We start from the raw sequence: 55,499 nt of genomic DNA, 5'->3' as shown, positions 1-55,499 counted from the left end.
TTCATGCCAAGGCCCGCGCAGGACATGTGGCTCGCGTGCCTGTGGTCCAGATGGACCGCGCCTGGCCAGCCCGACCTGCTCTCGTTCGCCCTCATCATGGACGAGCCGCCGGACGAAATTCGCGCAGCCGGGCATGACCGCTGCCCCATTCCGCTCAAGCCCGAAAACATCGACGCGTGGTTGAGGCCGGACATGGGAAATCCGGACGTGCAGTACGCTCTCCTCGATGACCGCGCGCGACCGTACTACGAGCACCGGCTCGCAGCTTGACCGCACCTCTTTGCGATGGGCAGTTTCGGTGGCCCTTTCTCACCCCTGCCAGCAGCACCCGCCGCACCAGCGACCACAGCAGAGCCCGCGCCCGCCGCGCCCACCTACAACTTGGGCGGCAGCGTCACCGGTCTGATCGGCGCCGGACTGGTGCTGCAAAAACAACGCCGGTGACGACTTGGCCATCGCGGCCAACGGCAGCTTCAGCTCCGCGCTCCCCAGCGTCGCGAACTACGCGGTCACGGTCAAGAACCAGGCCGAGATCCCAACCTGGGCCTGCACCGCCAGCAACGGCGCTGGCACGGTTGCCAACGGGGCCGTCGCCAACGAGGCCGTGGCCAACGTGCGGCGACCTGTGCCGCCCGCACCCCACTTTGCCTATTCGCAAGATTACGTCGGAAACCCCCTGCTGGCCTACACCATCGATCCAGCACCGGCGCCTTGAGCCCGAGGGCCACGCCGCCTGGCGTCGCGGGACAACCCAACAGTCCGTGGTCATGTCCAAGTAGTCGTCAGCCGTGAGAAGTCGAACGCCTGCGCTTTCGGAAAAACTGTGCTCAGTCGCTGAACGGTTGCTGTTGGCCGGTCCGGCCAGACGCCATAGTCGCACGTGCGTGGCGAAGTCGAACGGTCGATGCAACACACTAAGAGACTGCGTAGGCAATAGTGTTGCGACTAAATACGTTCGCCGGTGTGTCGCCTCATCCGTGAGGACGACGAGGGACTGCCCTTGCTCACTGTATAGCTGCGCCGGGTGGACGCCTGACAGCGTCGTTGCCGGCGGGTTTCGGGATGCCAAGCAAGCGGCGCAGGAGGAACACTGCGCGCGGCAGCGCGATGAGTCGTGCTGTGGATGACTCTTGGCCGCTTCGATCTTGGGCCAATCGAAATGATTAACTGTCCGACGTCCACGCTTACCCAAACGACATGGATTGCGCGCCGCCCAAGTCCACAGAAGTGGCATTCATGACCTCGGCTACGAGCTACAAAGCGAGGAATTCGACGAGTCGGCCTCCTCGATTGAGGGCAAACAGGCATGCACGAACGCGCCTAGAACCGATCCTGTTGATGGCACGCTGAAGTTGCATTTCTACGCTGGTTCGCAGTTCTTTACTCCTGTCGAGCGAACGACAGATATTTTGCAACGGGCGAGTTTTCCGGCAGCACATAGACAACGCCTGGTCGGTTGCCGAACACCGGCTTCACGTACGCATCGTAGAAGTCGGCGGGCACGTTGATGCAACCGTAGGAGATACGGTTGTCCAATGCCGACGGACTGGCCAATCGCTCGAGCCGCCGCTCGGACTTCTTTGTGGCCCGAACCCTGTGCATCGAAACAGCGGCGTCGTAATCGATCCAGACGATGTCTTCCCCTCCGGTATTGATACCGGGCTCTGTCACGAATCGACCCGCCGGTGTGGTCCGTTCCGTGGGTCGAATTTGAGCCATCGGACGCGTCCCGATCCCTTTCACCGAATCATCTCCCTGCGCCAACCCGAGGAGCACCGGCGAAGACGCTTGCAACCGCCCCATCGCATCGAACAGGTACAGACGAGCCCTGGTCTTGTCGACGATGGCAAAGCCTGCGCCCTTGTTGTCCCGCGCCTCGACTGCGTCGCGCGCAATGCGCCGCGCGAGGTGATCCGACTCAGAGGCGGAAGGATGCTGCGCCCAACTGCACACGGGCGCAAGCATCAATACCGCGATCCAATATCCGGCGTACCGAACCACGATCAGTTGCGATCCGCTCGCGCCGGCCGCATGGGACGGGTTGTGTTCGATGCCGCCATCGACGTGTCGTTGCTGCTACCGGTGTTCATGCTTGGCGCGGCAGGCGCAGTACCGCCGGCCGTGTTGTTCTGCGGCGTGGTTCCAGTGGTGCCCATCGGGCCGCCAGCGGGGCTTTGTTGCCCGGCAGCGGTTGCGGGATTGGCCGGGGCAGTGGTCGGCGGATTGCCTTGGGCGAAGGCCGCGCTGGCGATTGCAAGTGTGCCGGCGGCAAGAAGCAGTGAATGGTGTTTCATGAGCGAGTCTCCAGTTGGTTGGGAACATGCGCCGATCCGGGGACCGACGAGTGCAGACTAGGCAGCGCCATGTCACCGCAAGTCAGTGCTCAACCGACCCCCATGTAGGAGGCCGCGATGCGGGCGGGACACCTCTTGAAGACGTACCCGATGGGGCGGCAAACAGAGCTTGGCTCGGTGGGCAAAATCGCACCCCGGTGGATCGCGAACTAAATGCGAAGCTCCGACAGGTCGTATCCGGTGCACTTCGCGTGCGTCGCCGCCACGCGCGTCTTGGAGCAAAAAGCGGCGCTTGCCTACACGAGGTCGCATTCGGCGAGTGATGCTCGAATCACCGGAGAAGCCGTGGTCACGAAGAAGCGTTGACCACGCCGCGCCGACACAGGCGGATCCATCTGGCAAGCGATACACCCGAACGACACCTCCAGCCGACACCTCCAGTCGTGACCACCATGCAGCCTCAAGACGCAACGCCATCGCCGCTCGACACCGGGGAACCGGCCGCGGCCGATGCCACCTTTACCGCCAACGCGCGCGAGGGTGTCTCCCTCAATGTGGTTCTGACCGGCGCATCCAGCGGCATTGGCCGTGCCACGGCGTTGGCATTCGCCGCGCAGGGCGCTTCGCTCGTCCTTGCATCGCGTCATCGCGAAAACCTGCAGGCAGTGGCGCAGGCCTGCGAAGAAGCTGGAGGGCGGGCCATGGTCGTTCCCACCGACGTGACCGACGCCGGTGCCGTCCAAGCCCTTGCCGATGCCGCCGTCTCGCATCTCGGGCATGTGGACCTGTGGATCAATAACGTCGGTGTCGGTGCAGTCGGCCTGTTCGACGAAACGCCGATGGAAGCCCATCGCCGCGTGATCGAGGCGAACCTGCTCGGCCACATGCACGGCGCCTACGCGATCCTGCCGCACTTCAAGTCGCGCGGGCATGGCACGCTGGTCAACATGATTTCGCTGGGCGGCTGGGTGCCAGCGCCTTACGCCACCGCCTATACGGCCAGCAAATTCGGCCTGCGCGGCTTCTCGGAATCGCTGCGCGCCGAACTCGCTGACCAGCCGCAAATTCACGTGTGCGAGGTATACCCGACCTTTGTCGACACCCCCGGCATGTCGCACGGCGCGAACTACAGCGGCGGGCAACTACGACCGCCTCCCCCCGTGGTCGATCCGCGCACCGTGGCCAGTGCGCTCGTGTCGCTTGCCACCCGTCCACGCCCCAGCACCTACATCGGCGCGCCCGCGCGGCCGGGCATCCTGGCCCACGCACTGGCACCAAACCTCGTGGTGCGCACCATGAAATGGCTCACTGACAAGTCGCTGCAGCGCGCCCGGCCGGCGGCACGCTCTGACGGCAACCTGTTCGAGCCCTCTCGCGGCGCCGCCATCGACGGCGGGTTCCGATCCACCTCGGCGATCAATCCCGCCGCCGTGGCAATCGGTGCGGCAGCGGCCGGCCTCGGCGCACTCGCGCTGGCCGGTGCCTGGGCAAGGCGGCGCCAGCGTCGTGGCGCGTGAAACCCTGCTGTTCACCTCACCTCACCTCACAAAGGAGCTTCGATATGTCTTCGCGCGAATCGAACAAAGGTTCTTTTGCCATCGTGACAGGAGCTTCTTCGGGCATCGGTCTCGAGTTGGCGCGTTGCTGCGCGACGTCGGGCTTCGATCTTCTGATTGCGGCGGACGAGCCGGAGATCGAGGCCGCAGCCCAGGTGTTGCGCCGCGAGAATGTGCAAGTCAAAGCGCTCCAGGTCGACCTGTCGACGATGGAAGGTGTGGACCGTCTCTACGCCGCTGCGGACGGGCGGCCCGTCGACGCATTGCTGGCCAATGCCGGACGCGGACTGGGCCACGCCTTTCTCGACGAAGACTTCTCGCAGGCCAGACTGGTGCTCGATACCAACGTCACCGGCACCCTGTATCTGCTGCACAAGGTCGCCGGCCAGATGCGAGCGCGCGACCGCGGCCGTATCCTCATCACCGGCTCGATTGCCGGTTTCATCCCGGGCTCGTTCCAGGCGGTCTACAACGGCACGAAGGCGTTCATCGACTCGTTCTCCTTTGCCTTGCGCAACGAGCTGAAGGAAAGCAACGTCACCGTGACCTGCCTGATGCCCGGCGCTACCGACACCGAGTTCTTCGAGCGGGCCGACATGCTCGACACCAAGGTGGGCCAGGGCAAGAAGGCCGACCCCGCCGAGGTCGCGAAGATCGGCTTCGAGGCCATGCTCGACGGACAAGGCGACGTGGTCGCCGGGTGGAAGAACAAGTTGCAGGCCGGACTGGCGAACATCACGCCATCGTCGATCCTGGCAGAGCAGCACCGCAAGATGGCGGAACCGGGGACTGCGGATTCCTGAGTGCAGCCAAGCCAGCTGGAAGTCGCATGCACCGGGCCGAGGAATTCACCGAATGGTTGTTCGGGCAGGGACCGCAGCTCGAACCTTGGCAGATGGCTGCACGGGCCATCGCTGTGTTCTTCATTGCCCTGGCGCTGATACGCGCTTCAGGGCGTCGTTCCTTCGGACAGCACAGTCCTTTCGATGCATGCATCACGGTGCTCCTGGGCGCCGTGCTCAGTCGTGCGGTGGTCGGCGCCTCGCCATTCTGGAGCACGATGGCCGCCGGCGCCGCGCTGGTCCTGGTGCACCGCGCCTTGGCACTAGGAAGCAGCCGCTGGCCACGCCTGGAAGACTTCGTCAACGGCCGCGAGATCGTCCTCGTGCGGGACGGCCATGTCAACGAGGGCGCCATGCGGCGTGCCCTTGTCTCGCGAAGCAATCTTGAGGAGGCGATGCGCCAACAGCTTGGCTATGCCGACCTCGAGAAGGTGGCTTGCGCCGTCCTCGAGCGCGACGGCAAACTCACCGTGGTGAAGCGGGATTGAGCAGCGCTCTGCCTGCTGTCTGCCGTCAAGATCGCGTTGTCCGCGCTGCCGCAAACGAAACACCGATCAGATTCTCCTGGCGGACTCGGCGCGACAGGGGCGAGAAATGCGGGAACATCCTGCGGGCTCCAGCTGCCATCGCCCTCGAATTTGCAGCACACGGGTGTGAAACGGCACCACAGCCGCGCGGTGCGCGATGCTGATGAGAGTCACGCCTTCGCTCTTCAGTCGCCCATACAGCGCGGCCCCGTTGGCATCATCGAGTGCGCTAGTGGCTTCATCGAGGATGACAAAGCGAGGAAGGTGCACCAGCAAACGCGCAAAGGACAGGCGCTGTTGCGGACCCATGCTTAGAACCTTCTTCCAATGTTGGGTGGCATCGAGAAGTTTGCCGCTCAATACGGCCTGCGCCAGGATGACGACCGGCAATACCAAGGTAAGTTGGATGTAGGCACGCTGGTACAGATTCAGGTTGCGCTGCTTCTTGATGAGCTTGTCGTAGTGGAATAACCGTCTTCGAATCGTCGGTAGATCTGCGCGCGTTCCTGCGGTTCTCCCCTGTAGAGGGCGATGCTCTCGGCGTTCTCGCGCAGCCCCATGAGGTCGAAGCGGAAATCTGATAGCTGCCGCATCGGCCGTGGCGGTTCGGAGTTGCGAGGGGAGGCCGCAACGGGATTGGAAAAGACGTCGGAAGCGCGTTCAAGAACGCGGAATGAGCAGAGCGAAAATGCTTGGATCGACTTCATGGTCACCAAGCTGGTTGCTTGCCAAGCAATCTAAGGCTGTGCCGCGCATGTCCACTCGTGCTTCACGCGAGCCGACGTAGGACTTCGCCCGCCCCACTCGCGCCTGGGCACGATGGCGCGCCGGATCGCCCTGCCAGTAGACGGTTGCAGGAACCCTTTCGCGCCATCGGCGTCGGCTGATGCCTACATGACGACAGCGCCATCGCGCCATGTCGCCACCGCACGCCGTTCCTAGGATTTCCACGGCGCGTCATGCGTCCGGAGACCCCACATGAAATTCGAACATTCCATTGCCGACGTGGAAGACGGCGGCGGCGGCGCCCGCCTGACCCGCCGCGCCGCCTTCCAGTCCGGTGCTGCGCTCCTCGGGGCAGGCAGCTGCATGGCAACGGCCAATGCGCAAAGTGGGTCCGCACCCGCTGTCTCATCTTCCGTGCCTGCAGCCGAACCGCCGCCTCAGCGCATGCAGGTGCAGTTGCAGGTGAACGGGCGATCCCACCGGCTCGAGGTCGACACCCGCACCACCCTGCTCGATGCGCTGCGCGAGAACCTGCGCATGACCGGGTCCAAGAAGGGCTGCGACCACGGCCAGTGCGGCGCCTGCACGGTGCTCGTGGAAGGCCGGCGCACCAACGCCTGCCTCACGCTGGCGGTGATGCACGACGGCCAGTCGGTCACCACCATCGAGGGCCTGGCGCAGGGCGACACGCTGCACCCGTTGCAGCAGGCCTTCCTCGACCGTGACGGCTTCCAGTGCGGCTACTGCACTCCGGGCCAAATCTGCTCGGCCGCGGGCATGCTGGCCGAAGCCAGGGCAGGCATGCCCAGCCATGTCACGCGCGACCTGGGCGCCAACGTGACGCTCGGCGAGGCAGAGATCCGCGAGCGCATGAGCGGCAACATCTGCCGCTGCAGTGCGTATCCCAACATCGTGGCGGCCATCAAGGACGTGGCCGATGTATCGGGAACATCCGGGACACCGGGAACATCGGGAGCGCGCTCATGAGAGCCTTCAGCTACGAACGTGCCATCTCGCCCGAAGCGGCGGCCTCCGCCTGCGCGCGTCCCGGTGCACGCGTCATTGCAGGCGGCACCAACCTGCTCGACCTGATGAAGCTGCAGATCGAGACGCCCGTGCACCTGGTCGACATCAACCGCCTGGGCCTGGACACCATCGACGCCACCGCCGACGGCGGCCTGCGCATCGGCGCCATGGTGCGCAATGCCGACCTGGCCGCCGACGCCCGCGTGCGCAAGAACTACGCGGTGCTCAGCCGCGCGCTGCTCGCTGGCGCCTCGGGCCAGTTGCGCAACAAGGCCACCACCGGCGGCAACCTGCTGCAGCGCACGCGCTGCGTCTACTTCTACGACACCGCGCGCGCGTGCAACAAGCGCCAGCCCGGCTCGGGCTGCGCCGCGCTGCAGGGCTACAACCGCATGCATGCGGTGCTCGGCGCCAGCGACCAATGCATTGCCACGCACCCCTCCGACATGGCGGTGGCCATGCGCGTGCTGGATGCGTCGGTGGAAACGGTGATGCCCAGCGGCACGCGGCGCGTGATTCCCATTGCCGACTTTCATCGCCTGCCCGGCAATACGCCGCAGCTGGAGACCAACCTGCAGCCCGGCGAGCTGATCACCGGCGTCACGCTGCCGCCGCCCGTACCCGGGCAGCACGTGTACCGCAAGGTGCGTGACCGCGCTTCCTACGCCTTCGCGCTGGTCTCGGTAGCAGCCATCGTGGACGCCGGGGGCGGTCGCATCCGCTCGGCGCGCATGGCCTTCGGCGGGCTGGCGCACAAGCCCTGGCGCGTGGAGGCGGCCGAGGCGCGGTTGGCGAACACCGTGCTCGACGAGGCCGCCGTCGATGCCGCGGCCGACGGCGTGCTCGCCGGCGCCCGCGGTTACGGCCACAACGATTTCAAGCTCCCGCTCGTGCGCCGCACGCTGCAGGCGACCATCACCGAAGCCGTGCGCGCGGCCTGAAGGAGAACGCACCATGGAAATGAACGCTCCCTCGACGCGCAACCCCATAGACGACAACCGCACCGGCCTGATCGGCAAGCCCATCGACCGCGTGGATGGCCGCCTCAAAGTGACGGGCAAGGCGCCCTACGCCTATGAAGTGCAGGAGGCGCCGGGAAAGCCGGCCTACGGGTTCATCGTCGAGGCCACCATCGCCAAGGGCACGGTGGCCGACATCGACGCCTCGGCCGCCGAAAAGGCGCCCGGCGTGCTGCTGGTCATGACGCACCGCAACGCGCCGAAGCAGGCGCCGTGGGGGCCCATCGACGCCAAGGACCGCTTCGCGCGATCGTCCCCGCAGCTGGCGAGCGACAAGGTGCGCTACTACGGCGAGGCAGTGGCCTATGTGGTGGCCGAAAGCTTTGAGGACGCACGCTCGGCCGCCGCGCTGGTCCGCATCCGCTACGAAGCCGCGCCCGGCGAGTACGACATGGTGGCCGCGCAGGCCAAGGCCGAAAAGCCGAAGGACGACGAGATGCAGAAGGCAGACAGCCGCATCGGCGACTTCGAAACGGCCTTTGCGGGTGCGCCCGTGCAGATCGATGCGACGTACACCACGCCGCACCACATTCACGCGCAGATGGAGCCGCACGCCACGCTGGCCTGGTGGACCGGCGACAGTGTCACAGTGCACTGCGCCTCGCAACTTCTGGAGAGCGCGCAGAACGCGGTGGCCAACACGCTGCAGCTTTCACCCTCGAAGGTGCGCATCGTGAGCCGTTACATCGGCGGCGGCTTCGGCGGCAAGCTGCCGGTGTACGGCGACGTGATGCTCTCGGCCATGGCCGCGCGGCAGCTGAAGCGGCCCGTGAAGACGGCGCTCACGCGCCAGCAGATGTTCCACTTCACCACGCACCGCAGCCAGACCATTCAGCGGCTGCGCCTCGGCGCCACGCGCGACGGCCGGCTCACGGCCATAGGCCACGACTCGCTGTCGCACAGCGCGCGCTTCGACGACTTCTACGAGACCGCCAGCACCCAGACACGCTCGCTCTATGCCGCCCTCAATCGGCTGACCACGCACCGCTCGGTGAAGCTCGACCTGCCCATCTCCGATTCCACCCGCGCGCCGGGCGAAGCCGTCGGCATGCTCGCACTCGAACAGGCCATGGATGAGCTGGCCGAAAAGCTCGGCCTCGACCCCATCGAGCTGCGACGGCGCAACGAGCCCACCACGGACCCGGAGAAGAACATTCCCTTTTCCACCCGCCAACTGCTTCGCTGCATGGACGAAGGCGCCGAACGCTTCGGCTGGAAGCGCCGCAGCGCCACCCCCGGCTCCTTGCGCGAGGGCCGATGGCAGATCGGCCTGGGCATGGCAGCGGCCACGCGCAGCAATTTGCTCATGGACGCCAAGTGCGCGGTGGCGCTCGACCGCCAGGGCGTGCTCACGGCGCGCATGTCGATGACCGACATCGGCACCGGAAGCTACACCGTCTTCACCCAGATTGCGGCGGAGATGCTGGGCCTGCCGGTCGACCGGGTGCGCATCGAACTCGGCGACAGCGACTTTCCTGAAACGCCGGGCTCGGGCGGCTCGTGGGGAGCCGCCAGCGCGGGCTCTGCCCTGTTCGACGCCTGCACCAACCTGCGCGGCCAACTCGCGCGCCGCCTGGGCGCGAAGCCCGACCACGTCGTGTTCGCCGACGGCCGCGCCACGGCCGGTGCGCACTCCGAATCGATCGGTGTGCTCGCTGGCACCATCGGCCTGCGCGCGGAAGGCCAGATCAAGAAGGGCGACATGGCGAAGAAGTTTTCGCAGCAGGCCTACGGCGCGCACTTCGCCGAAGTGGCGGTCGACATGGACACCGGCGAGATCCGCCTGCGCCGCATGCTCGGCGTGTTCGCCGCGGGGCGCATCCTGAACATGAAGACGGCCACCAGCCAAGCCACCGGCGCCATGATCTGGGGCGTGGGCTCTGCGCTCTTCGAAGACGCGGTGGTCGACACCCGCTTCGGCGCGTTCGTCAACCACGATCTGGCCGAATACCACGTGCCCTCGCATGCCGACATTCCTGCGATCGAAGCCGTGTTTCTCGAGGAGGTCGACGACAAAACCAACCCGCTGAAGATCAAAGGCGTGGGCGAATTGGGCATCTGCGGTGCGGGTGCTGCCGTGGCCAACGCGGTCTACAACGCGACGGGCGTGCGCATTCGCGACTACCCGCTCACGCTCGACAAGGTGCTCGGGTTGCAGGCGCGCCAAGGCTGAGCCAGGCAGCGAACACCCGCGCAATTTCGCAAGGTGAACGTTTCCAGTTCGGCTCGAGTGCAGATGGATTTGCTCTACAGGTGACAGGTGTCTCAAGCAAAGGAGTCGACCATGGCAAGAATGATGGGTTCGTTCGAAACGGAGTCCATTGCGGCTCCCCAGTTGCCTGATTCAGTGGAACTGGAGATGCCGCAAACCTACCGAGCCCGGCTGATCCGGCAGCGCGCCTACGAACTCGCCGAGCGCCGTGAATTTCTGGGGCGCAACCAGCTCGAGGAATGGCTGCAAGCGGAACGCGAGGTGGACGCGCTGCTCTCGAGTCAACCTCCGGGATCCAACGGCCTCGACCCCCGGCCAAGCCTGTGAATCCCGTGCAAGTTGCCGGCCCTGGGCCGCTTTCGACAGAACAGGTCAGGGGCCGCCACGACGCGGCAGCGTGACCAACTTCAGTTCTTACCGCGAACGCTCGAGGCAAGACTTTGTAGAAGCGCCCGGGCCGCTGGCCGACGAACATCCAGACGGCCTTGCGGCTCGCGCACCTTGCTGGCGATCGCCGGAAAACGTCCCGCAAACTGGCACGCCGAGAGCGAGTGCGGCAGGGGCGCCCACCGCCCATCGGAACGCCTGGCGCTGCGCCTTCTCATTCGCTTCCAATCTGAAGTTGCCTGCCATCGCCTCTCCGCGAGTCCGCTCAGACCGTCGACTGGAAGATTTCGGGCCGATTCTACGAACGCTTGCTGAGCCATCCGAATGTTCGACAACCTCGCGTACCACGGTCTTCGCCCAAGCCTTCGCACCAGCCGCTGATTTGGCGGAAACGGCTCGGCTTTTCAGGCTGTGGACCTTGGCCAGTGGCATCGGTGCGAAGGTCAGGGTGCGCGCGGAGGATCATTCTCACGCGCAAAGTGCCGCGGGCCGCCCACGGCCGCGATGAACGCAGTGATCGCTTCGTCGGCGCCTGCAGCGTCGGCGAGGATGAGGCCAGGGTCTGCAGACCCGTCAGGCAGCGTCATCGGGATCTGCGCCTCGGCCAGCAGCGCGTCGGATGCGCCCAGCGCCAGGATCGTCTTGCAGTGCCAGTACTGCACCCGCAGGAACTCGAGCGTGTGAGCGTCCGCGTCCAGCGCCTCGACCGCCGCGGCACCGTCGGGCAGCACCAGCGCATCGAAAAGGAAACCGGGCGAATTCTCCATCGTCGCATCGACGGCGAACCTCTCGCCGTTCGCGCCAATGCACGTTCCCAGCCGCGCGCCGACGAGCCGCGGCACCGCGCCGGCCGCCACCAGCGACGAAACTACCTTCTGCAGCGACGTCCCCTCGACGCCATTGGCCACGAGCACCGCCACCTTGCGCGTGCGAATGCCGCCGTCACCGGGCCGCGCCATCAGCGACAGGGCTGGCGACACCTCCACCTCTGGCGTCGCCGGCTTCTCCAGTGCCCTGGGAAGCGGCGCCGGAAGCTCCATGCCCAAGTCCTGCGCAAGCCTTTGCGCGAGGTCGGGGGCGGCGTTCAGCAGGCTTGCCACCACGCGCTCGCGCACCGCGGGCACCGTGACCTTGGAAAGCTCGAAGCGGAACGCATTGCCGATATGCGCCTTCTCCGTTTCGGTCTGGCTCTCGAAAAACAGCCTGGCTTGCGTGTAGTGGTCGGCAAACTTCTCAGGCTTGATGCGAACCTTGTCCGCGCTTTCCTTGGCATCGATGCGCCTTGCGATGCTCGTGAACCCCTGCGCCGCGCCCGCCTGGAACGGGCATCCGCCGGCCAGCGAGTTAGGCTCGTAGGCCACACGCCCGCGGTTGATCGCCTGGCGGTGCATGCCGTCGCGCTGGTTGTTGTGCACCTGCGCGATCGGTGCGTTGATCGGCAGCTCATGGAAATTCGGCCCACCCAGCCGGCTGATCTGCGTGTCGACATAAGAGTGAATGCGCCCGGCGAGCAGCGGGTCGTTCGTGAAGTCCAGGCCCGGCACGATGTGCGCGGTGCAGAAGGCCACCTGCTCGGTTTCAGCGAAGAAGTTGTCGGGGTTTCGGTTGAGCACCATGCGCCCCACGATCTGCACCGGCACAAGCTCCTCGGGAACGATCTTGGTTGCGTCGAGGATGTCGAAGCTGAACTGCTCCGCCTGTTCCTCCGTGAAGATCTGCAACCCGAGCTCCCACTCGGGATACTCGCCCGCATCGATCGCCTCCCACAAGTCGCGGCGATGGAAGTCGGGGTCGGCGCCCGAGATCTTCACCGCCTCCTCCCACACCAGCGAATGTGTCCCCAGCTTCGGCTGCCAATGGAACTTCACGAGGAAGCTTTCGCCCGCTTCATTGACCAGGCGGAAGGTGTGCACGCCGAAGCCCTGCATCATTCGGTAGCTGCGCGGGATGGCGCGGTCCGACATCTGCCACATCAGCATGTGCGTGGATTCGGGCATCAACGACACGAAGTCCCAGAAGGTGTCGTGCGCGCTGGCCGCCTGCGGCATCTGGTGGTGCGGCTCGGGTTTCACCGCATGCACAAGGTCTGGGAACTTCATCGCGTCCTGGATGAAGAACACCGGCATGTTGTTGCCCACCAGGTCCCAGTTGCCTTCGTCGGTATAGAACTTCACGGCAAAGCCACGCACATCGCGCGCGGTGTCTTTCGATCCGCGCTCGCCGGCCACCGTGGAGAAGCGCACGAACACCGGCGTGACCTTGCCGGCCTCCTTGAACGGTGCGGCCTTCGTGAACTTGGTGAGCGGCTCGTAGCACTCGAAGAAGCCGTGGGCGCCAGAGCCGCGGGCATGGACGATGCGCTCCGGAATGCGCTCATGATCGAAGTGCGTGAGCTTCTCGCGCAAGATGAAGTCTTCGAGCAGCACCGGGCCGCGCGCCCCGGCCTTCAGAGAGTTCTGGTTGTCGGCAACGGCCACGCCCTGGTTCGTCGTCAGCACCTGACCGCTCGAATCGACGCGCACACGGTCGAGCGTGCCGATCGTCGCATTGACGCCTTCGGGAGCAACCGTACCCGTCTTGTCGGAGGCGTTGCGCTCCGACAGCGAGCTACCGCCCGGCAACCTGGACGGCGGTGAGACAGCCGCGCCGGCAGGCGTTGCCGACGCATTCGCCTCTCCATGTTCGAAAGGCTTCGTCTCGTTCGACGGCATTCCGCTGGCAAGCGCCTGGGTGTCGATCGCTCTCTGCGCGGGCAAGTCGCCCTTGCCGGCCTGCGGCGGAGCGGGACTCGCGGGCCCGCTGTCGGTGTTGCGCGCGGCGGCTCTGGCCGCGTCGATTTCCGCTGCGCTGGCTGCAGGGGTGGCAGAAGTCGGTGGGGTTTTCTTGGCCATGGCTCTCTCTCGAAAATGGGGAGGCAAGGCTATGTTCTGTAGATGCGGCTTTTTGTAGGAAGCCGCCGCATCGCCATCGGGAGATTTGCAACAGGGAGAGACGACAAACGGGTCGGGGGCCAATTCAATGCCTGCAGCTGCCCTTGCGATGATGCCCGGCCCGCAGCTACTGCTTCAATCACTGCGGTCACGCAGCCGCGCCGGGTTGTTCTCCAAATAACGCTCCCACAAGAAAAGTGCTGGTAGCGCAAGCAGGTGCAACAAGGCAAACAGCAAGCCGAAGCAGAACATTGCGATCGCGATCACAGGGCTCGCCGCAATGCCAAACAGTGTCTTCAACATTTTCAAACCCTCCTCAAGGCCAATGGTGCCGAGCGCGCCTCGAACGCCTCGTAGGAAGGCAGCTGAATTTTCTTTTCTGCGAGCCCTCTGCGCCCGCCTACACGCTGCACGCGCGCGCGCTGACGCAACGCACGCGGTGTCGCTCTAGATTTCGACCAACCCCTCCCTTTTCATGCGCCACCCGGAGAGCATCAAAATGATCGGCATCGTCGTACCCGCGCACAACGAAGAGGCTTGCATTCGCTCCTGCCTGACGGCCTTGCGTGAAGCCGCCCGGCACGCCGACCTGGCAGGTGAGCCCGTGGAGATCGTTGTCGTTCTGGACGCATGCACGGACGCCACCGGCGTGTTCGCCTGCGCCGCAGGAGCCATGACGCTGAGCGTTCGCGCAAGAAACGTCGGCATGGCGCGCGCCATTGGCGCCGAGGCATTGCTCGCCCGGGGGGCACGCTGGCTCGCGTTCACCGACGCCGACACGGTCGTCGCATGCTCGTGGCTTGCGGATCAGCTTTCCCTTGGTGCCGACGCCGTGTGCGGAACGGTCGGCGTGGTCGACTGGACACCGCACGGCGCGCATGCCCCCTTGCTGGAGTGGCATTTTCAGCAGACCTACACCGATACCGAAGGTCACTCGCACGTGCACGGGGCCAACCTGGGGGTGTCGGCTGTCGCGTACAGACGCGCGGGCGGCTTTCGCCACCTGCAATGCAGCGAGGATGTCGCCCTGGTCAACGCGCTGGTTGCCTCCGGGGCTGCGGTGGTATGGAGCGCGAAGCCCCGGGTGGTCACCAGCGCGCGAAAAGATGGAAGGGCCACGGGCGGATTCGCGGACGCCTTGATCAATGCCGTGGCCCAACGGCTTGAGGCAGCGGCGCGGCCGCTGCTGTTGCCGACGCCGGCGTCGTCCTCGATAAATCATCCATGACCCGAAATCTTCAAAGGAGCCACCATGACGAACAATGCTCAACAGAAGCCGATGTCGCCGGTCAACATCGACCAGAACCGTGCGGTAGGGCAAGACAGCCCGGCGCAAGGCAGCCGCATGGGCCGGGAAGCGAACAAGGCGCACGGCTACCCCGGCGAAGCCGAGCAGCAGGTGGCGACAAACTCCACCAACCCTTCGGGCACTGAACCCAGCGAGCCGGCCTCCGGCAGCGCGACCTCGATCACAGAAGAAAGCAGCCGCGAGGAAGCCGTGCGCCGTGCGGCCTATGAAGCTTATGAACGTCGCGGCAGTGCTGCGGGCAGTGACGTCGACGACTGGCTGGAAGCCGAGGCGCAGGTGAGCCGACAACACTCCAAGTAGTGAGCTCGAAGGCCTGCTGCATGTCGCGCGGCAGGCGATTCATCTCCGCGAACAGATCGCGAAGAAACAAGGATCGATACATGGCGACAATCTCCGAAAAGTTGACGGAGCGCGGGCGCGCGTCCCGACGCTTCCGTGAATTGGTCTCAGTGCTCGGCGACGAGTTTCAAGGGGTTGTCGCTGCATATCACCTGCGCGCCCTAGTGAGGCCTGGTCGGCTCACGCGGCGTCGAGGATTTGCTCGTGCTGGCGATGAACGCTGCGGACCTGATACGGGGCATCCGGAATCTCCAGCGTGGCGCACGGGACTCGGGATAGCCGAACTTCGCGAGTTCTTCGCGCCCCTTCTGGGTAATCGCCAACACCTGGGCCTCAGTAAGCGACCCGTCGGTCGAAGCCGGACGAATCAGAGCGACGACTAGCCCGGCGGCCCGGAGGACCCTGACCCCGTCGATGTCCTCCTTACGGTAGAACGGCATGGGCAGTCGAGAGCCCGCGATTTGCCTAAGCAAGTTCATGGCCATTTCAGTACCTCCTTTGAGATTGACCACTGTGCGACGACGAAGAAGATAGACCTTGCCGCGCTGGTTTTCAAGAGGGGAACCGGCGCCCATAGCCGCAAGTCTGCGAATAAAAAGACCCGGTCGCTTGGGACCGGGTTGAGGTTTACAGCAAGCCTGCGGCTAACCACGGGGGAAGCGAATTTAAGGTTGTGCTCGACGCATTGAATGTCAGACGATTCTGATTTTTTCGCTTGAACGCCGCATGCAGCTTGCGGACGGGCGCGGGTCCTGCGCTTGCTTTGCAGCGGCACGGAACGGCCTACGGGCAATTCCCGTCGAAGCAGTTACGCTAATTTGCGCCACGAGTTTTTCGTCGCGCCTTGCAAATCGGTCGCGCAGGGCCAAAAGGTCCGGGCCGAGTGCGGCCCAAGCCCTCAAAAGGTGAGCGCGCTCCGCCGCTGGCCAGGCCGAGGTAGAAGGCATGCGGGAACAAGCAGTGCTCCTACGTGTAGCGTTGGGCGTCATTTGCAGAATGCCCGCAAAGTAAGAAGCTCTGCCTCAAATGCCACTCTCCTACCTCCGCAAGATCGAGCGGGCAACCTTGCCTCTTACGGTGACGGACCCTGTTGATGTCAGACAGGTGGAACTGCTCCGCGCTGCTCTGGTGATTACTGCGACTCTGCGCCGGGCCACCCCCGAAACACCGCCGCATTCCGCAGTAGTTCACGAGATAACACCTGCGGGGTGGATTCTTCTAACACGCGGCATCGCGTAGCGCTGAACCGTTGCCATCGGCCCAAAGCTGGGTTGCGTTCACTGAGGCCGACACGGTCGTCTCGTGGCCGTGGCTCCCGGACTGGCGTTCGCTGAACGCCAATGCGATTTGCCGAAGGGCGATCGCGCGCAGACGCACGTGTGTGCATTCGCAGTACGGGGGGGCAGCGAGGATGTCGCTATCACGAATGCGCTCGTTGGCGATACTGTCTACAGGCAGTGGCCCTGGGACCTGCATTGGAGGAATGCCGGTCCCCGCACACACCGGACGATGCATGGAGGTGAATCGGAATCGCTTTGGCCGCTGGCACTGTTGAATTCCGCTGATCTCTGACCCTTCTACCCCACTCCCGCAGGCAAAGCCCCCGGTTCGTTCTGTTTCCACAGCGCTTCTGCGCCAACGATGGGAATGCGCTCGCGCAACGGGTAGCTGCCCACTGCTTTCAGGGATCCCCAGCCGCCGGCCGCGCGGGTATATGGTTCGAATCGCGTTTTCTCGGTAACAGGAAGCTCCGGCTGAGTGTGGGATGGATGCAAGTTGTTGCGCCAGGCGTCGAGGCGTTGCAGTTGCCGAAGCGGCAAACGTTCAGGACGGCGCTGGTGCCCCCTTCTCGCGCAGAACACCGTTGATCTCTGCGCCATAGATCAAGGTCGTTGCGCTGACGTAGAGGAACACCAGGGTTGCGACGACGCCCGCGAAGCTGCCATACACCAGCGCAAGCTTTCCCGCCGTGCGTAGCGTGTACGAAAGCGTGGCTGCGGCTGCTACCCAAAGCGCCGCACCCACCACTGCGCCCGGAAGCACCGTGTACAAACGCTGCCGCACGTCCGGCAGCCAGCCATACAGCAGACCGTAGAGCACGGTCAGCAGCAGGAAGGCAGATCCGTATCGCACGCTGTTCTGCAGCCACGGCACCTCCTGCCCTACCCCCGCCTTGTCCTGCAGAAACCTCCAGAGATACGGCAGGATGATCACCGAGCTGAAGGCGGCCAGGACCCCTCCGCCAACCACTACGGTAGCCAGCGTGGATTTGATCCGAGCCTTCCAGAACGGCAAGCCTCTCTCGACGCCGTAAGCCCGATTCAACGCCGTGCGCACCGCCTGCATGCCCGACGAAGCGGCCCACAAGGTGGCCACGAGTCCAACCGTCAACAGCGCTTGGTTCCGTTGGGCAAGCACCTGTCTGATCACCGGCGCCACCGCATCGCGAACGACTTGAGGCGCATAGTCCATCACCCGGCTGGCCAGCGCCGCCGCGTCGCCGGGCTGTCCCGCGAAGCCAGCGGCGGCGGACAGCAGAATCAGGAGTGGAAACATCGCCAGCACCGCAGAGAACGCCAGGCTTCCGGCCTGGTTGCCGCTTTGATGAAGGATGTAGTTGCGAATGGCAAGCAGGACGACCCGCAGCCCGGGCACAGCCAGAAAGACTTGCCGAAGGCGCTGCAAGGCCTCGAGAAATCGGCTCACATTGAACCGTCGCGCTCATCAATCGAGTGGCACTCCTTGGGAGCGCCGGTTTCGCGCGCCCGTGCGGCGAGGCGCACGTAGAAGTTCGCCACTTCGCGCAAGTCTTGCTCGTCGAGATCCTCGATGCCGATCATCCGGTTGCTCGCAACCTTGCTCGCGGCCAAGAGCTCGTTGAGCTTCAAGTGCAGCGCCACACTGTCCTTGTTCTGGCTCTGCTGAATGAGGAAGACCATCAAGAACGTGACAATCGTCGTGCCCGTATTGATCACCAGCTGCCAGTTTTCCGAGAAGCCAAACAGCGGGCCCACAACGGCCCAGACGACCACAGCAAGAATGGCCAGGCAAAACGCGGCGGGTGTACCGGCCCAGCGCGTGACCCTGCTCGCGAAATGATCGAATGCGGACAGCAAACGAGACCGGTCTGCGTACGACGCGCTAGACGTTTCGGGCATCGACCCCACGGGATCATCAGTCGACTGACGAGAAGGCATTGAGAAGCTCGACATAAGAAGATCTGTGTTTCGATCGGCGAAGGACAGGTGCCGCAAATCTAAGGAACCGCTGAAGAACTCGGCCGCGCGTTCTTCGCGCAAGCCGCTGTAGGACGATGCCCGCCGCGCACTCATGAGTACGTGAATGCGCAGACTCCTCGACGAACGGCCAATGTCCGCAACCGTGCGCTAGCTAGCCTGCGCGCGCGGATGGGCCTACGATAGGCCCATGACGGCATCAAACGATGCGGCACGTGCCGCGGAGCAACCGGTCAGTCCCGCTGTTGCTGCAGTCGGAATCGACCCTGCAATGGCTGCAGCGCTCCTCTGGGAGCAGTCACCCGACATCGCCTTCGTGGTGCTCGACACGGCAGGCGTGATCACCGCTTGGCGAGGCGCCGCCGAGGCGCTCTTCGGATTTTCCGAAGAAGAGATCTCCGGCAGTCCCATCGACGTCCTCTTCGTGGAAGAGGACAGGGTACTTGGCTTGCCCCAGCTGGAGCGAGAGGTCGCAGTGTCCGCGCATCGCTCGGAAGACGACCGATGGCATTTGCGCAAGGACGGCGCGCGCATCTGGGTGACGGGCAGCCTCATCGCAATTCAGCAGCATGGCCAGCACGTCGGGTTCGTGAAGGTCATGGCCGATCGAACCAACCTGCGCGCGCGGATCGAGACTTCCGAAAATCGACTGCAGATTGCTCAGGAGAAGGTCCAGGCGCGCGACGCCTTCTTCGGCCGATTGGTACACGAGGTTCGCAATGCGCTCGGGCCCATGCGAATCGCTGCTGAAATCATGGAGAAGCGGGGTTTGGTCGTTGACGAACTGGCGAAACCTGCGAGCGTGGTCGCCCGCCAAGCCGTCCTCGTCGAGCGCATGATGGCTGACTTGGCCGACGTCGTGCGGGTTGGCGTGGGAAAACTGACCCTTTTCAAATCCGAATTCGACCTTGGCGCCGAGATCGTCGATATTGCAGACGTCGTCGCAGCGGACGTCGAAGCGAAGCAGCAGACCATCGATGTACTCGTGCCGCCCGTTGCCATTCCCATCCTGGCCGATCGCCAGCGGGTGCACCAGATCGTCTTCAACCTTCTTCACAACGCCATCAAGTACACGCCTGCAAAAGGGAAGATCTGGCTGCGCTGCACTGTCGAAGTGAACCACGCGGTCATCAAGGTGGCGGACACGGGAATTGGCATAGATGCCGCCTTGCTGCCGGTGATCTTCGACCTGTTTACGCAGGAGGACCCTGACCGCTCCGGCGGTGGCTTTGGCGTTGGCCTGTCCCTGGTCAAAGATCTGGTCCACGCCCATGGCGGGTTCGTGGAAGTGCGCTGCGACGGAAAGGGCCAAGGCAGTGAGTTCACCGTTCGGCTTCCCCTTGATGGGCCCTCATTGCCACCTTGAGGCGTCCCAACGCGATCACCCCGACGAGATGGCAGGACGTCCAGTCGGTGGGGGACACGCTGCCGCGTGATCCGTGGTGTCGACGAGCTTTCAGAAAAAGCGCCGAAGCCACGAAGATCCGGACAGCCGACACGTGATGTTCCGCGAGCAACGGGGCGACCCGAGACTAGGTTGCGTGCGTGCGCGGGTGCATGTGCAGGAGCAGCACCGGCGGAGCGGCGCCGCCGTAGCGAACGCGCGAGGTAGCGTTTGCCAGCTCGAGTGCTCCAGCGAGAAACTTTCGAACATTCGAGTCGCGCCTCGAGCTTGTTGCCGCCTTGACTCGAACACGCCGCTTGACCGCCAGGTCAACGTGGCGCGTCGCTCGTCGTGTCGGCGTTGGTGGAGCTTCGGCTTCCCTTGAGATGCAGCTCGACATCGGCGGCGTTGTCACCGACTTTTGCCACCGCCTCGGACAGTTGCTCGTCCGTGACGCGAGTTCTCGCTTCCAACGTTCCACCGCGTCTGGGTCGCGCATGTCGATGCGTTGCGGGGACGGCTGGGCCTTGCCTTGCGGATCTGCCATGGGGGTTCCTTTCGTGCAGCGAGACCGCGGTTCAGAGCGCAAGGCCACGGTCGGCCGCGACGGCGGCCGGCACCACGGCAGGCGGCCCCGAAGGGGTCAGCACCACCTTGCGGCAGGCTTGCTCCGCCTTCTCGAAGATTTCATAACCTCGCGCGGCGTGCTCCAGGGCCATGTGGTGCGTGATGATCGCCTCCGGCTTCAGATCGCCGGCCTGGATGTGCTCGAGCAACTTGGGCGCTGCTGCGCATGGGTCTGGCCCATCTTGAAGGTGAGCCCCTTCTCGAACGCGTCCCCGAACAGGAAGCCATGGATGAGCGGGCCCACGTTGGCTTTGGGAACGCGCACGAATTCAGCCTGGCCGCCAGGGTAGCCGCCATAAAGGTGGGAGTACCCGAACAACCCGGCACCCGAGCGCACGTTCTTCTTGTTGAGGATGGCGCCGCGTCCCGGGCTCGTGGTCTCGCAGGCAGCGAACAGCGCCTTGTTGGAGAAGAAGCATTGCCCGCAGGAAATGGGAAAGGCATGACAACGCGATCGCCCTTCTTCAGTCGGGTCACCCCTCGGCCCGCTTCCTCGACGACCCCCATGAATTCGTGCCCGAGGATGTCCCCAGACTCCATGTCTGGAATCTTGTCGCGGAAGATGTGCAGGTCAGAGCCGCAGATGGCGGTGGCGGTCACGCGCAGAACCACGTCGTCTTCTTGCTCCAGCACGAGATCTGGAACCGTCTCCACGCCGACGTTCCGGGAAGACTGGTAGGTGAGGGCTTTCATGCTTCAGTGATCCTTCGAGCGATATGCGCAGGGGCCGCAGGGCGGAAGAGAAGATAAAAAAAGCAGGGCTCTTTCCCCGCGCCCGCTGTAGGAATGAAAGCAGTCGATGCGCGTTGCCGGCCTACATCCCGCGATCTTTTCAGCCACCAACCTCGGCTCGAAGCAGATCCGCCGGGCCCGGCCCTCCCGCTGGCGCCCTTTCTATCCTCTTTTCTTCCTCCTCTGTTTCCATGGAGCACCTCATGACGCAAGCTTCCCAACCCGGGCATCGCGATGACCAGCAGGGCCAAAGTCCAGCGCAAAAAGCAATGAAGCAAACCGCGAAAACTTCGAGCGAACGCAATGAGCCCCAGGGACCGAACGACGGGCCGGTGGTTACCCGATCGCGTAAGCCGCAGCGCCCGGGCGATGCGGGCGTCGGGCAGTCCGACAACGAGGGAAGCTCCCCTTATGCCGATCGCAGCCGAAAGGACGAACCGCAACGAGAAGGCTGACTTCCGCCGTTGCGAAGCCCGCGCCCGACGCGGCCTTGCGCTGCACGACCACACGCCGCCTTGAAACGGCGCATGGCTGCTGCAAAGCAAAGGCGCGACCTGTCCGGATGAAAAGGCCACCTCTATCTCGAGAGAATGCACATGAACGACCCCCGCGAATCCGCTCCACGCCCACCGTTCGCCACCCCAGCCCAGGAGCCGCCCGGTCTGGAGTCCCGCATGGAACCGCCGCCCGACTTCGGGGAGAGCTCGTACATCGGCAGCGGCAAGCTGAATGGCAAGGCCACGCTGGTCACCGGTGGGGACAGCGGCATCGGGCGTGCCGTCGCCCTTGCCTTCGCACGCGAGGGAGCCGACGTGCTCATCTCGTACCTGCCGGAAGAGGAAGAGGACGCGCGTGTCACCGCGCAATGGATCGAGCGCGCCGGCTGCCGCTGCGTGTGTGTCCCAGGCGACATCCGCACGGAAGCGCATTGCCGAAAGCTTGTGGACACCGCCATCGAGAACTTCGGAAAGCTTGACGTGCTGGTCAACAACGCAGCCTTCCAGATGAGCCACAAGTCGCTCGACGAAATCTCCGAGGAAGAGTTCGACCGAACCTTTCGCACCAACGTCTACGCCAACTTCTTCCTCTCCAAGGCGGCGGCCGCGCGAATGAAGCCGGGCAGCTCAATCATCAGCACGGCGTCGGTGAACGCAGACAAGCCCAATGCCACGCTCGTCGCCTACGCGGCCACCAAGGGCGCGATCCAGAACATGTCCGGTGGCATGGCCCAGCTGCTGGCCGAGAAGGGCATCCGCGTGAACTGCGTGGCACCCGGCCCATTCTGGACACCGCTCATTCCGTCGACGATGCCGCCGGACAAGGTCAAGGACTTCGGCAAGCAGACGCCAATGAAGCGTCCCGGCCAGCCTGCGGAGCTGCAGGCGGTCTATGTGCTTCTTGCGTCGGACCAGGGAAGCTATATCTCGGGGGCCACCATTCCCGTGACGGGCGGCGTTCCTTTCATCTAATGCAGGCGTCCGAAGGTGCCATGTCCTTCTCCCGGCGTAGTTGCCGCCCGACGGGGGCGACAACAGCTTCGCGTTGCAAAAGCGTTCTCCCTCGCGGCGGCTGGGGGCCAGCCGATTTCGAGATGAAGGCGACGGATGTAAATTGGCTGGGCCCCCCGCGGAGCCCTGTTGACGACGCACAACAATCGGCTCACGGCATTCGGAAGCGTCTGCCCTTGCGTGATGATCATCGCCTACACGCGCCCTCACCGACACAGGCCAGCCTAGTGAGTCAAGGAGAGTTTTAATGTCCGACGACCCCCACAAAACGGCACTTGACCGCAAACTCATCTCACTCAGAGAAGACTACGAGGTCCGCAACTGGATGAAAAGCCTGAACTGCACCGAGAACCAGCTACGACGCGCAGTTCAAGCGGTCGGAAACTCGGCTGAGAAGGTTCGTGAGTACCTGTCGAAGCAGGACTAGCCGCCGGACTGAGCATGGCCAAGAGCGACGCGCTCTCTACGTACAGAGCAAAGCGCAACTTCGCCGTGACGTCGGAGCCGACGGAGGGTGGCCAGGGCAACCCGAACGCTCTCAGTTTCGTGGTTCAGAAGCACGCCGCATCCAGGCTGCACTACGACTTCCGCCTCGAACTGGACGGCGTGATGCTCTCCTGGGCCGTGCCGAAAGGTCCCAGCTTCGACCCCAAGGACAAGCGGATGGCCATTCACGTGGAGGACCATCCCATCTCTTACTCGTCCTTCGAAGGAACGATTCCCCCCAAGCAGTACGGCGCGGGCACCGTGATCGTCTGGGACAACGGCACGTGGGAACCTGTCGGCGACCCGCGGGCCGGGCTCGCGGCCGGAAAGCTCGTGTTTCGCCTGCGGGGGCAAAAGCTCGAAGGCCTCTGGGAACTGGTCAACATTTCCAAAGGCGGCGAGCGGCAAGAGCCGTGGATTCTGTTCAAGAAGAAGGATGAGTTCGCACGCGCCCACGGGGATTTCGATGTAGTGACCGCACTTCCGGACAGCGTGATCTCAAAGCCGCTGAAGAAGCCGGGACCGAAGTCGCCTCCACTCTCTAAAAGCCGAAACAGTTCAAGCGTAACCCAGCCGATGCCCGGTGCGCGCAAGGTAGAGCTGCCGCAGGTACTCAAGCCGCAGCTCGCAACTCTTGCGGCAGGAGTTCCCTCAGCGGGGGAATGGCTTTACGAGTTGAAGTTCGATGGCTACCGCATTTTGGCCAGGATCGAGAACGCAAAGGTTTCGCTCATCACCCGCGGGGGCCACGACTGGGCTTCGAGGATGCCCACCCTCGTCTCGGAGCTCGAGAAGCTCGGGCTGCACTCGTGCTTTCTCGATGGGGAGATCGTCGTTCTTGGATCGAACGGTGCACCCGACTTCAACGCCTTGCAGAACGCCTTCGACAGGCGGCTGGCAGCGGATCGAATTGTCTACTTCGTTTTCGATGCCCCCTTCTTCGAAGGCCACGACCTCAGAAGTGTGCCGTTAAAGGAGCGGCGTGCCTTGCTGCGTGACTTCTTTAATGCAAGGGCTTCGGAGCATGTGCGCTTCAGCGCGGACTTCGAGGCCGACCCGACGTCCATTCTTCGATCGGCCTGCCAGATGCAACTGGAAGGGGTGATCGCCAAACGTGCCGACGCGCCGTACGTCTCGCGCCGCAGCGAGACATGGTTGAAGCTGAAGTGCAAACTGCGCCAGGAGTTCGTGGTGTGCGGCTACACCGATCGCAGTGGCAGCACGGCGCAGATCGGCAGCCTGCTCCTTGGCGTGCACAACGCCGAGGGCAAGCTGGTTTGCGCAGGCAGCGTCGGCACTGGCTGGAGCAGCGACGAGGCTACCGAACTCAAGAAGAAGCTGCAGCCGCTGGGGGCAAAGGCAGCGCCCTTCGACACGGGCATCTCGAAGCCAGGCCGTTGGTCTAAACGCCAGGCCGGGAGCGAGCGCTGGGTGAAGCCTGTCTTGCTGGCCGAAATCACCTTTGCGGAGTGGACACCTGACGGGCAGATCCGCCACGCGTCGTTCTTGGGCCTTCGCGATGACAAGCCGGCGAAGAAGATTGTGCGCGAGCAACCGAAGGTGGTGGACGCGCCAGCAGCAGCGAGTTCAACGAAGCGCACGGCGCCTTCAAATAGGTCCATCAAAATCAGCCATGGAGATCGCGTCATCGATCCGACAGCCGGCGTCACGAAGCTGGAACTGGTGCGCTACTACGAGTCGGTGGCCGACTTTATCCTCCCCCACCTCAAGGGACGTCCGTGCTCGCTGGTTCGCGGCCCTGCCGGCGTGACCGGTCAACTGTTCTTTCAGAAGCACGGCGAGAAGATTGGCATTCCAGGAATCACCGAACTTCCTGAGGGGCTATGGTCTGGCCACGCATCGCTCTTGGAGGTCGGAAACGCGCAGGCGTTGGCGGGTGCAGCGCAGATGAACGTCATCGAGTTCCACACGTGGAACTCGAAGGCCAAGGCCATCGACAAGCCCGATCGGATGATCTTCGACCTCGACCCAGGCGAGGGCACGAGCTGGGAACATATCCAGGAGGCCGCGGCGCTCGTGCGCGCCATGCTTCAGGCCCTCGGCCTCGTCGCGTGGTTGAAGACGAGCGGCGGTAAAGGCCTGCACGTCGTGGTGCCTCTGGCGCCACGCTACGACTACGACACCGTCAAAGGGTTCTCTCAGGCCGTCGTGCAGCACCTGGCGAAGACTATTCCTTCGCGTTTCGTGGCCAAGAGCGGGCCCAGCAATCGGGTGGGAAAGCTCTTCGTGGACTACCTGAGGAACGGGCATGGGGCTACTACGGCCGCGGCCTTCTCGGCGCGCGCACGTCCGGGTCTCGGCGTTTCCATCCCAGTGAGTTGGGACGACCTGCCCGGCTTGAAGAGCGGTGCGCAATGGACTGTGCGGACGGCGCGCGAATACCTCTCCTTCCAGAAGCTCGACCCTTGGGCCGGTTACTGGAAGCAAAGGCAGGCTTTGGCAGAACCGATGAAGCGACTGGGGTTCAAACGATGAGCAGCAAATTGGTGGTCGAGGTTTCGTCGCCGAAGGCCGCCGAATGCTTGCGCAAAGATGCCTGAAAGGGATGCGCAACAAATGAAACTCTCACATCTCGCGCTGACGGTGATCGAGGATCCGGATCACGCCGGTCGTTTTCACTGGCTGCTTCTCGAGTCGACTGGAGAAATCGATCAGGTGCGCGAGTCCCCCGCCTCCGAAGCCACATTCGATTCCGCACAGAAAGCGTTTGATGCGGGCGCCCGGCGATGCGGGCGGAGGACGAAGACGCCGATCCGATCGGCAACCCGGATGCCGACGCCGAGTGATTCGCATCCGCCTGCAACGACCCTGTGATTCGGATGGGCTACGACGCGTTCTCACCGAAGCCGCAGAGAAACACCTACACGTGTGCGAAATGGGACGCATACGTTGCCCGCATGGCCATCACCGCATTGCTCGTCGAAGATAGCAAGATTATCCGGGACAACTTGATCCCCACGCTCGAGGGGCTGTCCGCTGCCAGGGTGGGAGGCTTTGCAGAAACCGAAACAGAGGCCGTTGCCTGGAAACGGAGCGGAAATTGAGCGCTCTCGATCGTGCGCAGATAGTCCATGGGCATATTGGCTGTTTCCTTTGCTTGCGCATGAGAGGCCATCGGCCTCTTCTCACGCGCGCAAAAAAGTGGCAAGTTGAGGCCATTTTCGGACAGTTTGGAGCTCGCCATGGTCACTACTGCGCGATCGATTGCGTCCCTGTCTCTTGGCTTCGGTCTGGTCTCCATTCCGGTTCGACTGTTTACGGCCACGGAGAGTTCGGCATCCGTCCGATTCAACATGCTGACCAAGGACGGGCAGCGCGTTAAGCAGCAATATGTTTCCGCTGTAAACACCAAGAAAGTCGTTCCTCGCGCGGAGATGGTGAAAGGGTACGAGTTCGACACTGATCGATTCGTGATCTTCCAAGCGGATGAGCTGAAATCGCTCGAGGAAGGAGCTAGCCATCTCATCGACATCGTGGCATTCATTCCGGTCGATGCCGTCGACCCGATCTACTACGACAAGCCGTACTTCCTGGCGCCCGACAAGCGCGGCGGAAAGCCATACAACCTCCTGAAAAAGGCAATGTTGCAAAGTGGCCGGTGCGCACTGGCGAAGTGGGCGTGGAAGTCCAAGCAATATGTCGTTCAGGTCCGGGCTGAGCAGGACGGCTTGGTGCTGCAGCAGCTGCTGTACGCCGAAGAAGTTCGCTCGCTGAAAGACCTGGGGATCGAGCAGTTGGAGCCGTCGGCGGCCGAACTCAAGCTTGCGCTGCAGTTGATCGACCAGATCTCCCAAGATACCTACGACCCGACCATGTTCGAGGACGAGGAAAAGAAGCGCATCCTGGCGGCAATCGACGCCAAGATTGCTGGCGAGGAGATTGTGGCGGCGGAACATCCCGAGGATGTGGAATCGGCGCAGATCATCGACCTGACGCAAATGCTGATGGCCAGCCTCGAAAAGAAGGGCAAAGGCAGCGAGAAGCCTCGACCGAGCCCGGCCAAGGCCAGTCAGGTCGTCACGCCGCTTCGACCTTCGCAAGCCAAGGCTAAGCGTGCACCCAAGACACCAGCGAAAAGCGTGGCAGCGCCGCGTGCGAGAGCGAGGAAGTGAAGAGCCGAGTGAACGCCACGCGGACACTTCGGGGCGTCGTGCAATCTTTGGGGCTGTCCAAGCACTCGGTGCTTCGACTTATTGAGCTTGGCTTTGTCGCCCCCATCAAGGACGACAGAAACGCGTGGAAATTCTCTTTTCAGGACCTTGTGCTGCTTCGCTCGGCGCAAGAACTCCGAAGCGCGCGCATTCCGACTCGCCAGATCCTCAAAGCACTGCAGCAGCTCAAGGTCACGTTGCCGGATGAATTGCCGTTGCTGGGTCTGCGCATCACGGCAGAAGGGAACCGAGTCACCGTGCGTTCTGCCGACGCACACTGGGAGCCCGAGAGCGGCCAGCTCATTTTGGATCTTCAGATTGCGACGGGCGGCGAGACGGTGAGCTTCTTGCCTCAGGACGGGGCCGACGCTGCAGATTCTGTGGAATTGGCCGACCGGTTCGCGCGCGCCGAGGCGTTGGAGGAACGCGCACCCGAAGCGGCCGAAGCGCTCTATCGGCACATCCTGACGGACGATCCATCCTACGCGCATGCCTACCTGAATCTTGGCTTCATGTTGTGCGAGTCAGGCAGGTGCGAATCCGCGGCGGCGCTTTATGAGGACGGTCTGCGCTTCTGCCCCGACGACCCCTTGATGCACTTCAACAGAGCCGTCGCGCTAGAGGGCATCGGCAACATCGACGGCGCACTGGAAAGCTACGAGGAGTCATTGCGCCTGCAACCGGACTTGCTCGATGCGCATCGAAACGCGGCGCTTCTGTATGCGGATGCGGGCCAACAGCAAATGGCGATCAGGCACTTCAGTGCATTCAAACGGCTCCAGCCCGAAAGGCCGCTTCGCTCGCCTTGAGCCGCATGCGCCACCGCCTGCTTCAACCCGATCAGGCCGTCATCGATAAGGCTGACTCACAGCTTTCCGTTCTTTAACTCTCAACTCTTGCTGCTGCGCGACGCTGGCCGAGACGAAGCTGTATCGCAGCCCCAGCGGCTGCTCGATGCGTGGCGCTGCCGAACAGGAGCGAACCGGCCAAAAGCCCAGTTTTCTCAACGAGGGTTTCCACGCTGTTTTCGCTGCGACGCAAAAAACAAGGTCCGCGGCGAGATGCTGCACGCCGAGTCAAACGAGCCTCGTGTTCTTATTCATAGCTCACACAAGTCGGTCTGCGGCATCTCACCGACCGCATGACTCTGAGTGACGCACTCCACGGTCGACGGTCTCCCATGGGATCGCCACCTACTGCGCTTGGAGCCCGGCGCCGACTGAAGCCGAGCGGCACGGAAGGAATTGTTTCTGCTCCACAACAAGGAGCAGCCATGGCCCAGTACGGCGTCAATACACCGGTCGGCGTGATCGAAGGAAATACCGTCCAAAGCGGCGTTTCATGGGGCGCAATCTTTGCAGGTGCGGCGGGCGCGGCAGCACTGTCGCTCGTGCTCTTGCTCCTCGGTACGGGCCTTGGCATGTCGTCGATCAGCCCCTGGACGAGCCAGGGTGCGAGCGCCGCCGCCATCGGTATTGCGACGATCCTCTGGCTGAGCTTCACCCAGATCGCGGCATCCGGGATGGGCGGCTATCTGGCCGGAAGACTTCGCACCAAGTGGGCCGGCGTTCACACGGACGAGGTCTACTTTCGCGACACCGCGCATGGCTTCCTTGCGTGGGCAGTAGCCACGCTGCTCACAGCAGCGCTTCTGGGCTCTGCGGTGGCGTCGATCCTCGGAGCCGGCGCACAGGCGGGCGCTACGGTGGCCGGCGGCGCCGCGACCGCAGCAGCCGGCGCAGCGGGTGGTGCGGGCGCTGCGGCGGCACAGTCGGGCCGTGAAACGGGTTCGGACCCGACGGCTTACTTCATTGACTCGCTGTTTCGTCGCGATTCGGGCAGCCCGGCGTCGGTCACGGGAGACGCCACCACGGCTTCTTCCCCGTCTGCCGCACCGGTCACGCCGGCAGCGCCGGCCATGGCGCCTGAGCGCAGTGCCTCTGCATCCAATGCCGAGGTCAGCCGGATCTTTCTGAACGGCATTCGCACCGGTGCACTGCCGCCGGACGATGCCAAGTACGTCGGCCAAGTCGTGGCACAGCGCACGGGGCTGAGCCAACAGGACGCGGAGAAGCGCGTGAACGATACCTACGCCAAGGCCCAGGCAACGCTCAAGAATGCAGAGGCAAAGGCCAAGGACGCGGCTGACGCTGCGCGCAAGGCTTCAGCCTATGCCTCGCTCTGGTTGGTGGTCTCGATGCTGATCGGCGCATTCGTCGCGAGCTTCGCAGCGACCTACGGTGGCCGCCGCCGCGACCTCTGACCCTCACTTTCAAAGGAGACCTCCATGCGCTCACTACTTCTGCTGTTCCTCGGCGTGCCGATCCCGATCATCATCCTGATCGCACTGTTCTTCCACTAGGCTTCAAAGAGACAGCCATCGGGCAACGGGCCTCATGACCGCTGCGACCTGGGACCTAGTGATCGGTGCACTCCTGATCCTGGCGGCACTGACGGGCACGCTTCTCAAGACGTTGCCCATCAGCGCCGCTGCCCTCTACATGGGCTTGGGTTTTGCCGCCGGGCCCGGTGGCTTCAATCTTGTGAAGCTGGGGATGCCGGCTGACGCGGCACTCGTCGAGACGATCAGCGAGGTCGCTGTGCTGATCTCGCTTTTCGCGGTAGGACTGCGCTTGCGCGTCCGTTTGCAGGTCGAGAGTTGGATACAACCCGCGTTGCTGGCCAGCTTGGCCATGGTCATCACGATCGCATTGATGACGCTCGCAGGCCAGGGCCTGCAGCTTGGCTTGTCGGCCGCGTTGCTCTTGGCAGCCATCCTCGCGCCGACCGACCCCGTGCTTGCCTCCGACGTACAGGTGCGCCACGAGAACGATCAGGACGACCTGCGTTTTGGCCTCACCGCCGAAGGGGGCCTGAACGACGGTGCCGCTTTTCCTTTCGTGATGCTGGCGCTGGGCTTGACCGGTGTCCATGAACTCGGCCCGTGGGGACTTCGATGGCTTTCATTGGATGTGGTGTGGGCCATCGTGGGCGGCATTTCGCTGGGCTGGACGAGTGGCGCGATGTTCACCCGGCTGGTGCTGTTCCTGCAGACAAGGAAGAAGCAAGCATTGGGCATGGAAAGTTTTCTTGCGCTCGGGCTCATTGCGTTGACCTACGGGATCGCTTTGCACGCAGCCGTTTATGGCTTCCTTGCCGTCTTCTTCGCCGGACTCAGCATGCGCAACGTGGAGCGCGCCGTGGGCGACGAAGCCGGCCAAGCACAAGCGACCGCCAAGCCGCCGCAAGTCAGGGACGTCGCGGTTGCGCAGGCTCAAACTGCCAACGCCATGACGCGTGACGTGCTCGACTTTGCACGGGAGCTGGAGAAATTTGTCGAACTCGCGGCCATGCTGGTCATCGGCTGCCTACTGCGCACCGAGATGCTGACCGCCCCCAATGTGTTGATCGCCGTGCTCCTGATCGCAGTCGCCCGGCCGGTGGCTGTCTACATTGCCACGCTGGGCGGGCACTGGACTGCATCGCAACGCCGCCTTGGGGCGTGGTTCGGCATCCGCGGTGTTGGCTCCATCTACTACCTGGCCTACGTCTCGACGCACGGCGCCTCGCCGTCCGATGTCGGAACGATCACGGGCGCCGTGTTGGTGACGGTGGTGCTGTCGGTGATCGTCCATGGAATCTCCGCCACGCCGTTGATGAATCTCTACCAGGCAGCGAAGCAGCGAGGACGATGATCGAAGGTCGATCCCTCGAGCGAAACCCGCCGCACATCTACAGGCTCATGCATCTGCCCGCGACAATGAGCGATCTTGGTGCGCTATCCCAGCGAGTCTTAGGCCAAACTGATTTCATCGGTGAGCGCGTCATGGTTGTTGCACTCGCCGTCCCGGCTGGGCGGAGATGCGTACGTGGGCCGCGAGCTGCCGCTGACGCCCGATGGCTGCAAGATCACTGCTTCTAACAGGTCGCGCAAGGTCGGTTGGACCAAGCAATGGTCTGATTCAACTCCTGGTGACGGACGCGTTGGCACGTCAGTCCGGAAACAAGGTAAGTGTCCTGGAGAGGAACAGCCAACAGGCCGCCTTTTCCGCGACACAGCTCCCAAGTGACCAACCGATGCAAGCTTTTTCTGTTGCCAACGTGGATCTATCGGACGATCATCTCGCGCACCAACGCCTCGGAGGCCCAACCATGAAACTGATGGCTGTCGAGTTGATCCAAGAAAGCGGCACGGATTTCGCGAAATGGTCAACGACGGGGGAGATTGCACCAAGCGAAGCGTTTGACCGGCTCATTCGCGTCTTGGCTGCCACCCGACAGAACATGGAGCCGGCGTTTGCGCAGGCATTGCCGGTAATCATCAAAGATCCGCCCCCGGTCGACGGACCCGCCTGGCAATGGTCGATCGAGGCCGACGGCAGCCTCGTGCTCAACTTGCGCCATCCCGGTCTCGGTTGGCTCGGATTCCGGCTTGCCGACGTCGAGGGATTCCATGCGAATCTTGGCAACGTCGTTGATCAACGCAACGCCCTGCGTGCAGAGTTCGAACGGCCGACGCACTGAGCGCTGGTGGCGTTTGCTCGCTGCCATGAAAGGGTGACAGCGCCCGGCATCAAGGCGTCTCCCTGGCCCTTTTGTCCCTCCTTCGCCCTCGCCCTAGCCCTAGCCCTAGCCCGCGCCAAGCTGCTGTCGGAAGGCAGTGTGCGTGGCCAGAATGCCGCCCATGTGAAGTCTGGAGGGTGCCAGGTGAAGCGACGTGTGGCCACGCGGCTCGCGTCCCGGAAGGCATGCTCGCCTTGCGGGTGGATTCACCAGCGTTGACAGACCCATGTTGATGCCGCGCGAATGCCATCCGGGCCACTCCACGCGCACCGTCGTGCTCGTCGCAGCGCTTTGTATCGCTCGGGTCTGAACAGGTCAATCAATGAACGACCAGTGCGCCCGTCTACGGAATGAGCGTGCATTTGCATGAGCTGCAACCGCAGTTGCAGCACAGTGGTCGGCATGCGGGAACGGCGTGCGACCCGTCGACTCTCGGCACCCGTTGCTTGAGGTGCAAGGGTTGTATCAAGGGGCAATTCCTCTGAGCATCGCCTCTTCACATTGGCTTTCAAGAGGTCCCCATGCACTTCGCTTCGCGCCCGCTCCATTCGATCCGCCGATGGATCTGTCTGCTTGCTTTCTTATGCACGTGGGCGGGCGCAGCAGGCGCGCAAGCCCAATATCGCATCGCAACCGAAGGCACCTACGCGCCTTGGAGCTTCAAAGACGCGCAAGGCGTCTTGCAAGGATGGGACGTCGACATTGCGAAGGCACTGTGCGAGAAGATGAGCGCTCGATGCGAGATCGTCGCGCAGGACTGGGACGGGATCATCCCCGGTCTCATGGCTCGCAAGTACGACATGATCGTCGCGAGCATGGCCATCACACCGCAGCGGCGCCAGCGCGTGGACTTCTCGGAAAAATACAAGGACACGATCTCACGCTTCGTCGCCCGAAAGAACGCACCAGCTGACGTGAGCCCGGCTGCGCTCAAGGGAAAATCCATCGGCGTTCAGCGTGGCTCCATCCAAGCCGCCTACCTGGCCGATGCCTACCGCGACGCCGACCTCAAGTATTACGACACATCCCAGGCAGCTGAACTCGACCTCGTGGCGGGCCGGGTCGACTACATCCTCGGCAACATGGTCACTTACTTCGTGGGATTCATGAAGACGCCCGAATCGCGCAATTTCGCATTCGTCGGGCCAGACCTCAAAGGCGGGCTGCTCGGCGAGGGCAATGGCATCGCCGTGCGCAAGGGCGACACCGCGCTACTGTCCAGGGTCAATGCGGCACTTGCGGCGATCCGTGCGGATGGCACCTACGACCGCATCACGGCGCGGTACTTTCCATTCAGGCTGATGTAAGTCGTGGGATACAGCATGAGCATGTTGCATGGTTTTGGAGGTCAGTTGCTGCTCGGCACGGTGACCACCGTCGAATTGGCGGCGGCCTCGCTGCTGGTGGGCACGGTGTTCGGCGCGATCGGCTGCTGGCTGCAGCTCTCGGGCATCCGCGTCCTGCAAGCCGCGGGCTATGCGTACACCGCCGTCATCCGGGGCGTGCCGGACCTGCTGGTCGTCTTTGGCGTCTTCTTTGCGGGCACCGCAGCGCTGGCGGCAGCGACGGGCCGCTACGTCGAAGTCGACACATTCGCGGCTGGCGTCGTCGCGTTGGCGCTGTCGTTCGGGGCTTACTTCGCGGAGATCGCGCGCGGTGCACTGCAGTCCATTGCACGAGCCCAACGCGAAGCGGCCAGAACCTTGGGTCTCACCCGGCTGCAGTCGCTATGGAGCGTCGTCTTGCCCCAGGCGGCCCGCGTCGCGCTCGCGCCATTCGGCAACCAGTCGATCGTGCTGCTCAAACAGACATCGATCGTGTCGATCGTCGGATGCGACGAACTGATGCGAAAGGCTGCCGAGGCCTCAGGCACCACGCGCGAGCCGTTCACGATGTATTTCGCCGCCGCATGCATCTATCTGGCCTTGACCGGTGCCGCGACAGTGTGCCTTGAATGGGCCGAACGCAGCGCCGCGCGCGCGCAAACGCACTGAGCCGCAATGTTCGACGTCGAACTTGCAGCGGCGGTACTGCCCGCCCTCGTCACTGCAGCCTGGCTCACGCTGAAGCTCACGGCCCTCGTCATTCTCCTGGGCACCGCACTGGCTCTTCCCCTCGCGCTGTGCAAGGCGTCCCGTTCCGCACTGCTGCGCGCGACGGCCAATGCTTACGTGATGTTCTTCCGCGGCACACCGTCGTTGGTGCAGATCTTTTTGCTGTACTACGGCGCCAGCCAATTCGAGGTCGTGCGTTACTCCGTGTTCTGGCCGGTCCTGAGCGATCCCTTCTGGTGCGTGGTGATCGCCCTGGGTCTCAACTCGGCCTCCTACACCGGGAAGACGCTGGCTGCAGCGCTCGCGGCAGTTCCCAGAAGCATGCGCGAGGCCGCGTCCGTGCTCGGGCTCGGTCGACCGGCCACGTTCTGTCTGATCGAGCTGCCCCTGGCGCTTCGCATCGCGCTGCCCGCGTTCGGCAACGAAATCATCCTGACCTGCAAGGCGACCTCGCTGGCGAGCACCGTGACCTTGCTGGAACTGACGGGGACCGCCCGTCTGCTGAGCGCAGAGACCTACGCACCGTACGAAGTGTTCATGAGCGCCGGCATCGTCTACCTGGCGCTGAACTACAGCCTGATGCTGGCGATGCGCCGGCTCGAAACCTCATTCCATCGTTCCCATCCCACTGTTCGCACCACGTCATGAAGTTCATCACCTTGGGCCCCTCGGGCAGCAACCACGAGCACGTGGCCTCCCGCTATCTGGAATTCCACGACATCCGCGAGCGAGCGACGCTGACGCTGGCGGCCGACTTTGAGGAAGGCGCGAAGGCCGTGCTCGATGCACAAGCGGATTTCCTGGTCCAGTGCGCCGTGCATCCCGCCACCATGGCCACCGTTGCCAAATTCTTCCAGGGCTTGTACGTGATCGACACGTTTCTCTCCCCAAGTCAGGAACTCGCCGTTATCCAGCGCAACGATGTCGCTCATGCGAAGACGCTTGCAGTGATGCGACCGACCTTGGACTACATCGATCGCGGGCCTTGGGAGCACATCGAGTTGGTCGAGACGGTTGCGCAGGTCACCCGCGGGCTGATCGACGGCCGCTACGACGCAGGGGTGGGCTACGCGCACGCTGTGGCAGCGCATCCCGAACGTCTTCGTCTGGTGAAGTTCATCGGCACCGTCGACGACGCGTGGATCGTCTACGGCCGCGACCGCGTGAGCGGCGGACGGTTGACGGCGTGGCGAGACAGCCCTGCCGGCGTGATGTACCGCAAGGAGCGCTGATCGTGCGAGTGCATTCCCCCCCTGCGATGGTCTCGGTCGACGGCGTCTCGAAACACTTCGGCCAGCATCTGGTGCTGCGTGATGTCCATCTGCGCGTCGAAGCCGGGCAACGTGCGGTCGTCTGCGGCCCATCGGGCTCGGGCAAGTCCACCCTCGCGCGATGCATCAGCGGGCTGGAGGCCTACGGCAGCGGCACCGTGACCGTCAACGGCACGATGGTGTCGCCAGACATGCCTCATTCGGCGCTGATCCGCGCCAACGTCGGGATGGTGTTCCAGCAGTTCAACCTTTTTCCACATCTGAGCGTGCTCGACAACTGCACCCTGGCCCAACGATGGGTGCGCCGCCGATCGAGGGACGAGTCCAGGGAAATCGCGCTCGCACACCTTGATCGTGTTCGGCTCGCCGACAAGGCATCCGCCTATCCTGCGCAGTTGTCCGGCGGCCAGCAGCAACGCGTGGCGATCGCGCGGGCCCTGTGCCTGGACCCCTCGGTGATGTTGTTCGACGAAGCCACATCCGCGCTGGACCCGGAGATGGTCAAAGAAGTGCTCGACACCATGATGCTGCTCGCGCGCGACGGGATGACGATGGTGTGCATCACGCATGAAATGGGTTTCGCGCGGGCGGTCGCGGACAAAGTCGTCTTCATGGACGAGGGGCGCGTGGTGCAAGACGCACCACCGGCAGCGTTCTTCGGCCCGGATGCAGATCCTCGCATCCGCAAGTTTCTCAGTCAGGTCATTTAAACTTGGACGCGTCGCACGACAAGGGTCGGCCACCGGCACGGGGCGCGCCTTTCATTCGCCGCAAACGCGCGCCATGCCTCGGTCCAGCGCGATGCGATACACGGCGGGCAGCCGGTGGGCGTTCACATGCGCGAGCGTTGCCATCGCGAGCGTCTGCGGACATTCGGGCGCTACTCGCAGTGCCCGTGTCGCGATCAGTTCTTGGATGAGCGCGCTGCGCAACTTGTCGAGCGCCGGGCGCAACGCTGTCTTCAGGTCTGCTCGAGGCTCGAGGGGCGCACCGCCCGAGCGTCGCCAGTCCGCCATGAGCACGATCTGTACGAGCTTGCTCGCCTCGACCTGGTCCGCAAAGAATGCCGATGCCGTTTCGCTGCGAAGACCCACGCGCGAGGCTTCCTCGGACGCGGCATCGATGACCTGGCGCTCGCGGGGGTCTCCCGGCGGATCCGCAACCGGCTGTTGGGTGTCCCATTTGGTCAGCGCGACGCTTCGGGAAATCTCCAGGCGAACCGCACACAGATCGATCAATGCGGAAAGGTCCTTCGAAGGGGCCGCAGTGGCGCCCGCGCATGCAATGGACAGGAAGACCATTGCACCACTGGCCATGAGCGCACGAACGCACACGCGCATGACGGGGATGACGGGGACGCGAAGAACTGCAGCGGGGTGATGGGTGGTCGGCATGGGCGGCTTTCTACCTTCGTCGCATCGTGATGACGCGGGTTCTGGTCAGCCTACCCCTGGGCGAAGGCACCGCCCACTACCCGAACGCACAGTCGGATGACCTGACGGCATGCGACGGGGCGGCGCTCAGGCCTTTGCGCTTTCGGGACCGCATCAGTGCCTACGTCAACGTGGACCACAACGCCAGACGCGCGAGCCGGCAGGTGTCCCTTTGCCCGCGCGATCGCATTGCCAATGCGCGCGTGCGAGGACTGTCGCGCGGTTGCCGACGCGAGCGCCTGAGACCGGCGGCCCCTGTGACGCCCTTCGAGTTCGAGCCCGCCGAAGTGTCCTCGAACCGCTGGTCGATCCCCTGCGCGGCCAAATCGAGCAGCAGACCCGCGCCGGGAGTGACTGTGGGCGCAAATCCGCGTCGTTCGGTGGAAAATTTGCACCGGCGCGGTCCGACGCTCAGTGCTGCCCGGCGACTCTGTCGGGCGGGGAACGCCGCAGAAGCGACCGTCATACGTGCGGCGGCTCACGCTCATGAAGTGAATCGTGCGTTGGCATTTCGTCTTGCTGGCTGCGAAGCTTGGCGAGACGCCGCATTCGCCGCGCCTCGCGCAGGATGCCAACGCCCGTTTTGCCCCGAGGACGAGCCAATCGCCCTCCTTTCCTCAGCGTCTCAGGCGCGTTGCAGGGCATCCAACCCTGAAGACGGTGTGCAGGGCGGCCGCTGGCATGCGAGGCGCACCCCGGATACGCCACGATTCGATCGGCTAAGCTGACGCCAATGGAATCACCCCCCGGTCTCGATCTGGCGACGCGACAGCGCGAACGCGCTGTCACCGCGGCGCAGCGGGCGGGCGCGAAGCTGAAAGACCTACGACCCAACGACGCCGCCAGCGCGCTGATCGCCGCCTCACAACGTGCGAGATCGCTGGAGCAACGCGTGATTTGGCTGCAGCGCGCGGCCTCCGCATGGGCACGGCCGTTGGAGGACGTGGGGGCCTGCCGCAGCGGCTGCGCGCATTGCTGCCACATCGCGGTCACGATTTCCCGGGTGGAAGCGGCGCGCCTGGCGCGCGCATCTGGCCGCAGCTTGAACATGCCGACCCATCCCGTGCGGCTCGATGCGCTGGAGACGGAGGCGGATGTGATCAACGCGCAAGAAACGCTGCAGCAGCTGCCGACACCCTCGCCGTGCCCTTTCCTGGTCCGCGAGACGTGCTCCGTCTACGAGCACAGACCGATCGCCTGCCGGGTCCTGGTGAACCTGGACGATGACGATCTGTTGTGTCGTCATGCGCCGACGTACAGCGCCGAGGTTCCCTATGCGGACGCCAGGGCCATCAAGGCCTTGGCCCTCTCGGCGCAGGCCTCCAGCGAGTTCGCCGACATCCGCGACTTCTTTCCCGCCTGACCGCGCCCGCCGGCGCTGCACGCAGCGTGTGCGCCTGATATCGGCCCTCAGGCATCGAAAAAGCAGGATTGTCTGAGCAGGTCGACCTCCAGTCGAGGCCAACGAACCCGCCGAACGCGTGGCGGGGAAGGCACAACAACAAGTTGGCTGTTCATCGGTGCGAATACATCCCGGCGATGGCGCGGTCGGCTTCGGCAACGCCCTGCCCTGGCTGTGTGTCGACTACCTGATCCGGCAGTTGCTGCACCGGCCCGGCTCGTCAACCATGCATGGCCCATCCATTCCGCAGGAACCGGCATGCGCACCCTCTTGATCGACAACCACGACTCCTTCACCTACAACCTGTACCAGTACCTCGCGGCTTGCAACGACGAGGAACCAGTCGTGGTGAAGAACGATGAGAAACCCTGGAGCGAGATCTGCGGTCTGAGTTTTGACAACATCGTGATCTCGCCCGGACCGGGGCGCCCGCAACGCCACAGCGATCTGGGCATTTCCGCGGATGCGCTGCAGCATGCGCGCGTCCCGGTGCTAGGCGTGTGCCTTGGACATCAGGCCATCGCGCACCATTGCGGCGCCACGGTGGATCTGGCCGTGCGTCCAATGCACGGGCGCCTCGACCGCATCGCACACGGATCGGTGGATCTGTTTGCAGGCATACCGAACAACTTCGAGGCGGTGCGTTACCACTCGCTCGCCGTGACGGACCTGCCCTCGGAGCTCGAGCCGCTCGCGTGGACGGCCGATGGCACGTTGATGGCCCTGCGGCACGTCTCGCGCCCGTGGTGGGGCGTGCAGTTCCATCCTGAATCGATCTGCACCGAGTACGGTGCCAGGCTGTTGCGCAATTTCCGGGAGCTGACGCACGCCTGGCGCGGGGGCGTTCACAAGGCGTCTTCGATGGGCAGCTTTCTGCCCGAATTCCGCCTGGGCCAGGACCCTGCACCGAAGATCCACGCCCGCTGCATCGATGCCCTGCCCAACCCGGAGCAGGTATTCGACACCCTTTTTTCCGACGCCCCAACGTCGTTCTGGCTCGACAGCAGCTTGGTGGAGAGCGGGCGAGCCCGCTTCTCCTTCATGGGCGACGGCAGCGGACCACGCAGCAAGCGGGTCACTTACCGCTGCGACACGCAGGAACTCGCGATTCATGCCCATGGCGCTGTGAACAAGCGCACCCAGAGCATCTTCGACTACCTCCGAGATCATGCGCCGGCGCCTCGCGCCAGCGCGACGGCCCTGCCCTTCGACTTCGCTGGCGGGCATGTCGGGTACTTCGGCTACGAGCTCAAGCGCGAACTCGGCGGCCACCCCACGCACCTCGCCGACACGCCCGATGCCGCATGGATCGTTGCCGATCGATTCATCGCCTTCGACCATGTCGAGCAACAGACATGGATCGTCTGCCTCGACGATGAAGTGCTTTGTGCGCTCAACGCACAGTGGTTGGACGACGTCGAACAGCGGATGGCGCACGGCCTTCACGCGCTGGAACCCGATTGGCAAGACGCGGCCTGTGGGCTTGGACCGCTGCGATGGCGCATCGACCTGCCCGACTACCGAGCGCGCATCGTGCGCGCCCAGCAAGAGATTCTTCAAGGCGAAACCTACGAGGTCTGCCTGACGAATCAGCTTGTGGGCGAGGGCACGATCGATGCCTGGCCGGTGTACCGCGCACTGCGCGCACGCACACCGGCACCCTACGCCGCCTTCCTGAAGATGCCTGAGGTTTCGGTGCTGTGCGCCTCCCCCGAACTTTTCCTGCGCATCGGTGTCGACGCCAGCGTGGAGACCCGGCCGATCAAGGGGACCGCTGGGCGCGGCGTCGATGCACACGACGATGAACGAATCAAGGCGGCGCTGCAGGCCGACGAGAAAACTCGCGCCGAGAACCTGATGATCGTGGACCTGCTTCGCAACGACCTCAACCGCGTCTGTGACGTGGGCACGGTCCATGTCCCTCGGCTCTTCGAGATCGAAAGTTTCGCGACGGTGCATCAGATGGTCAGCACGGTCAGGGGTCGCCTGCGCGCCCGGCTGGGACCGATCGACGGTGTGTGCGCCACCTTTCCGGGAGGTTCGATGACTGGCGCGCCGAAGGAGCGCACGATGCGCATCCTCGATGGCCTCGAAGAGGCCGCGCGCGGCGTCTATGCCGGCAGCATCGGATATCTGTCGTTCAATGGCTCGGCCGAACTCAATATCGTGATCCGCACGATCGTCTGTACCGACGGACGCGTGTCCATCGGCACAGGCGGGGCCATCATTGCGCTGTCGGATCCCGATGAGGAAGTCGCCGAGATCGTCCTGAAAGCTCGCGCGCCGTGGGAAGTGCTGCAGCAGTGCGGCGGCACACCGGCGCCGATGCCGACCACCGACGGATCCGCACCGCCGGCGCCCGCCGACGGGAACGTGGGCATGGCCGGTGATTGACGCCACGACCGACCGCCGCGGCATGGTCCTGATGACGCTGGCGATGGCCTGCTATGTTCTCAACGACACCCTCGTGAAGCTCACGCTGCAGGCGTTTCCACCGGGCCAGGTTCTGGCCGTGCGTGGGGCGGCCGCGAGCGCCGTGATCGTCGTTGCGATGTGGAGACGCTCCGATGCGGCAGGCCTTCGACACCAAATGCGCCAACCCATCATGATTCTTCGATGCGCCCTGGAGATCAGCACCGCACTGATGTCCGTGCTCGCACTCGCGCGCGCCTCGCTCGGGTTGGTCAGTGCGCTCATGATGACGGCGCCGCTGCTGATCGCGTGCGCGAGCATGGCGTTGCGATGGGAACCCACGCAACCGCGCCGCCTGTGGGCGGTGCTCGTGGGCCTGGGAGGCGTGTGGCTGGTCGTGCGGCCCTCGATGCAAGCTAGCACCGCAGGAATCCTTTTTTCGGGCCTGTGTGCCGTGTCGCTTGCCGCCAGGGACATGGTGACCCGTCGGCTGCCGCCGTCGATGTCATCGATCAATGTCGCATTCGCCACGACGCTCGCTGTCTGCGCAGCGGGCCCGGCGCTTGGATGGGCATTGCAGGAATCGTGGAGTTCGCTCCTGCGACGCGAGGCCTTGGCCCTCGTGGGCGCGGCCCTGTGCACCGCATTGGGAAATGTGGCGCTCATCGCGGCGTGCCGCGGCACGGACCTCTCCGTGGTCACGCCTTTTCGCTACACCCTGCTTGTCTGGGCGTGTCTGCTCGGTTACCTGGTGTGGGGGGACATCCCCGACATCGCGGCAATGGTCGGGCTAGCGCTCATCATCGTTGGGGGCATCACCAACCTGCGTGCCGCACGCCCACCCTGAGCGGCATACATCGCAGCGCTCTCGGTCATTCGCGCGGCCGGGCCCCAAGGCACCCGCCTCAGTTGCGCAGGGCGACCGTCGTACACAGGTAGCGAACCGGTGCGACCTCGATCGCCTCGACGCCGTGGCACTGCGCCGCATCGAACAAAAGCGTGTCCCCGGGCGCAAGCAGCACGACCTTGGGGCCATAACGATAGTGAGCGCGACCCGCGAGCATGTAGACGAGCTTCAGGCCTGCTTGTGCCGCGCTGGGGGGCGCCCCGGGCGTACGCATCTGGACCAGGGACGGTGTCATGCTCAGGTCACCAGACATCAGGTGGCCCAGCAGTTCGCAACTGCAGCCGTCGCCAGGCACAGTGCGCGGCAAGGGAATGCCTGTGCCCGCAGGCACGTGAAAGAACACCGAACGCGGCGTGCGCTCGGCGAAGAAGCGTGAGATTGACACGCCAAGGCCTTGCGCCACACGTTCCAGCGTTTGCACGGAGGGCGACGCAAGGCCGCGCTCGACACGCGAGAGCATCGAACGCGACACGCCTGCGCGGGCTGCAAGTTCGCCGGCCGAGGTGTGCGCCGCGAGGCGCAGCGCCTTGATTTGCGTGCCGAGCATCAATGCGGGCTCGCTGCGCGCAGGTGGCGTGGCGCGCGGGGATGCCGACTTCAGGCGAGCTGGCAGCTTGAGCACATGCGCGCTAGGCAAGGGCGAAGCAACACGCCTTCGGCTCACTTGCGACCACCCCATGCCGGTGGTATCCACACGCCATGCACGCTCGAAGCTCGAAGAGGGTCCCACCGGGCACTGCCCTCCCCTCGCGCTGCCGCGCGCAGCTGCCGCTTTCGCGCACGCGCTCGATGCGCGAGCGTCGCGTAGCGCGGTCGCCCTCGCCCTCGCGGGCACATGCCATCGCGCCAACCGCCTCTCAGGGGGAAGGACTTCGGCCGTACCGCGCGCGCGCGTTGCAAGCTTGAGGGCGACCGCCGGGCGAGAAGCCCGTGGCCTGCTTGCGGGCAGCACGCACTGGCCGCGCCTCGCGGCAGGCAGGCGTGCATGCGTGTGTGAGCAGAGAACATCACCATGCGGGCATCTTTTCAAGATGCGTGGACGGACGCAAGCGTTGCATGGGATGCAAAAGAACGGCCAAGGGGCGCCCAGGCCCGCGGCGCCTTGCGGCATCTTCTGATGTCTTGCTGCTCACGCGTTGCGCCTCGTCCAGCCCACCGCCCGCTGGCACGCGGGCGCTCGGACCTGCCATTTCAGGTAGTTTTGCGACGCCCCGTCTTTGCCTGTAATTCGCCTGTCATCCACCAGGAGGTTGCATGCACATCGTGACAGGCACAGCGGACACACTGTCTGCAGAAATGCTCTTCGACATGGCGCACTACCGTCACCAGGTCTTCGTGGAAAAGCTTGGCTGGGACCTTTCGGTGCGCGGTCGGCTCGAGCTCGACCAGTTCGACCGCCGCGATACCTTGTACGTCCTGGCGCCAAAGCGCGAGGGTGGCCTGCGCGGCGTGGCACGACTGCTGCCGACAGACCGCCCCTACCTGCTGGCCGAGGTCTTCCCGCAACTGCTCGGCGGACGTCCCGCGCCGCGCAGCGCTCGCACATGGGAGCTCTCGCGCTTCGCCGCGGTCGATCTCGCTGCTTCGCAGCCCGAGATGACGCAGTTCGGTGCGTCCAGCGCGGCGCTCTCGCTGCTGGCTGCGGCCATGCAGGTGGCTGCGAAAGCAGGCGCCGAAGAGCTCGTCACCGTTTCGCCGCTGGGCGTGGAACGCATCCTCCAGCGCGCTGGCATCGTGGCCCGGCGCTTCGCTGCGCCGGTGCGCATCGGCGATCAGCGGCTGTTCGCGTGTCGGATCGATCTCATGCCGTGCGAGCGGCAGCGCACGCCGGTGCGCCCGACCTTGAGCGTGGCCTGACGATGCCACTGACCGTGTTGCGCAACGCACTTCACGCCTCAAGCGCTTAGCGCCGCGCTTGGCAGACACCAGGCATGTCTAGTCGAGGAATCCAAGCGCGGTCGCGCGTGCCACCGCAGCCGGCTTGTTGGGCACATCCAATTTTTCAATGACGTTCTTGATGTGAAACTTGACGGTGTTCACCGAGATGTGCAGGAGCTGGGCGACGTCTTCCGTATTCTTTCCGTCCGCCGTCCACTGCAGCACCTCGATTTCACGGGCCGTGAGCTTGGGGTGCCACGCCGGATGGTCCCTCGCAAAGCCGGCCGACAAGGCCAAGTGCGCGATGTTGGCCAAACATCGCAAGAACGGGTCGTGCTGCGCGATTTCCGCGGACGACAGCGCCTCGTGAGAACGCACGAGCGAGAGCATGCCGACCATGCCCTTTGCACCAAAGCAGGACTGCGCCCAGCCCACACGCAGACCACAGTCACGAGCCTCCGACCACAGCTGCGGCGTGTGCTTGAAGACATCGTCGCTCCAGATGATGGGCTCGCCACTGCGCGCGCCATGCGCGACGGTCGGATCGGTGTCCAGATAGTTCGCGTCGCGGTAACGTTGCTGCCAACGCGCGTCGTAGTTGCTTATGATTATCGTCTCTGGTCTCGTGAATGGCACCTTGATGCGCAGGCCGTACGCGCACCGCTCGAAGCCCAGCCGACGCGCGCCCAGCGTGATCGCCTCAAAGATGGCGTCCAGCCCTTCGACCCCCGCGAGGAGATGTTGCGTGTCTAGCAGGAGATCGCTTGCAGGCGGGATCGCCGCGGCGACTGCGCGACGATGTCGCCGCTGCAGGGTATCAACGTAGGGAGCCAGAACTGATCGTGCTTTTTTGCTCATCGCAAGTTCTCCTCCAGTGCATCTCGGGGTGGACAGGAAGGTTCGACGCCGTGCGCGGGCGGCAGACTTCGGGTTGAAGTCTAGGGAGTGCTGCGGCGCTGCGTGCTGACAAAACGCCCACTGTTTCTGCCTTGTGCCATGGGGAGGCGCACGCGATTGATGCGAAAGCATCACCACTTCGACAACGTTTGCTGCGCGGCATGCTGCCGTGATCTTCGATGTACGACGTATGGTTTCTACTTCTCGCGGACTTTGAGCCATTTGACGCAAGCGCGGCGATCCACGCGTTTTCGGTCGCGAACGATGTGCTGCGCGAGGCGGGCGGATCCGACGTGTACAGGACGCGCTGCTTCACCGCGAACCGCCAGTCGACGCGCAAAAAACTGGACTTGACGATCGAGGCCAGCGCGCTTCCGGACGAACTCGCGCATCCGGTGCGCGCGCTGATCGTTGTCGGCGGCGGCACCAGCGCCGCGAAGTCGCTGCGAATGCCCTCCTCGCACCAGCTGGAACTCAGCACATGGATCGCGCGCGCACGCGCGCACATCGCCAGCTTCAATTCAATCGGTGCGGACGGCTTCGTGGTGCTGCAGACCGCGCTGGCCATGATCCCGCCCGGCGCGCCCTCGGGCGTGCGCGAGGTCGTGATGACCTCAGCTGGCATGGACGTCGCGCTGCGCCTCATCGCGCAGGACCAGGGATACCCTGTCGCGTTGAAGGTTGCGATGCGCCTCGCCCCCTCGCCCGACCCCGTCCAGGCGCTCTCGCGCTTTCGCAGCGGACTGAGTGGCCGCACAGGCGGCGACGAGCGCGTGATAGCACTCAACCACTGGATCGCTCAGAACCTGCGCCAGACGCTCAACGTGCAGCGGTTGGCCGATCAGGCGCTGATGTCCACCCGCACGTTCGCGCGGCATTATCGTCGCGCCACAGGCTACACGCCGGCGCGCGCTGTCGAGAGGATCCGTCTGGAGCACGCCTGCTGCGCGATGGAGTCGACCTTGCTGTCACTCAAGGCGATCGCATTGCGCAGCGGGTTCTCCTCGGAGGAGATCATGCGCAGGGCGTTCATGCGCGTCCTGGGAATCGCACCGTCGCAATACAAGCGAATGTTTGCCGACCAAGGCCCGTGGGCGTAGGGGCTCTGCCAGCGCAAGCGCCGCGTTTTCGGGTGGTCTAGACCACGCCCTTGAAGATTCGGGACGGCCCTGCCCTGCAGGCAGCATCCTGCGCTGCGTGGCGGTGTCGGCGATTCAGTGGGGCGTGGCATTTTCGACAGGTGCGCAGCCTAGGCCGCTCGTCTTCGGTCTGCGCGGATGCGGCGCCATGGCAGATGGGCATCGCCTTTGAATCGTTTTGATGACCAGGACGTCCTGCGACGTCCTGCAGTCTCCTTCGAAGCTGCAAAGATCCATTTCCCTGCATCGGCAAAGCGACTCAACGACGATAGCCCATCGGTCCAACCCTCCACGGCCCGCGGCAGCAGCGTCGTCGCGATTCAGGACCGCGTGGAAGGCGGCTGTGGCGCGAGCCATCGCGAGACGCACCGCCGTCGTCGGGCCGCTGCTGGCCCGAGCGTTGTACCGCGCCACACGACGCGGACCAAGGCTGTGAGATTGCTTGATGGACGCGGCGGAGCCGCGGACCGAAACCGTCGTCATCGGTGCCGCGCTCCCCAAATCATCCCCGGCAGAAACAGGTTCCGGTCCATGCTTGGAGGGGCGGCCCGCAGGAGCCGCTGTATTTACTGCGGCCGTCGTGCGAAATGGTGCACCTGGAGGCGTTGCAGTTGTCCAAGGGGGGTGCCGGCTTAAGAATAATCATCTATGCAATAAATGGGGTTCATCGCGCGGTTCTCGTCCGGTCGCAAAACAAAATGCCTGTTGTGACGACGCAAGCGCTCGGCGTGACGGGCCGCATCACGAAAGCAGCTACTAACATTTCTGCGAGGGTATGGTCGGTCAAGGCGCGGGACGTGCATCGGGCCGGCGCATCAGGATCGATCCCGGGAGCAACCTGCGGCTCCTCGCGAGCCGTGTGGGCCGTGTGGGCCGTGTGGGCCGTGTGGGCCGTGTGGGCCGGGCGGGCAGCGCCGGCCCGCAGCCCTGCGACCTCATCATGTTCAGTGTCCATCCGCCAGCGGCTTGGCGCGCCCCAGTTGTGCGACGAAAAGACGATGCGCCCGGCAAGCAGGGCCGCGGTGCCTTCCATGCAGCGCCCGCAGCAGAAAGTGGCCGGTCGCCCGGCGGTCGATCGCTTCCGCGACAGTAAGCATGCTTGGCGGATGGGACAGTGGATGACGTATAGAGAGCAAGCGCTCACATACTTAAGACACTTCGCGTTGTCGCGACCTTACTCGGCTTTAAGACCGAGAAATCCGTCCAGCAGCTTGATCAGGCGACGCTGCTGGCTCTCGTCCAACGCTTCCACGAGGATGGTGGCCTTCCCCTTGCGATCGGTGTTCAAGCTGGCCACGCGGTTGCCGGCGGGATCGAGCCATTCCGCCGTCCCTTCACGACGGCGCTTTGCGCCAGTTGCTTGAATGAGGATCTTGAGGGTGTCTGCGGCGCTAGGTCGCGGCAGCTGGGTTGCCACCGTCCGGGCTCGCTCCAGAACGCCCTCAGGGTCTTTTTGAAGCGCGTCGGTTAACAGCTTGCCCCAGCGAAACTGGAGTTCGAGCGGCGAACTGAACGCTGCAACAACGTCCGCGGGCAGGCTGCGAAGCGTCTTGGCCTTCGAAATGGTACCCATGTCGACCCCCAAGGCTGCCGCCATCTGTTTGGCGGATGGGAACAGTCCTTCGTCGAGGGCGCGCGAGTACATCACGCCTTGCTCCCACGGCGACAAATCTTCGCGCGCGCGGTTTTCTCTGTCCATCTCAACGAACAGATCGGTGTCCTTCATGCCGTGGTCAATCAATGCCAAGACAGGGATGCCCAGTTCAAGGCAGGCTTGGTGGCGCCGGTGGCCGTAGACGATCTCGTAGCGTTGCGCGCCGGCTTCCGCCGGGCTCACGGCACGCACCTTGATCGGCTGGATGTTTCCGCCGGAACTCTGTATTTCGGCTTTCAGGTCGAGGAAAGCCTGTGTCGCGAAATGCGCGCGGTCGCGGTTGGCCCATCGAGACACGGATATGTCCCGGGGGTCCAACCGCCGGGTGACATCGGCACCGTCGAATTCTTCGAGGCGACGTCGCAATTCGACCACCTCTTTGTGAACTTCGGACTGCTCCGCCATGAATGCGAGCATCGAGCCGGGGCTGGTCCGGGGTGCTGCCGCGGGTGCGCGCGGTGGCAGCACCGGCTCGTGGCTTGCCGCTGCCTCTGTGGAATCGAGGCGGACGGCGCCCAGCGGCACAGGTGCGGATTCCTGGCCGGGCGCGGACACGCCGGCCGCTTCTGTGCGCACGGGAAGATTGGCGGTGACGCTGAAAGCGCGTTTGACGAGATTCTTGTTTGCCATAGCTGTCCTTCAGTAGCCTTGGGATGCCCTGCATTGCCAGGACTGATATTGCCGCCACTTGATCGAATTGCGCGGACGAGCCTGTAGTGCAGGTCTTAAGTGTCGAGGATGAAGCGTACGCGCGGTGATGCATGTCTGCGGGCCTGCGCTACTACCCGTACGGGTAGGTTTGAACGGTTCAAACCCCGGTGTGATGCAGGAATAAAGAATTGGGGGGCAAGTCATCCACGCGTCCCGAGGCTCGTGGAGCGGCTCGCTCGTGCAATCCTGTTGTACCCCGAAACAACCGATGCTGGCCACGAAGGTAAGTACTCCGCCCTGCCCTTTGAACGGTTCAAACCCCTCTGCCCTTCGGCCGATAACTGCGCGCACGGCGTTGGCGAACCACATCGCCAGGTCCTTGCTAGAGAGTGCGTATCGCTTTTCATGTCGCCGCGCATTCGCGTCATTTAGATCGCTTGATCGCAAGAATGGCCGGGGAGACTCAGGCATCTGCAAGGCTTTGAACCGTTCAAACCCCCTCCCCGTCGCAGGCGCGGGTCGTGCTCCACCACGGAGTGGCTCGCAAGCATCCGTTCCGAACGCCGCACGCCGAGTCCCTTGGCTCGTCCGATGCCGCCGCTCGCGGCCATCATTCCGTTCCACAGGCGCAAAGGCCACGCTCATGCCACCACCTCCTTAGGGTTTGAACGGTTCAAACCTCCCTCGCTGGACTGCAGCTGGCGCGCCCACGCGTTGCGGATGGAAACCTCTACGTGCTGAACGAACAGGTCGTATGCGTCCCGCGCACGCTTGTACGTCTTGTCCTTTGCATCGCTCGCCTCGCTGTCGTACACAGTCCCGAAACCCGAAGACTTCTGCGACGCGATCGAGGTTCTCGGAATTTCCAGCGGGAGCACCTTCTCCTTGTATGTTGCCGAAATCCATTCCCGCACCGCATCAGCAGTGGTCGATGCGCCTCGGCCCGCCTTGGGCGGTACGCGCGACAGCAGCACATTGATGAAGTCGAAACTCTTGGTCTGCCCGCGCGACTCCAGCATGCTCTCGGTGAGATCAGAGAACAACGACCAGAATTGGGTCGACGAGGCGAAATCCAAAGTCTCCGGCGGCAACGGCATGATGATGCCGTTGGCCGCCATCAATGCATTGATCGTGAGGTAGGACAGGGCAGGGGGGCTGTCGATGATGATCACGTCATAGTCGGCTCGCACTTCATCGATCCCGAGATCCAGAACCTTGTAGAACTCGAAGCCCGACAGCCCCTCCTTGCCCTGTCGCGAGGGCAGCATGAACTCCGCGTCAAAAAGAGAGGACGCGGCAGGAACCAGGTCCAGCCCATCCCAGTAGGTGCTGCGGATCAGCGGACGCACGCTCGTCAGCGTGCCGTCTGCGAGCGACATGATCGTGTCACCTGCACCGATCTCTACATCGGGCAAGATGCCAAAGAGGGTGGTCAACGACGCTTGCGGATCGGTGTCGATCACGAGCACCTTGTGACCCATGAGCGAGAGCCCCTGTGCCAAGGTCATCGCCGTGGTCGTTTTGGTGGTACCTCCCTTGAAATTCGCGATCGAGATCGTGACGGCCTCCGCACCAGCCGGGCGCAGCATCGCCTTGCGGTAGTCGCGAACCCACTGGCGGGCCTCGGCGAGTTCGAATATCCGCTTGCGCCCGTTGGACACGAGGGTCCCTGGCGGCATATCCTTGCGGCTGCCAATCTTGTGCGCGAACGATCCACGGGAAGAAGCCTCGCACATCGTTGCCACCTGATCGGCGCTGAATGTCGGTGACGCCTTGCGCACCATCGGCGCCAGCATGGCCGAGCGGATGCTGGCGAGCATGGCGGCAGCTTCCTCAGCTTGCTGATGAACACCTGCCAGGGTGATTTGCGGTCGTATTTCCATTTTTGAGCCGTTTAATGTTTGATGGCGAGATTGTGATGGTTGGACGAGTTTTGCGCAAACGTTCGTGATTTCGTCCAGTTTTTGCAGGCTATGAACTGAAAAAGCTCCAAACGCCTTATGGCAGGTATTTCTAAAGTCAAATACCTTGAAGTCCTATAATTCTTTAAGCGAAAAAAGGCCTTTGAAATCAACGACTTAAGCTCATTTTTGGAGCTTTTACGGTAGTAAATGGAGCCTCCACAGGTCACTGTGGAGTGGACTCGGGTCGGGATGGAGCTACGGCAGGCCGATGCGGCGGTGGATACAGTGAGCTGAAAAATCAAGACGCTGAGCGGCCTTTGGGGCGAAATCCTCACCGAAAGAGCGCCGCCGTGGAGCTTTTTCAGTAGCGGGTCCCGCTCCCAACGGCCGGGGAGGTTCCCATTTGTGGAGCTTTTTCGGTGAGCCTGTGCCGCGGCAGCACCGTCGCGACAGGTGAATCGACGATTCACGTGAAGCAGACGGTACGCTACAGTCAAGGGATGAATGCAGGAGCCAGAGAATTCACGCTGCCGCGCCCCCCCGGCGCGCTGCGCAAACCCGTGTTCTCGCTCGCGCTCGTGCCGCAGAACAGCAAGATCACGGCACTGGGGCGCAGAACCTGGAACGTGCTGCTTCATATCGCGCAGAACCAGGGCCTCGAACAGGAAACGTTCCGCGCCGCGCTGACGGACATCGTCAAGGGGCTGGACTACAACTCTGGCGACATGAAGATCATCAAAACGCATTTGCGATCGATGGTCTCCACGCTGGTGGAATGGCAGTCGCCGACCAGCGGCGAATGGCAGACCTGGGACGTTTGCGGCATGCTGTCGCATGCACGGCTGAGCAAGGAACGTGGCCAAGTATTCGTAGAGTGGTCGTACGCGGTCAACATGCGCCATGAGTTGCTGGACCCGGAGATCTTCACCAAGCTGTCGCTGGACGTGATCTCGCAACTGGGCTCGCACCCGGCCGTGGCGCTGTATGAAATCTGCTCGCGCTACATTGGCGTGGGCCAGACAGCGCGCAAAGCCTGGAGCTGGTGGCGTCCCGTGTTGCTGGGACGACCCGACGACGAGCGGCTGCAAAAGCTCGAATACCGCATCTTCAAACGAGACACCTTGCGTCCGGCGGTCGCGGAGATCAATGCCGTGGCGGACATCGAGATCGAGATGCTGGAGTTCAAGTCGGGTCGTTTCGTGTCCGATCTGCAGTTCGCCGTTCGCAAGAAGCCACAGAAGGCCTTGGCGCTGCAGCAGCGCAGCGCCGCCGAGCCCGTCGACGTGGCTGTGCTTGCAAGCGCCGAGCGTCTTGGCATCGAACCCGCGCGGGTGGAACGTCTCATCGACGAATTCGGCGAGGCCGCGGTGACGACCGGCCTGGAGGCGGTGGAGCGGCGTGCGGCCAGCGCTTTCCCGGAACCGCTGCGCGACCCGCTGCGCTATCTCAAGAGCGTGCTGCCCGGTCACGCGGCCGAGCACCAGCAGGATGCCGAGCTCAAGGTCCAGGACGCAGCGCAGGCGCAAGCGGCCACGACGCTGGCGCCCAGCGAGAAGCTTGCGAACTGGGAAAAGAAATGGCTCGTGGGCCGGATCGAGCACATCATCAATGAAATCGGTTCGCTGTCTCAGGAACGCCAGTCCGAACTCGTCGAGGGCCTGCGCGAGAGCCTGGTCAGGCGCAATGCCCACCCTGCTGTGATCCAAAGACTTGCGGCGAAGGGCTGGACGCACGCGATGGTGCGTCACGAAATGGTCAGCTTCTACGCCACCGCGGCCTACGGTGCGGATTGGGACAAGCCGACGGACCGTGACTTGCTGGTGATCGCGACCGAATAGGGCAGGGCGATGACGGCCCTGTCGCCGCGCGCTCTGTCACGCGGCTGCCTGGGTGAACCGAGTTACGTCTGGATAGAAATCAATGGTCGTGTGCGCGTCTGAATTGTCCAACTCGATACAGACACGAAGACTCCCGCGAGTGCGCCTGGATAGATTCGGAAAATCGGACAGGTAGGAGTGTCCCTCTGGGGCCATGGTGAGTCACCAGCTTGGGGACGTCGCACCCCGGCGTCGAACGTTCAAGCTCCTGCAGGTGTTTTTTGGCCTGCGCCCAGTCGAGCGTGGCTAAGGCGCGCATACTTGCTGACTGTTGTTCAGGAGATCGCTCATGATTAAAGACCAAGCGCAGGTCCGCAGATCCTGGGAGGTGCTATTTGAAGCGTGGTCGAACAACAACCTGAAGGCTCGTGGGGCTCTTGCTTTGCTGCGGCAGCTTGAGAAGGGAGCTGCCGCCGGCAAGAATCCTTGGCCTACCTCCGAAGAGGATGAACGGGTGGAAAACCTTGTTCGTCTCGCGGACACGCGGCGTCACCAGGCCGATGACTTTGTTCATCGATTGCTGGCTTGATCCACGCGCGGCATAGTCTTTCCTTTTGCGACGCAGAACCGTAGCGGCTGGAACGAATATGGGCGTTCATCTGGCGACTGCCAGTCAGTTTGCAGGTCGATTCGAGTTCGTCTTGCGCATCGATCAGCCGATAGGCATGACCACGGCGATAGGCAGTGCCGAAATCTTCGAGTTCTCGGTCAGCAAGGCGGTTCTTGAAATTCGAGAAGACGGCATGACTCGCTTGGAGGTCGCGGACGCGCTCCTCGCACGTTGCATGCGTTGGGCTCACGTTCGAATGGGTAGTGCCCCTTCGCCTTCTCCGTGTGGTTCGGGAGTGGAAGGCGAAGCTGGTTCATCGAGCCGATTTTGGGCAGACGCTTCCAAGCTCACCTGAGACTGAAGATCACTTCGAGTTCGCCCCGAGGGACTAGGCGGCAAGACGCCGACTTGAACGAGTGGGATGAGGCTGTCGCCAGGCTGCTGCGTCGTTGATTTCGGCTTGGGACAGCGCGGACGTATGCGGGGCGGGTACCGAACTAGGCCAAGCGTTTTGAAGAGCGGCCGTGGCGACTGTGACGCTGCGCTCCCCTGAACCTGAATGCCGGCCTTTCTCAGCTGTCGCCGCATTCGTATATTCCTGTGTCGCAGCGGCTTCGACCGGAGCTGGTCACGCATCGCCTGGGGTGCCAATGGTCTGCGCGTTCCCCGAAAACGGCCGCGCAAGCGAATCGCCTCGGTGCGTTCGCGCATCCACGCGTTGTCCGAAGCCAGCAGGGTCTCGGCCCAAGACTCCCGTCAGCGAGACCAATGGCCAGCGCTCGGCTGTTGGAGTGCCTGACCGTCGTGGACGAGTACACCCGCGGTTGCCTGGCCGCCGAAGAGGCCGGGTACCATCCAGTCCAAGCCGGAGAACGAAGTGTTGTCGTGCGAGATGCGCCTGCGTGAGGCGCCGCTTTTCATTCGCTCGGGCCATGGGCTGAGGGTGCAGCCAAGGGAAAGTCTGCGCGATCACTACAACGAGGTCCCCAGCAACCTGCAATATGCGAACCCCGGCGGAGTTCAAACCCGCAACTCCGCAAAAACGCGCAAACCGCCGTCTTGTAGGAACATCTGTCGCTTCCGGACCGAGAAATGACCGTCGGCTTCTTTGTGATCCTTTGGCGTGTAGCTGCCGTGTGCAACGGGCTGTTGGCCCATGAGCTAAAAAGCTTTGCGTCTTCGGCTTCGACTTCGTTTCACAGTGTTCAATAAACCCTGCGCGAAAACAATCCGACTTCTATGCACACCTTCAAAGCCCGGCGATGTCAGCCAACCCTTCGACGCTCAGCTGTTAGCCGTGCGCTGGGGCGCATGAAATCACCCGACTTTGTCGCGATCATCCAGCTGGTTTCCCAACGCGCGGTTGACCTCCTCGAGACGTCTGGCTGAATCGCTCAAGGTCTTCTCCAGCTCGCCGGCTCGTTCAATTGCTCTGTCCACGTCTTGGGGAAGCGTTTCCTTGGGCACTTCGTTGTCAAGCACGGCGTGAACGACGGCAAGGTCGTCAGCGGCGTCCTGGACTTCCTTTGTAGCCTGCTTGTTTTTGCGCAATGCCCTTTCCAGCTTTTCCGTGCTGGGCATCTCGCGCGGCGTGGCTTGCTGGTTCATGACGGCTTTTCCAAATCTCGGCTCAGCCGACATGCTAGTCAGAACATGGTGGTAGCGAAAGCTGGCCCCTGCAAAACAAGCTTTAAACCTACAGGGGTCGGGAAACTCTTCGGTACAAATGTGCTGCTTGTTTCGCCGCTAACTAACCACAGAGGTCACGCAATGCCGCTGGCAACTGTGCTCATTGAAGACAGCCCGACGATCCGAAGCAACCTCATTCCCGCGTTGCGAGATCTAGCCGGGGCCGAAATCGTCGCCGTCGCCGAGACGGCGAGCGAGGCCGTGGCCGTTTTAAAGGCACTGGGCGACGGTTGGCAGCTTGCCGTCGTTGATCTATTTCTGCGTGAGGGCTCGGGAGTGACGGTGCTGCGGGCGTTCCATGGGCGCTTGCCGCGACAGCGAATGGTGGTTCTTACGAACTATCCCACGACGGAAATTCGCCGTCGCTGCTTGGAAGTCGGAGCCGACGCCATATTCGACAAATCGACCGAGTTAGAGCCGTTTTTCGAATGGTGTCTGCAAGTCGAGTCCTGAACCCGAGCTGCGTTCGACGGCGCGTAACGTGACAACGAACTGCGCGCCTGAAGGCGTCGGCAGGACGCTCAATCAACCGGCGGTAGCGATGACAGGCTCGCAACGCGGACCGTTGTCGCCGACCAGATCGTTGGCACAACACGATCTGCGCAATAGGCTGTGTGCGTGTCTCGGCCTGAGGTCGGGCGCGACAGGTCTGCTACGCGGGCGGGGAATTCGGTGGCTTCATCGGCATCGGCATCAGCGCCGACCGTGACCCGATCTCCTGGTACATGCTGAGTACGACACCCCACAGAGCAGACTCGCGGTGCCGCTCCAAAAGTCCACGCTGGACGGTGCGCCGCGCTACGCCAGCGGCCGGACTTCCCACAAAGGACGAGGGCTACAGCGTGCCGATCAGCAAGTGCTAAGGCTTCTGAACGCGCCATCGGGGCGACGATCGCTGATCGAGGCTGCCGGGGTGCTTTGTGGCACGCGGGCTCCGGCACGAGAATTGTTCGGACAGCGCAGAAGGCGGGCCCGCGGGCGAGTCGCGGCCCGAGATGCGAACGGCCTTCGCACGCGTGCATGCTGGTGACGGAATTTACCCTCTTGAAATCCGCGATGGCCTGCCTATCTTTTCTTCCGTCGGAATTGGTCGACCGAAAAGGAGGTATCGAAATGACCATCAACTTGCTTAGGCAAATCGCCGGCTCCCGCCTGCCAGTCACCTTCTCCAGGGACGAAGACATCGATGGTGTCAGGATGCTGCGCGCAGCCGGGCTCGTCGTCGCGTTCGTGCCATCACCGTCGAGCCCGCTGTCGCTTTCGGGCTCTCCCTCAGCCGCGCAGGTGCTGGCGGTGACGCAGAAGGGGCGCGAGGAACTGGGGAAATTCAGCTATCCGCAATCCCGGTCGTCGCGATGGCGGAACCGCTCCCCGCAGATCACCGCGCGGCGCCTCTCGAACGCCAGCGCTCCGCCGCGATCTGCCGAGTCGCACTTGCCCCACTAAGCCTCGGCCCTAAACCTTTTTTTGATTCCAGAATCTTGGAGGTTCCATCATGTACCGATCTTTCTTCCCACGCGACATGCTCGCCGAGATCGATCGCCTGCAGCGCGACATGCGCCAGGCCACCGATCTTTCGCCCAGCATCCGGGGGCTGCCGCGCGACGGCTTTCCCGCACTCAATGTGGGCAGCACCGAACGCGCGCTCGAGATCTACGCGTTTGCCCCCGGGGTAGATCCGGCGACGCTCGAGGTCACTCTCGAGCGCGGGCTGCTCACCATCGCCGGGGAGCGAAAAGGAGTCGTACCTCGTCAAGGCGACAAGGCCACGCTTCACATCAACGAACGTTTCGAAGGGGCCTTCCGCCGGGTGATGACGCTGCCGGAGGACGCAGACCCGGACGGCGTGGATGCCAAGTTGAGCAACGGGCTGCTTCACATCACCGTTCAGCGGCGCGCGTCCGCC

53 protein-coding genes and 1 pseudogene (1 of these 54 running past the window's edge) are annotated in these 55,499 nt (G+C 63.6%); 38 read left to right on the top strand and 16 right to left on the bottom strand.

Translation table 11 applies throughout. From position 1 onward, the window contains the following. Both BM013_RS35125 and BM013_RS35120 read left to right on the top strand, forming a co-directional pair. Positions 1-270, top strand: partial view of an SOS response-associated peptidase family protein gene (locus BM013_RS35125; protein ID WP_093133965.1) — the 3' end only. The gene continues 654 nt to the left of window position 1, outside the view; only the last 270 of its 924 coding nucleotides appear in the window; the start codon falls outside the window, past its left edge; the stop codon is at positions 268-270. Between the two features lie 178 nt (positions 271-448). Then, positions 449-715 carry a hypothetical protein gene (locus tag BM013_RS35120; RefSeq protein ID WP_093133962.1) on the top strand — a complete coding sequence of 89 codons (267 nt, stop codon included), beginning with the start codon at positions 449-451 and terminating at the stop codon, positions 713-715. Between the two features lie 665 nt (positions 716-1,380). Here the strand turns inward: BM013_RS35120 and BM013_RS35115 are convergent. Beyond that, on the bottom strand, positions 1,381-1,965 hold the full coding sequence (locus BM013_RS35115) for a L,D-transpeptidase (protein WP_093134182.1): 585 nt from the start codon (positions 1,963-1,965) through the stop codon (positions 1,381-1,383). A gap of 38 nt (positions 1,966-2,003) precedes the next feature. Continuing rightward, on the bottom strand, positions 2,004-2,294 hold the full coding sequence (locus tag BM013_RS35110) for a proteophosphoglycan ppg4 (RefSeq protein WP_093133959.1): 291 nt from the start codon (positions 2,292-2,294) through the stop codon (positions 2,004-2,006). A 452-nt stretch (positions 2,295-2,746) separates the two neighbouring features. Between BM013_RS35110 and BM013_RS35105 the strand changes: the two genes are divergently transcribed. From BM013_RS35105 to BM013_RS35095, 3 genes are read left to right on the top strand one after another with little or no spacing between them, the layout of a single operon-like run. After that, entirely contained in the window at positions 2,747-3,811 is a 1,065-nt protein-coding gene (locus BM013_RS35105; RefSeq protein ID WP_093134179.1) for an SDR family oxidoreductase, read from the top strand. A gap of 44 nt (positions 3,812-3,855) precedes the next feature. Continuing rightward, entirely contained in the window at positions 3,856-4,653 is a 798-nt protein-coding gene (locus tag BM013_RS35100) for an SDR family NAD(P)-dependent oxidoreductase (RefSeq protein ID WP_093133956.1), read from the top strand. A 26-nt stretch (positions 4,654-4,679) separates the two neighbouring features. Beyond that, on the top strand, positions 4,680-5,180 hold the full coding sequence (locus BM013_RS35095; RefSeq protein ID WP_093133953.1) for a DUF421 domain-containing protein: 501 nt from the start codon (positions 4,680-4,682) through the stop codon (positions 5,178-5,180). A gap of 66 nt (positions 5,181-5,246) precedes the next feature. Here BM013_RS35095 and BM013_RS41675 read toward each other — a convergent pair whose 3' ends face one another. Both BM013_RS41675 and BM013_RS41670 read right to left on the bottom strand, forming a co-directional pair. Beyond that, entirely contained in the window at positions 5,247-5,615 is a 369-nt protein-coding gene (locus BM013_RS41675; RefSeq protein WP_218153720.1) for an ATP-binding cassette domain-containing protein, read from the bottom strand. Positions 5,616-5,647: 32 nt separating this feature from the next. Then, entirely contained in the window at positions 5,648-5,926 is a 279-nt protein-coding gene (locus BM013_RS41670) for a hypothetical protein (RefSeq protein WP_093134176.1), read from the bottom strand. Between the two features lie 271 nt (positions 5,927-6,197). Between BM013_RS41670 and BM013_RS35085 the strand changes: the two genes are divergently transcribed. From BM013_RS35085 to BM013_RS35070, 4 genes are all read left to right on the top strand, one after another. Then, positions 6,198-6,932: a 2Fe-2S iron-sulfur cluster-binding protein gene (locus BM013_RS35085; RefSeq protein ID WP_371281550.1), complete on the top strand. Its 735-nt coding sequence runs from the start codon at positions 6,198-6,200 to the stop codon at positions 6,930-6,932. Beyond that, entirely contained in the window at positions 6,929-7,912 is a 984-nt protein-coding gene (locus BM013_RS35080; RefSeq protein WP_093133950.1) for an FAD binding domain-containing protein, read from the top strand. Before BM013_RS35085 ends, BM013_RS35080 begins: the two co-directional genes overlap by 4 nt. 13 nt (positions 7,913-7,925) lie before the next feature. After that, positions 7,926-10,163 carry a xanthine dehydrogenase family protein molybdopterin-binding subunit gene (locus BM013_RS35075; RefSeq protein WP_093133948.1) on the top strand — a complete coding sequence of 746 codons (2,238 nt, stop codon included), beginning with the start codon at positions 7,926-7,928 and terminating at the stop codon, positions 10,161-10,163. Between the two features lie 111 nt (positions 10,164-10,274). Next, a complete protein-coding gene (locus BM013_RS35070; protein ID WP_093133945.1) occupies positions 10,275-10,529 on the top strand; it encodes a DUF2934 domain-containing protein in 255 nt (84 codons plus the stop codon). Between the two features lie 503 nt (positions 10,530-11,032). Here BM013_RS35070 and BM013_RS35065 read toward each other — a convergent pair. Both BM013_RS35065 and BM013_RS41485 read right to left on the bottom strand, forming a co-directional pair. Then, positions 11,033-13,480 carry a catalase gene (locus tag BM013_RS35065; RefSeq protein WP_093133942.1) on the bottom strand — a complete coding sequence of 816 codons (2,448 nt, stop codon included), beginning with the start codon at positions 13,478-13,480 and terminating at the stop codon, positions 11,033-11,035. Between the two features lie 174 nt (positions 13,481-13,654). Further along, a complete protein-coding gene (locus BM013_RS41485) occupies positions 13,655-13,822 on the bottom strand; it encodes a hypothetical protein (protein WP_177206756.1) in 168 nt (55 codons plus the stop codon). 196 nt (positions 13,823-14,018) lie between these two features. Here BM013_RS41485 and BM013_RS35060 point away from each other — a divergent pair, with 196 nt between their 5' ends. Beyond that, complete coding sequence (locus BM013_RS35060) at positions 14,019-14,747, top strand: glycosyltransferase family 2 protein (RefSeq protein WP_093134171.1); 729 nt, start codon at positions 14,019-14,021, stop codon at positions 14,745-14,747. 24 nt (positions 14,748-14,771) lie between these two features. Next, a complete protein-coding gene (locus BM013_RS35055; RefSeq protein WP_093133939.1) occupies positions 14,772-15,128 on the top strand; it encodes a DUF2934 domain-containing protein in 357 nt (118 codons plus the stop codon). A 1,863-nt stretch (positions 15,129-16,991) separates the two neighbouring features. Here BM013_RS35055 and BM013_RS35045 read toward each other — a convergent pair. Then, on the bottom strand, positions 16,992-17,873 hold the full coding sequence (locus BM013_RS35045; RefSeq protein ID WP_093133933.1) for a YihY/virulence factor BrkB family protein: 882 nt from the start codon (positions 17,871-17,873) through the stop codon (positions 16,992-16,994). After that, complete coding sequence (locus tag BM013_RS35040; RefSeq protein ID WP_093134168.1) at positions 17,870-18,364, bottom strand: low affinity iron permease family protein; 495 nt, start codon at positions 18,362-18,364, stop codon at positions 17,870-17,872. Before BM013_RS35040 ends, BM013_RS35045 begins: the two co-directional genes overlap by 4 nt. Positions 18,365-18,593: 229 nt before the next feature. Here BM013_RS35040 and BM013_RS35035 point away from each other — a divergent pair, with 229 nt between their 5' ends. Further along, positions 18,594-19,769 (top strand): PAS domain-containing sensor histidine kinase, encoded by a 1,176-nt coding sequence (locus BM013_RS35035; protein ID WP_093133930.1) that lies wholly within the window; start codon positions 18,594-18,596, stop codon positions 19,767-19,769. Between the two features lie 347 nt (positions 19,770-20,116). On the opposite strand, the gene BM013_RS42030 is transcribed toward BM013_RS35035, so the two are convergent. After that, entirely contained in the window at positions 20,117-20,215 is a 99-nt protein-coding gene (locus BM013_RS42030; protein ID WP_256221843.1) for a hypothetical protein, read from the bottom strand. Positions 20,216-20,425: 210 nt separating this feature from the next. After that, positions 20,426-21,107: pseudogene (locus BM013_RS35020) on the bottom strand (alcohol dehydrogenase catalytic domain-containing protein); the annotation flags it as partial. 242 nt (positions 21,108-21,349) lie between these two features. On the opposite strand from BM013_RS35020, the gene BM013_RS35015 reads away from it, so the two are divergent. The 16 genes from BM013_RS35015 to BM013_RS34945 all read left to right on the top strand — a co-directional run bounded on the left by BM013_RS35015 (position 21,350) and on the right by BM013_RS34945 (position 35,910). Continuing rightward, entirely contained in the window at positions 21,350-21,601 is a 252-nt protein-coding gene (locus tag BM013_RS35015) for a hypothetical protein (RefSeq protein WP_093133928.1), read from the top strand. A 141-nt stretch (positions 21,602-21,742) separates the two neighbouring features. Continuing rightward, the gene (locus BM013_RS35010) at positions 21,743-22,615 is read left to right on the top strand and encodes an SDR family oxidoreductase (protein ID WP_093134166.1); all 873 of its coding nucleotides are present in this window, start codon (positions 21,743-21,745) and stop codon (positions 22,613-22,615) included. A gap of 286 nt (positions 22,616-22,901) precedes the next feature. Then, positions 22,902-23,081 carry a DUF3606 domain-containing protein gene (locus BM013_RS35005; RefSeq protein ID WP_093133925.1) on the top strand — a complete coding sequence of 60 codons (180 nt, stop codon included), beginning with the start codon at positions 22,902-22,904 and terminating at the stop codon, positions 23,079-23,081. A gap of 14 nt (positions 23,082-23,095) precedes the next feature. Beyond that, positions 23,096-25,636, top strand: coding sequence for a DNA ligase D (ligD, locus tag BM013_RS35000; protein WP_093133923.1), 2,541 nt, complete (start codon positions 23,096-23,098; stop codon positions 25,634-25,636). 81 nt (positions 25,637-25,717) lie between these two features. Further along, positions 25,718-25,975: a hypothetical protein gene (locus BM013_RS40900; protein ID WP_143098446.1), complete on the top strand. Its 258-nt coding sequence runs from the start codon at positions 25,718-25,720 to the stop codon at positions 25,973-25,975. Positions 25,976-26,058: 83 nt separating this feature from the next. Continuing rightward, positions 26,059-26,205: a hypothetical protein gene (locus tag BM013_RS41480; RefSeq protein WP_177225655.1), complete on the top strand. Its 147-nt coding sequence runs from the start codon at positions 26,059-26,061 to the stop codon at positions 26,203-26,205. Positions 26,206-26,343: 138 nt separating this feature from the next. Next, on the top strand, positions 26,344-27,273 hold the full coding sequence (locus BM013_RS34990; protein ID WP_093134163.1) for a non-homologous end joining protein Ku: 930 nt from the start codon (positions 26,344-26,346) through the stop codon (positions 27,271-27,273). Positions 27,274-27,281: 8 nt separating this feature from the next. Continuing rightward, entirely contained in the window at positions 27,282-28,121 is an 840-nt protein-coding gene (locus BM013_RS34985; RefSeq protein WP_177225654.1) for a tetratricopeptide repeat protein, read from the top strand. A 464-nt stretch (positions 28,122-28,585) separates the two neighbouring features. After that, complete coding sequence (locus tag BM013_RS34980; RefSeq protein ID WP_093133915.1) at positions 28,586-29,575, top strand: hypothetical protein; 990 nt, start codon at positions 28,586-28,588, stop codon at positions 29,573-29,575. A 133-nt stretch (positions 29,576-29,708) separates the two neighbouring features. Then, positions 29,709-31,007: a cation:proton antiporter gene (locus tag BM013_RS34975; protein ID WP_093133912.1), complete on the top strand. Its 1,299-nt coding sequence runs from the start codon at positions 29,709-29,711 to the stop codon at positions 31,005-31,007. Between the two features lie 457 nt (positions 31,008-31,464). Further along, entirely contained in the window at positions 31,465-31,836 is a 372-nt protein-coding gene (locus BM013_RS34970) for a hypothetical protein (protein ID WP_143072646.1), read from the top strand. A gap of 560 nt (positions 31,837-32,396) precedes the next feature. Then, the gene (locus BM013_RS34965) at positions 32,397-33,182 is read left to right on the top strand and encodes an ABC transporter substrate-binding protein (protein ID WP_093133906.1); all 786 of its coding nucleotides are present in this window, start codon (positions 32,397-32,399) and stop codon (positions 33,180-33,182) included. A 15-nt stretch (positions 33,183-33,197) separates the two neighbouring features. Next, a complete protein-coding gene (locus BM013_RS34960; protein ID WP_093133903.1) occupies positions 33,198-33,869 on the top strand; it encodes an ABC transporter permease in 672 nt (223 codons plus the stop codon). Between the two features lie 6 nt (positions 33,870-33,875). Continuing rightward, on the top strand, positions 33,876-34,577 hold the full coding sequence (locus BM013_RS34955; protein WP_093133900.1) for an ABC transporter permease: 702 nt from the start codon (positions 33,876-33,878) through the stop codon (positions 34,575-34,577). Next, positions 34,574-35,161: a hypothetical protein gene (locus BM013_RS34950; protein ID WP_093133897.1), complete on the top strand. Its 588-nt coding sequence runs from the start codon at positions 34,574-34,576 to the stop codon at positions 35,159-35,161. Before BM013_RS34955 ends, BM013_RS34950 begins: the two co-directional genes overlap by 4 nt. A 26-nt stretch (positions 35,162-35,187) precedes the next feature. Next, positions 35,188-35,910, top strand: coding sequence for an amino acid ABC transporter ATP-binding protein (locus BM013_RS34945; protein ID WP_093133894.1), 723 nt, complete (start codon positions 35,188-35,190; stop codon positions 35,908-35,910). 51 nt (positions 35,911-35,961) lie between these two features. On the opposite strand, the gene BM013_RS34940 is transcribed toward BM013_RS34945, so the two are convergent. After that, the gene (locus BM013_RS34940) at positions 35,962-36,594 is read right to left on the bottom strand and encodes a chorismate mutase (RefSeq protein WP_256221832.1); all 633 of its coding nucleotides are present in this window, start codon (positions 36,592-36,594) and stop codon (positions 35,962-35,964) included. Positions 36,595-37,366: 772 nt separating this feature from the next. On the opposite strand from BM013_RS34940, the gene BM013_RS34935 reads away from it, so the two are divergent. The 3 genes from BM013_RS34935 (at position 37,367) to BM013_RS34925 (ending at position 41,294) form a co-directional block, all read left to right on the top strand. After that, a complete protein-coding gene (locus tag BM013_RS34935; protein ID WP_093133891.1) occupies positions 37,367-37,996 on the top strand; it encodes a YkgJ family cysteine cluster protein in 630 nt (209 codons plus the stop codon). A gap of 297 nt (positions 37,997-38,293) precedes the next feature. After that, positions 38,294-40,429, top strand: a complete 2,136-nt coding sequence (gene pabB / locus BM013_RS34930; protein ID WP_093133888.1) for an aminodeoxychorismate synthase component I — start codon at positions 38,294-38,296, stop codon at positions 40,427-40,429. Positions 40,430-40,451: 22 nt separating this feature from the next. Continuing rightward, positions 40,452-41,294 (top strand): DMT family transporter, encoded by an 843-nt coding sequence (locus tag BM013_RS34925; RefSeq protein ID WP_256221831.1) that lies wholly within the window; start codon positions 40,452-40,454, stop codon positions 41,292-41,294. Between the two features lie 58 nt (positions 41,295-41,352). Here the strand turns inward: BM013_RS34925 and BM013_RS34920 are convergent, their stop codons facing one another. After that, the gene (locus BM013_RS34920) at positions 41,353-41,901 is read right to left on the bottom strand and encodes a helix-turn-helix domain-containing protein (RefSeq protein WP_093133885.1); all 549 of its coding nucleotides are present in this window, start codon (positions 41,899-41,901) and stop codon (positions 41,353-41,355) included. 707 nt (positions 41,902-42,608) lie between these two features. Between BM013_RS34920 and BM013_RS34915 the strand changes: the two genes are divergently transcribed. Further along, positions 42,609-43,211: an acyl-homoserine-lactone synthase gene (locus tag BM013_RS34915; protein WP_093133882.1), complete on the top strand. Its 603-nt coding sequence runs from the start codon at positions 42,609-42,611 to the stop codon at positions 43,209-43,211. Between the two features lie 78 nt (positions 43,212-43,289). Here BM013_RS34915 and BM013_RS34910 read toward each other — a convergent pair whose 3' ends face one another. After that, complete coding sequence (locus BM013_RS34910; protein WP_093133879.1) at positions 43,290-44,090, bottom strand: LuxR family transcriptional regulator; 801 nt, start codon at positions 44,088-44,090, stop codon at positions 43,290-43,292. Positions 44,091-44,308: 218 nt separating this feature from the next. On the opposite strand from BM013_RS34910, the gene BM013_RS34905 reads away from it, so the two are divergent. Further along, on the top strand, positions 44,309-45,229 hold the full coding sequence (locus BM013_RS34905; RefSeq protein ID WP_093133876.1) for a GlxA family transcriptional regulator: 921 nt from the start codon (positions 44,309-44,311) through the stop codon (positions 45,227-45,229). Positions 45,230-46,442: 1,213 nt separating this feature from the next. Here BM013_RS34905 and BM013_RS34900 read toward each other — a convergent pair. Beyond that, positions 46,443-47,552, bottom strand: coding sequence for a ParB/RepB/Spo0J family partition protein (locus tag BM013_RS34900; protein WP_093133873.1), 1,110 nt, complete (start codon positions 47,550-47,552; stop codon positions 46,443-46,445). A 662-nt stretch (positions 47,553-48,214) separates the two neighbouring features. Beyond that, positions 48,215-49,393 (bottom strand): AAA family ATPase, encoded by a 1,179-nt coding sequence (locus BM013_RS34895; RefSeq protein ID WP_093133871.1) that lies wholly within the window; start codon positions 49,391-49,393, stop codon positions 48,215-48,217. Positions 49,394-49,896: 503 nt separating this feature from the next. Here BM013_RS34895 and BM013_RS34890 point away from each other — a divergent pair. Together BM013_RS34890 and BM013_RS40890 are read left to right on the top strand one after the other, a co-directional pair. Continuing rightward, the gene (locus BM013_RS34890; protein ID WP_143098444.1) at positions 49,897-51,315 is read left to right on the top strand and encodes a replication initiation protein; all 1,419 of its coding nucleotides are present in this window, start codon (positions 49,897-49,899) and stop codon (positions 51,313-51,315) included. 328 nt (positions 51,316-51,643) lie between these two features. Then, entirely contained in the window at positions 51,644-51,883 is a 240-nt protein-coding gene (locus tag BM013_RS40890; RefSeq protein ID WP_143098443.1) for a hypothetical protein, read from the top strand. Between the two features lie 1,338 nt (positions 51,884-53,221). Here the strand turns inward: BM013_RS40890 and BM013_RS34880 are convergent. After that, positions 53,222-53,512: a hypothetical protein gene (locus tag BM013_RS34880; RefSeq protein WP_256221830.1), complete on the bottom strand. Its 291-nt coding sequence runs from the start codon at positions 53,510-53,512 to the stop codon at positions 53,222-53,224. Between the two features lie 162 nt (positions 53,513-53,674). On the opposite strand from BM013_RS34880, the gene BM013_RS34875 reads away from it, so the two are divergent. The 3 genes from BM013_RS34875 to BM013_RS34865 form a co-directional block, all read left to right on the top strand. After that, a complete protein-coding gene (locus BM013_RS34875; RefSeq protein ID WP_093133859.1) occupies positions 53,675-54,046 on the top strand; it encodes a response regulator in 372 nt (123 codons plus the stop codon). Positions 54,047-54,706: 660 nt separating this feature from the next. After that, positions 54,707-55,039, top strand: a complete 333-nt coding sequence (locus BM013_RS34870; RefSeq protein WP_093133856.1) for a hypothetical protein — start codon at positions 54,707-54,709, stop codon at positions 55,037-55,039. Positions 55,040-55,088: 49 nt separating this feature from the next. After that, on the top strand, positions 55,089-55,499 hold a 411-nt coding region (locus tag BM013_RS34865), incomplete at its 3' end, for an Hsp20/alpha crystallin family protein (protein WP_093134155.1).

Origin of the sequence: Variovorax sp. OK605, from assembly GCF_900115445.1 — a bacterium.
Taxonomy (GTDB): domain Bacteria; phylum Pseudomonadota; class Gammaproteobacteria; order Burkholderiales; family Burkholderiaceae_C; genus Variovorax.
Note: the sequence above shows the minus strand (reverse complement) of the source record. Positions and strands in the feature narration are given on the sequence as shown.

What these genes read in the sequence shown, in the direction of transcription:
- BM013_RS35115 (WP_093134182.1), bottom strand. Translation starts at nt 1,965, where the DNA reads ATGCTTGCGCCCGTGTGCAGTTGGGCGCAGCATCCTTCCGCCTCTGAG.
- BM013_RS35110 (WP_093133959.1), bottom strand. Translation starts at nt 2,294, where the DNA reads ATGAAACACCATTCACTGCTTCTTGCCGCCGGCACACTTGCAATCGCC.
- BM013_RS35105 (WP_093134179.1), top strand. Translation starts at nt 2,747, where the DNA reads ATGCAGCCTCAAGACGCAACGCCATCGCCGCTCGACACCGGGGAACCG.
- BM013_RS35100 (WP_093133956.1), top strand. Translation starts at nt 3,856, where the DNA reads ATGTCTTCGCGCGAATCGAACAAAGGTTCTTTTGCCATCGTGACAGGA.
- BM013_RS35095 (WP_093133953.1), top strand. Translation starts at nt 4,680, where the DNA reads ATGCACCGGGCCGAGGAATTCACCGAATGGTTGTTCGGGCAGGGACCG.
- BM013_RS41670 (WP_093134176.1), bottom strand. Translation starts at nt 5,926, where the DNA reads ATGAAGTCGATCCAAGCATTTTCGCTCTGCTCATTCCGCGTTCTTGAA.
- BM013_RS35085 (WP_371281550.1), top strand. Translation starts at nt 6,198, where the DNA reads ATGAAATTCGAACATTCCATTGCCGACGTGGAAGACGGCGGCGGCGGC.
- BM013_RS35080 (WP_093133950.1), top strand. Translation starts at nt 6,929, where the DNA reads ATGAGAGCCTTCAGCTACGAACGTGCCATCTCGCCCGAAGCGGCGGCC.
- BM013_RS35075 (WP_093133948.1), top strand. Translation starts at nt 7,926, where the DNA reads ATGGAAATGAACGCTCCCTCGACGCGCAACCCCATAGACGACAACCGC.
- BM013_RS35070 (WP_093133945.1), top strand. Translation starts at nt 10,275, where the DNA reads ATGGCAAGAATGATGGGTTCGTTCGAAACGGAGTCCATTGCGGCTCCC.
- BM013_RS35065 (WP_093133942.1), bottom strand. Translation starts at nt 13,480, where the DNA reads ATGGCCAAGAAAACCCCACCGACTTCTGCCACCCCTGCAGCCAGCGCA.
- BM013_RS41485 (WP_177206756.1), bottom strand. Translation starts at nt 13,822, where the DNA reads ATGTTGAAGACACTGTTTGGCATTGCGGCGAGCCCTGTGATCGCGATC.
- BM013_RS35060 (WP_093134171.1), top strand. Translation starts at nt 14,019, where the DNA reads ATGATCGGCATCGTCGTACCCGCGCACAACGAAGAGGCTTGCATTCGC.
- BM013_RS35055 (WP_093133939.1), top strand. Translation starts at nt 14,772, where the DNA reads ATGACGAACAATGCTCAACAGAAGCCGATGTCGCCGGTCAACATCGAC.
- BM013_RS35040 (WP_093134168.1), bottom strand. Translation starts at nt 18,364, where the DNA reads ATGCCTTCTCGTCAGTCGACTGATGATCCCGTGGGGTCGATGCCCGAA.
- BM013_RS35035 (WP_093133930.1), top strand. Translation starts at nt 18,594, where the DNA reads ATGACGGCATCAAACGATGCGGCACGTGCCGCGGAGCAACCGGTCAGT.
- BM013_RS35015 (WP_093133928.1), top strand. Translation starts at nt 21,350, where the DNA reads ATGACGCAAGCTTCCCAACCCGGGCATCGCGATGACCAGCAGGGCCAA.
- BM013_RS35010 (WP_093134166.1), top strand. Translation starts at nt 21,743, where the DNA reads ATGAACGACCCCCGCGAATCCGCTCCACGCCCACCGTTCGCCACCCCA.
- BM013_RS35005 (WP_093133925.1), top strand. Translation starts at nt 22,902, where the DNA reads ATGTCCGACGACCCCCACAAAACGGCACTTGACCGCAAACTCATCTCA.
- ligD (WP_093133923.1), top strand. Translation starts at nt 23,096, where the DNA reads ATGGCCAAGAGCGACGCGCTCTCTACGTACAGAGCAAAGCGCAACTTC.
- BM013_RS40900 (WP_143098446.1), top strand. Translation starts at nt 25,718, where the DNA reads ATGAAACTCTCACATCTCGCGCTGACGGTGATCGAGGATCCGGATCAC.
- BM013_RS41480 (WP_177225655.1), top strand. Translation starts at nt 26,059, where the DNA reads ATGGCCATCACCGCATTGCTCGTCGAAGATAGCAAGATTATCCGGGAC.
- BM013_RS34990 (WP_093134163.1), top strand. Translation starts at nt 26,344, where the DNA reads ATGGTCACTACTGCGCGATCGATTGCGTCCCTGTCTCTTGGCTTCGGT.
- BM013_RS34980 (WP_093133915.1), top strand. Translation starts at nt 28,586, where the DNA reads ATGGCCCAGTACGGCGTCAATACACCGGTCGGCGTGATCGAAGGAAAT.
- BM013_RS34975 (WP_093133912.1), top strand. Translation starts at nt 29,709, where the DNA reads ATGACCGCTGCGACCTGGGACCTAGTGATCGGTGCACTCCTGATCCTG.
- BM013_RS34970 (WP_143072646.1), top strand. Translation starts at nt 31,465, where the DNA reads ATGAAACTGATGGCTGTCGAGTTGATCCAAGAAAGCGGCACGGATTTC.
- BM013_RS34965 (WP_093133906.1), top strand. Translation starts at nt 32,397, where the DNA reads ATGCACTTCGCTTCGCGCCCGCTCCATTCGATCCGCCGATGGATCTGT.
- BM013_RS34960 (WP_093133903.1), top strand. Translation starts at nt 33,198, where the DNA reads ATGAGCATGTTGCATGGTTTTGGAGGTCAGTTGCTGCTCGGCACGGTG.
- BM013_RS34955 (WP_093133900.1), top strand. Translation starts at nt 33,876, where the DNA reads ATGTTCGACGTCGAACTTGCAGCGGCGGTACTGCCCGCCCTCGTCACT.
- BM013_RS34950 (WP_093133897.1), top strand. Translation starts at nt 34,574, where the DNA reads ATGAAGTTCATCACCTTGGGCCCCTCGGGCAGCAACCACGAGCACGTG.
- BM013_RS34945 (WP_093133894.1), top strand. Translation starts at nt 35,188, where the DNA reads ATGGTCTCGGTCGACGGCGTCTCGAAACACTTCGGCCAGCATCTGGTG.
- BM013_RS34940 (WP_256221832.1), bottom strand. Translation starts at nt 36,594, where the DNA reads ATGCCGACCACCCATCACCCCGCTGCAGTTCTTCGCGTCCCCGTCATC.
- BM013_RS34935 (WP_093133891.1), top strand. Translation starts at nt 37,367, where the DNA reads ATGGAATCACCCCCCGGTCTCGATCTGGCGACGCGACAGCGCGAACGC.
- pabB (WP_093133888.1), top strand. Translation starts at nt 38,294, where the DNA reads ATGCGCACCCTCTTGATCGACAACCACGACTCCTTCACCTACAACCTG.
- BM013_RS34925 (WP_256221831.1), top strand. Translation starts at nt 40,452, where the DNA reads ATGGTCCTGATGACGCTGGCGATGGCCTGCTATGTTCTCAACGACACC.
- BM013_RS34920 (WP_093133885.1), bottom strand. Translation starts at nt 41,901, where the DNA reads ATGCTCGGCACGCAAATCAAGGCGCTGCGCCTCGCGGCGCACACCTCG.
- BM013_RS34915 (WP_093133882.1), top strand. Translation starts at nt 42,609, where the DNA reads ATGCACATCGTGACAGGCACAGCGGACACACTGTCTGCAGAAATGCTC.
- BM013_RS34910 (WP_093133879.1), bottom strand. Translation starts at nt 44,090, where the DNA reads ATGAGCAAAAAAGCACGATCAGTTCTGGCTCCCTACGTTGATACCCTG.
- BM013_RS34905 (WP_093133876.1), top strand. Translation starts at nt 44,309, where the DNA reads ATGTACGACGTATGGTTTCTACTTCTCGCGGACTTTGAGCCATTTGAC.
- BM013_RS34900 (WP_093133873.1), bottom strand. Translation starts at nt 47,552, where the DNA reads ATGGCAAACAAGAATCTCGTCAAACGCGCTTTCAGCGTCACCGCCAAT.
- BM013_RS34895 (WP_093133871.1), bottom strand. Translation starts at nt 49,393, where the DNA reads ATGCTCGCCAGCATCCGCTCGGCCATGCTGGCGCCGATGGTGCGCAAG.
- BM013_RS40890 (WP_143098443.1), top strand. Translation starts at nt 51,644, where the DNA reads ATGATTAAAGACCAAGCGCAGGTCCGCAGATCCTGGGAGGTGCTATTT.
- BM013_RS34880 (WP_256221830.1), bottom strand. Translation starts at nt 53,512, where the DNA reads ATGAACCAGCAAGCCACGCCGCGCGAGATGCCCAGCACGGAAAAGCTG.
- BM013_RS34875 (WP_093133859.1), top strand. Translation starts at nt 53,675, where the DNA reads ATGCCGCTGGCAACTGTGCTCATTGAAGACAGCCCGACGATCCGAAGC.
- BM013_RS34870 (WP_093133856.1), top strand. Translation starts at nt 54,707, where the DNA reads ATGACCATCAACTTGCTTAGGCAAATCGCCGGCTCCCGCCTGCCAGTC.